Annotated in this window: 55 protein-coding genes and 1 tRNA gene (2 of these 56 cut by a window edge); 33 read left to right on the forward strand and 23 right to left on the reverse strand. The window is 71.9% G+C overall.

All coding sequences use genetic code 11. The features are described from left to right. From sucD to icd, 7 genes are all read left to right on the forward strand, one after another. Positions 1-83, forward strand: partial view of a succinate--CoA ligase subunit alpha gene (sucD, locus tag HZF19_RS00350; RefSeq protein ID WP_208026733.1) — the 3' end only. The gene continues 811 nt to the left of window position 1, outside the view; the window shows 83 of its 894 coding nt (coding positions 812-894); its start codon lies off the left edge, out of view; its stop codon occupies positions 81-83. A 112-nt stretch (positions 84-195) separates the two neighbouring features. Next, positions 196-759, forward strand: a complete 564-nt coding sequence (purN, locus tag HZF19_RS00355) for a phosphoribosylglycinamide formyltransferase (protein WP_208026734.1) — start codon at positions 196-198, stop codon at positions 757-759. Beyond that, positions 756-2,276 carry a bifunctional phosphoribosylaminoimidazolecarboxamide formyltransferase/IMP cyclohydrolase gene (gene purH / locus HZF19_RS00360; protein WP_208026735.1) on the forward strand — a complete coding sequence of 507 codons (1,521 nt, stop codon included), beginning with the start codon at positions 756-758 and terminating at the stop codon, positions 2,274-2,276. The genes purN and purH overlap by 4 nt, the downstream gene beginning before the upstream one ends. Before the next feature lie 338 nt (positions 2,277-2,614). After that, complete coding sequence (locus tag HZF19_RS00365) at positions 2,615-3,475, forward strand: bifunctional 5,10-methylenetetrahydrofolate dehydrogenase/5,10-methenyltetrahydrofolate cyclohydrolase (protein WP_208026736.1); 861 nt, start codon at positions 2,615-2,617, stop codon at positions 3,473-3,475. Between the two features lie 10 nt (positions 3,476-3,485). Beyond that, positions 3,486-4,340, forward strand: a complete 855-nt coding sequence (locus HZF19_RS00370) for an acyl-CoA thioesterase (RefSeq protein ID WP_208026737.1) — start codon at positions 3,486-3,488, stop codon at positions 4,338-4,340. Positions 4,341-4,358: 18 nt separating this feature from the next. Continuing rightward, positions 4,359-5,234 (forward strand): methylenetetrahydrofolate reductase [NAD(P)H], encoded by an 876-nt coding sequence (metF, locus tag HZF19_RS00375; protein WP_208026738.1) that lies wholly within the window; start codon positions 4,359-4,361, stop codon positions 5,232-5,234. A 110-nt stretch (positions 5,235-5,344) separates the two neighbouring features. After that, positions 5,345-6,541 carry an NADP-dependent isocitrate dehydrogenase gene (gene icd / locus HZF19_RS00380; protein WP_208026739.1) on the forward strand — a complete coding sequence of 399 codons (1,197 nt, stop codon included), beginning with the start codon at positions 5,345-5,347 and terminating at the stop codon, positions 6,539-6,541. Positions 6,542-6,599: 58 nt separating this feature from the next. Here icd and HZF19_RS00385 read toward each other — a convergent pair whose 3' ends face one another. Beyond that, entirely contained in the window at positions 6,600-8,282 is a 1,683-nt protein-coding gene (locus tag HZF19_RS00385; protein ID WP_208026740.1) for an ABC transporter substrate-binding protein, read from the reverse strand. A gap of 140 nt (positions 8,283-8,422) precedes the next feature. On the opposite strand from HZF19_RS00385, the gene HZF19_RS00390 reads away from it, so the two are divergent. The 5 genes from HZF19_RS00390 to HZF19_RS00410 all read left to right on the forward strand — a co-directional run bounded on the left by HZF19_RS00390 (position 8,423) and on the right by HZF19_RS00410 (position 13,038). Further along, the gene (locus HZF19_RS00390) at positions 8,423-9,520 is read left to right on the forward strand and encodes an alpha/beta hydrolase (RefSeq protein WP_372443421.1); all 1,098 of its coding nucleotides are present in this window, start codon (positions 8,423-8,425) and stop codon (positions 9,518-9,520) included. A 106-nt stretch (positions 9,521-9,626) separates the two neighbouring features. Continuing rightward, the gene (locus HZF19_RS00395; RefSeq protein WP_208026742.1) at positions 9,627-10,526 is read left to right on the forward strand and encodes a sulfite exporter TauE/SafE family protein; all 900 of its coding nucleotides are present in this window, start codon (positions 9,627-9,629) and stop codon (positions 10,524-10,526) included. A 101-nt stretch (positions 10,527-10,627) separates the two neighbouring features. Further along, complete coding sequence (locus HZF19_RS17005) at positions 10,628-11,731, forward strand: ABC transporter permease (RefSeq protein ID WP_208026743.1); 1,104 nt, start codon at positions 10,628-10,630, stop codon at positions 11,729-11,731. Positions 11,732-11,733: 2 nt separating this feature from the next. Next, a complete protein-coding gene (locus HZF19_RS00405; protein ID WP_208026744.1) occupies positions 11,734-12,429 on the forward strand; it encodes an ABC transporter ATP-binding protein in 696 nt (231 codons plus the stop codon). A 3-nt stretch (positions 12,430-12,432) separates the two neighbouring features. Continuing rightward, a complete protein-coding gene (locus HZF19_RS00410; protein WP_208026745.1) occupies positions 12,433-13,038 on the forward strand; it encodes a TetR/AcrR family transcriptional regulator in 606 nt (201 codons plus the stop codon). Here the strand turns inward: HZF19_RS00410 and HZF19_RS00415 are convergent. The 4 genes from HZF19_RS00415 to HZF19_RS00430 all read right to left on the reverse strand — a co-directional run bounded on the left by HZF19_RS00415 (position 12,983) and on the right by HZF19_RS00430 (position 17,003). Further along, on the reverse strand, positions 12,983-13,972 hold the full coding sequence (locus HZF19_RS00415; protein ID WP_208026746.1) for a sulfotransferase: 990 nt from the start codon (positions 13,970-13,972) through the stop codon (positions 12,983-12,985). The genes HZF19_RS00410 and HZF19_RS00415 overlap by 56 nt on opposite strands. Before the next feature lie 149 nt (positions 13,973-14,121). Beyond that, positions 14,122-15,942 carry a DUF6398 domain-containing protein gene (locus HZF19_RS00420; RefSeq protein WP_208026747.1) on the reverse strand — a complete coding sequence of 607 codons (1,821 nt, stop codon included), beginning with the start codon at positions 15,940-15,942 and terminating at the stop codon, positions 14,122-14,124. A gap of 205 nt (positions 15,943-16,147) precedes the next feature. After that, entirely contained in the window at positions 16,148-16,681 is a 534-nt protein-coding gene (locus tag HZF19_RS00425; RefSeq protein WP_208026748.1) for an RES family NAD+ phosphorylase, read from the reverse strand. A 4-nt stretch (positions 16,682-16,685) separates the two neighbouring features. Continuing rightward, complete coding sequence (locus HZF19_RS00430) at positions 16,686-17,003, reverse strand: antitoxin Xre/MbcA/ParS toxin-binding domain-containing protein (protein ID WP_208026749.1); 318 nt, start codon at positions 17,001-17,003, stop codon at positions 16,686-16,688. 108 nt (positions 17,004-17,111) lie between these two features. Between HZF19_RS00430 and HZF19_RS00435 the strand changes: the two genes are divergently transcribed. Then, entirely contained in the window at positions 17,112-17,666 is a 555-nt protein-coding gene (locus HZF19_RS00435) for a hypothetical protein (protein ID WP_208026750.1), read from the forward strand. A 200-nt stretch (positions 17,667-17,866) separates the two neighbouring features. On the opposite strand, the gene HZF19_RS00440 is transcribed toward HZF19_RS00435, so the two are convergent. Then, positions 17,867-17,942, reverse strand: a tRNA-Arg gene (locus tag HZF19_RS00440). A 117-nt stretch (positions 17,943-18,059) separates the two neighbouring features. On the opposite strand from HZF19_RS00440, the gene HZF19_RS00445 reads away from it, so the two are divergent. From HZF19_RS00445 to HZF19_RS00465, 5 genes are all read left to right on the forward strand, one after another. Further along, positions 18,060-19,157, forward strand: coding sequence for an SCO4651 family lipoprotein (locus HZF19_RS00445; protein ID WP_208026751.1), 1,098 nt, complete (start codon positions 18,060-18,062; stop codon positions 19,155-19,157). A 171-nt stretch (positions 19,158-19,328) separates the two neighbouring features. Next, complete coding sequence (locus HZF19_RS00450) at positions 19,329-19,571, forward strand: ferredoxin (RefSeq protein WP_208026752.1); 243 nt, start codon at positions 19,329-19,331, stop codon at positions 19,569-19,571. A 73-nt stretch (positions 19,572-19,644) separates the two neighbouring features. Continuing rightward, the gene (locus HZF19_RS00455; protein ID WP_208026753.1) at positions 19,645-20,463 is read left to right on the forward strand and encodes an SDR family NAD(P)-dependent oxidoreductase; all 819 of its coding nucleotides are present in this window, start codon (positions 19,645-19,647) and stop codon (positions 20,461-20,463) included. 80 nt (positions 20,464-20,543) lie between these two features. Beyond that, a complete protein-coding gene (locus HZF19_RS00460) occupies positions 20,544-20,732 on the forward strand; it encodes a hypothetical protein (RefSeq protein WP_208026754.1) in 189 nt (62 codons plus the stop codon). 9 nt (positions 20,733-20,741) lie between these two features. Further along, positions 20,742-21,344 (forward strand): sulfatase-like hydrolase/transferase, encoded by a 603-nt coding sequence (locus tag HZF19_RS00465; RefSeq protein ID WP_208026755.1) that lies wholly within the window; start codon positions 20,742-20,744, stop codon positions 21,342-21,344. 165 nt (positions 21,345-21,509) lie between these two features. Here the strand turns inward: HZF19_RS00465 and HZF19_RS00470 are convergent, their stop codons facing one another. Then, positions 21,510-22,511, reverse strand: coding sequence for an endonuclease/exonuclease/phosphatase family protein (locus tag HZF19_RS00470; protein ID WP_208026756.1), 1,002 nt, complete (start codon positions 22,509-22,511; stop codon positions 21,510-21,512). Positions 22,512-22,607: 96 nt separating this feature from the next. Between HZF19_RS00470 and HZF19_RS00475 the strand changes: the two genes are divergently transcribed. Together HZF19_RS00475 and HZF19_RS00480 are read left to right on the forward strand one after the other, a co-directional pair. Continuing rightward, entirely contained in the window at positions 22,608-23,432 is an 825-nt protein-coding gene (locus HZF19_RS00475) for an acyl-CoA thioesterase (RefSeq protein ID WP_307781105.1), read from the forward strand. A gap of 17 nt (positions 23,433-23,449) precedes the next feature. Next, positions 23,450-24,586 carry a sulfotransferase family protein gene (locus HZF19_RS00480; protein WP_208026757.1) on the forward strand — a complete coding sequence of 379 codons (1,137 nt, stop codon included), beginning with the start codon at positions 23,450-23,452 and terminating at the stop codon, positions 24,584-24,586. A gap of 61 nt (positions 24,587-24,647) precedes the next feature. Here HZF19_RS00480 and HZF19_RS00485 read toward each other — a convergent pair whose 3' ends face one another. The 5 genes from HZF19_RS00485 to purU form a co-directional block, all read right to left on the reverse strand. Further along, positions 24,648-25,898, reverse strand: coding sequence for a YncE family protein (locus HZF19_RS00485; RefSeq protein ID WP_208026758.1), 1,251 nt, complete (start codon positions 25,896-25,898; stop codon positions 24,648-24,650). 38 nt (positions 25,899-25,936) lie between these two features. Beyond that, the gene (locus tag HZF19_RS00490; protein WP_208026759.1) at positions 25,937-27,661 is read right to left on the reverse strand and encodes a hypothetical protein; all 1,725 of its coding nucleotides are present in this window, start codon (positions 27,659-27,661) and stop codon (positions 25,937-25,939) included. A gap of 114 nt (positions 27,662-27,775) precedes the next feature. Then, positions 27,776-30,322 carry a penicillin acylase family protein gene (locus HZF19_RS00495; protein WP_208026760.1) on the reverse strand — a complete coding sequence of 849 codons (2,547 nt, stop codon included), beginning with the start codon at positions 30,320-30,322 and terminating at the stop codon, positions 27,776-27,778. 71 nt (positions 30,323-30,393) lie between these two features. After that, positions 30,394-30,855: a hypothetical protein gene (locus tag HZF19_RS00500; RefSeq protein ID WP_208026761.1), complete on the reverse strand. Its 462-nt coding sequence runs from the start codon at positions 30,853-30,855 to the stop codon at positions 30,394-30,396. Between the two features lie 101 nt (positions 30,856-30,956). Next, entirely contained in the window at positions 30,957-31,805 is an 849-nt protein-coding gene (gene purU, locus HZF19_RS00505; protein ID WP_208026762.1) for a formyltetrahydrofolate deformylase, read from the reverse strand. Between the two features lie 63 nt (positions 31,806-31,868). Between purU and HZF19_RS00510 the strand changes: the two genes are divergently transcribed. The 4 genes from HZF19_RS00510 to HZF19_RS00525 are packed head-to-tail and all read left to right on the forward strand — an operon-like array spanning position 31,869 to position 36,056. Then, the gene (locus HZF19_RS00510; RefSeq protein ID WP_208026763.1) at positions 31,869-32,438 is read left to right on the forward strand and encodes a MauE/DoxX family redox-associated membrane protein; all 570 of its coding nucleotides are present in this window, start codon (positions 31,869-31,871) and stop codon (positions 32,436-32,438) included. 25 nt (positions 32,439-32,463) lie between these two features. Continuing rightward, the gene (locus tag HZF19_RS00515) at positions 32,464-34,656 is read left to right on the forward strand and encodes a hypothetical protein (protein ID WP_208026764.1); all 2,193 of its coding nucleotides are present in this window, start codon (positions 32,464-32,466) and stop codon (positions 34,654-34,656) included. A 31-nt stretch (positions 34,657-34,687) separates the two neighbouring features. Further along, the gene (locus HZF19_RS00520; RefSeq protein WP_208026765.1) at positions 34,688-35,509 is read left to right on the forward strand and encodes a hypothetical protein; all 822 of its coding nucleotides are present in this window, start codon (positions 34,688-34,690) and stop codon (positions 35,507-35,509) included. Between the two features lie 37 nt (positions 35,510-35,546). Further along, entirely contained in the window at positions 35,547-36,056 is a 510-nt protein-coding gene (locus tag HZF19_RS00525; RefSeq protein WP_208026766.1) for a hypothetical protein, read from the forward strand. 27 nt (positions 36,057-36,083) lie between these two features. On the opposite strand, the gene HZF19_RS00530 is transcribed toward HZF19_RS00525, so the two are convergent. Next, positions 36,084-37,199: a DUF1214 domain-containing protein gene (locus HZF19_RS00530; RefSeq protein ID WP_208026767.1), complete on the reverse strand. Its 1,116-nt coding sequence runs from the start codon at positions 37,197-37,199 to the stop codon at positions 36,084-36,086. Between the two features lie 42 nt (positions 37,200-37,241). After that, positions 37,242-38,261, reverse strand: a complete 1,020-nt coding sequence (locus tag HZF19_RS00535) for an NADP-dependent oxidoreductase (protein WP_208026768.1) — start codon at positions 38,259-38,261, stop codon at positions 37,242-37,244. Between the two features lie 82 nt (positions 38,262-38,343). Between HZF19_RS00535 and HZF19_RS00540 the strand changes: the two genes are divergently transcribed. Then, on the forward strand, positions 38,344-39,153 hold the full coding sequence (locus HZF19_RS00540) for a L,D-transpeptidase family protein (RefSeq protein WP_208026769.1): 810 nt from the start codon (positions 38,344-38,346) through the stop codon (positions 39,151-39,153). Between the two features lie 31 nt (positions 39,154-39,184). On the opposite strand, the gene HZF19_RS00545 is transcribed toward HZF19_RS00540, so the two are convergent. Next, positions 39,185-39,898, reverse strand: a complete 714-nt coding sequence (locus HZF19_RS00545) for a TetR/AcrR family transcriptional regulator (RefSeq protein ID WP_208026770.1) — start codon at positions 39,896-39,898, stop codon at positions 39,185-39,187. 279 nt (positions 39,899-40,177) lie between these two features. Here HZF19_RS00545 and HZF19_RS00550 point away from each other — a divergent pair, with 279 nt between their 5' ends. Both HZF19_RS00550 and HZF19_RS00555 read left to right on the forward strand, forming a co-directional pair. After that, a complete protein-coding gene (locus HZF19_RS00550) occupies positions 40,178-40,369 on the forward strand; it encodes a hypothetical protein (RefSeq protein ID WP_208026771.1) in 192 nt (63 codons plus the stop codon). Positions 40,370-40,501: 132 nt separating this feature from the next. After that, positions 40,502-41,563: an LLM class flavin-dependent oxidoreductase gene (locus HZF19_RS00555; protein ID WP_235979094.1), complete on the forward strand. Its 1,062-nt coding sequence runs from the start codon at positions 40,502-40,504 to the stop codon at positions 41,561-41,563. Positions 41,564-41,578: 15 nt separating this feature from the next. Here the strand turns inward: HZF19_RS00555 and HZF19_RS00560 are convergent, their stop codons facing one another. Together HZF19_RS00560 and HZF19_RS00565 are read right to left on the reverse strand one after the other, a co-directional pair. Next, positions 41,579-42,352 (reverse strand): type 1 glutamine amidotransferase, encoded by a 774-nt coding sequence (locus tag HZF19_RS00560; protein ID WP_208026773.1) that lies wholly within the window; start codon positions 42,350-42,352, stop codon positions 41,579-41,581. Next, positions 42,352-43,656, reverse strand: a complete 1,305-nt coding sequence (locus HZF19_RS00565) for a Mur ligase family protein (protein WP_208026774.1) — start codon at positions 43,654-43,656, stop codon at positions 42,352-42,354. Before HZF19_RS00565 ends, HZF19_RS00560 begins: the two co-directional genes overlap by 1 nt. A gap of 202 nt (positions 43,657-43,858) precedes the next feature. Here HZF19_RS00565 and HZF19_RS00570 point away from each other — a divergent pair, with 202 nt between their 5' ends. Beyond that, entirely contained in the window at positions 43,859-44,587 is a 729-nt protein-coding gene (locus tag HZF19_RS00570) for an SGNH/GDSL hydrolase family protein (protein WP_208026775.1), read from the forward strand. Positions 44,588-44,622: 35 nt separating this feature from the next. Here HZF19_RS00570 and HZF19_RS00575 read toward each other — a convergent pair whose 3' ends face one another. From HZF19_RS00575 to HZF19_RS00590, 4 genes are all read right to left on the reverse strand, one after another. Beyond that, positions 44,623-45,831: a cytochrome P450 gene (locus HZF19_RS00575; RefSeq protein WP_208026776.1), complete on the reverse strand. Its 1,209-nt coding sequence runs from the start codon at positions 45,829-45,831 to the stop codon at positions 44,623-44,625. Between the two features lie 59 nt (positions 45,832-45,890). After that, entirely contained in the window at positions 45,891-46,571 is a 681-nt protein-coding gene (locus HZF19_RS00580) for a potassium channel family protein (RefSeq protein ID WP_235979052.1), read from the reverse strand. Further along, complete coding sequence (locus HZF19_RS00585) at positions 46,564-47,937, reverse strand: TrkH family potassium uptake protein (RefSeq protein ID WP_208026777.1); 1,374 nt, start codon at positions 47,935-47,937, stop codon at positions 46,564-46,566. The genes HZF19_RS00580 and HZF19_RS00585 overlap by 8 nt, the downstream gene beginning before the upstream one ends. An 86-nt stretch (positions 47,938-48,023) precedes the next feature. Next, the gene (locus tag HZF19_RS00590) at positions 48,024-49,034 is read right to left on the reverse strand and encodes an LLM class F420-dependent oxidoreductase (protein ID WP_208026778.1); all 1,011 of its coding nucleotides are present in this window, start codon (positions 49,032-49,034) and stop codon (positions 48,024-48,026) included. Between the two features lie 80 nt (positions 49,035-49,114). On the opposite strand from HZF19_RS00590, the gene HZF19_RS00595 reads away from it, so the two are divergent. Beyond that, complete coding sequence (locus HZF19_RS00595) at positions 49,115-49,462, forward strand: nitroreductase family deazaflavin-dependent oxidoreductase (RefSeq protein ID WP_208026779.1); 348 nt, start codon at positions 49,115-49,117, stop codon at positions 49,460-49,462. A 6-nt stretch (positions 49,463-49,468) separates the two neighbouring features. Here the strand turns inward: HZF19_RS00595 and HZF19_RS00600 are convergent, their stop codons facing one another. Together HZF19_RS00600 and HZF19_RS00605 are read right to left on the reverse strand one after the other, a co-directional pair. Continuing rightward, on the reverse strand, positions 49,469-50,353 hold the full coding sequence (locus HZF19_RS00600; protein ID WP_208026780.1) for a fructosamine kinase family protein: 885 nt from the start codon (positions 50,351-50,353) through the stop codon (positions 49,469-49,471). Then, positions 50,350-50,838 (reverse strand): low molecular weight protein-tyrosine-phosphatase, encoded by a 489-nt coding sequence (locus HZF19_RS00605; protein WP_372443423.1) that lies wholly within the window; start codon positions 50,836-50,838, stop codon positions 50,350-50,352. The genes HZF19_RS00600 and HZF19_RS00605 overlap by 4 nt, the downstream gene beginning before the upstream one ends. Positions 50,839-51,369: 531 nt before the next feature. Between HZF19_RS00605 and HZF19_RS00610 the strand changes: the two genes are divergently transcribed. The 4 genes in view from HZF19_RS00610 to HZF19_RS17010 are tightly spaced (at most 41 nt apart) and all read left to right on the forward strand, a layout consistent with a single transcriptional unit that may run on beyond the window. Further along, on the forward strand, positions 51,370-52,341 hold the full coding sequence (locus HZF19_RS00610; RefSeq protein WP_208026782.1) for an SCO2322-related protein: 972 nt from the start codon (positions 51,370-51,372) through the stop codon (positions 52,339-52,341). A 41-nt stretch (positions 52,342-52,382) separates the two neighbouring features. Further along, positions 52,383-53,558: an energy-coupling factor transporter transmembrane component T gene (locus tag HZF19_RS00615; RefSeq protein ID WP_208026783.1), complete on the forward strand. Its 1,176-nt coding sequence runs from the start codon at positions 52,383-52,385 to the stop codon at positions 53,556-53,558. Further along, positions 53,555-55,174: an ABC transporter ATP-binding protein gene (locus HZF19_RS00620; protein WP_208026784.1), complete on the forward strand. Its 1,620-nt coding sequence runs from the start codon at positions 53,555-53,557 to the stop codon at positions 55,172-55,174. Before HZF19_RS00615 ends, HZF19_RS00620 begins: the two co-directional genes overlap by 4 nt. Further along, on the forward strand, positions 55,171-55,940 hold the 5' portion of the coding sequence (locus tag HZF19_RS17010; RefSeq protein WP_235979054.1) for an ECF transporter S component. The gene runs 58 nt beyond the window's last position; only the first 770 of its 828 coding nucleotides appear in the window; it begins with the start codon at positions 55,171-55,173; its stop codon lies beyond the right edge, outside the window. Before HZF19_RS00620 ends, HZF19_RS17010 begins: the two co-directional genes overlap by 4 nt.

A 55,940-nucleotide genomic window follows, 5' to 3' on the forward strand; every position in this document is an offset into this window, starting at 1 on the left:
CCGCTGGCGCCAAGGTCGGTCGGAACCCGACCGAGGCGGGTGAGCTCATGGTCGGGATCGTGCGGGAGCACGGCTGGGCCTGACCATTGGCTCGGCGGCGCTCGGCGCAGGCATCGGCGGGATCGGGACCGTGGTGCATGAGCGGCGGCGCCGATCAGGATGGCTGCTCGCGTCGCGCTGGTAGCGTGCATCTCGATGCGGGTCGCGGTGCTGGCCTCGGGAAGCGGGACGATCCTCGACGCCATGCTCGACGCCGGGATCCCGGTGGAGGTGGTGGTGGTCGACCGGCCGTGCGGGGCCACCGAGGTGGCCGAGCGCCACAGTGTGCCGTGGGAGTTCGTCGAGCGGTCGAGCTACGGCGCGGACTTCGACCGCGACGCCTACACCCGCCAAATCCTCGACGTGCTCGACAAGTACGACACGGACCTGGTCGTCATGGCCGGGTTCGGCACCATCCTCGCGCCGGCGATGTTCGAGGTCTTCGACGGGCGCATCCTGAACACCCACCCCGCGTTGCTGCCGGCTTTCAAGGGTTGGCATGCGGTACGCGACGCACTCGAGGCCGGGGTGAAGGTGACCGGCTGCACGGTGCACGTGGCCACTGCGGAAGTCGACGCCGGCCCCATCCTGGCCCAGGAAGCGGTGCCGGTGGAGCCTGGCGACACGGAGGCCACGTTGCACGAGCGCATCAAGGCCGTCGAGCGGCGGCTCTACGTCCAGACCGTCAAGGAGATCCTCGAGAGGGGTTCGGTGCAGTGAGGGCTCTGCTGTCCGTCTACGACAAGACCGGTATCGTTGATGTCGCCCGTGCCTTGCACGACGCGGGCTGCGAGCTGATCTCGAGCGGGGGAACGGCGAGGGCGATCGCCGAGGCCGGTCTGCCGGTCACCGATGTCGCGGATCTCACGGGGGTGCCCGCCATCCTCGGTCACCGGGTCGTGACCCTGCACCCGAAGGTCCACGGCGGCATCCTCGCCGATCGCAGCAACCCTGAGCACCGCGCCGACCTGGAGCGCTACGGCATCGAGCCCATCGACCTGGTCGTGGTGAACCTCTATCCGTTCTCGTCGGACCCGTCCATCGAGCTGATCGACATCGGAGGGCCGGCGATGGTCCGGGCGGCGGCGAAGAACCACGCTCACGTCGGGGTCGTCACCGACCCCTCGCAGTACGAGCTGGTACTCGCTGACCTGCGCAGCACCGGTTCCCTGTCCGAGGCGACCCGCCGCCGGTTGGCGCTCGACGCCTTCCGGGTGACCGCGGCGTATGACGCGCAGATCGTGCGATGGCTGGAAGAGCAGGTCGAAGGGGCAGGGCCATCGACTGCGCCGGACGAGCTGCCCGAGCGGATCGAGCTGACCATCGAGCGGCGGGCGGTGCTGCGCTACGGGGAGAACCCCCACCAGATCGGTGCTCGCTACACGACGCGAGGAGCGTCGGGGTGGTGGGACACGGCGGTACAGCACGGCGGCAAGGAGATGTCGTACCTCAACGTGTTCGACGCGGATGCTGCATGGCGGCTGGTGTACTCGCTCGGGGATCGTCCGGCGGCGGTGGTGATCAAGCACGCCAACCCGTGCGGGGTCGCGGTCGCCGACGACATCACGACGGCCTACCGGCGTGCGCACGAGTGCGATCCGGTGTCGGCGTTCGGGGGCATCGTGGCGGTGAACCGCCCGGTCACCGCCGGGATGGCCGAGGCGTTGGCGCCGGTGTTCACCGAGGTGCTCATCGCTCCGGGGTTCGAGGGGAACGCGTTGGTGCGCCTGCTCGAGAAGCGCAACCTTCGGGTCCTCGAGGCCGCCCCGCCGTCGCCGCTCACGACGGGGTTGCGGCAGATCGACGGCGGTTTCCTCGTGCAGACCCCCGATCGGGTCACCATCGACCGCTCCGCGTGGCAGGTGGTCACCAAGGCGGTGCCCACCGCGGAGCAGTGGGCGGATCTCGAGCTGGCCTGGCAGGTGGTGGCGAAGGTGACCTCCAACGCCATCGTGCTGGTGAAGGACGGCCAGGCAGTGGGCATCGGTTGCGGCCAGCAGAACCGGCGGGACGCGGGCCGCCTGGCGTGCGAGAAGGCCGCGGGTCGCGCTGCCGGTGGCGTCTACGCCAGCGACGCCTTCTTCCCGTTCCCCGACGGGCTCGACGGCGCCGTTGAGGCGGGCGCGGCCTGCGTGGTCCAGCCGGGTGGGTCGATCCGCGACGAGGAGGTCATCGCCGCCGCCGACGAGCACGGTCTGGCGATGGTGTTCACCGGCGAGCGCCACTTCCGCCACTGAGCGGGCCAGAAGCAGGCGCTGACATCCCACCGAGATCTCCCGCCCCTCTCCGCCCACGCCCTCACCCCTGCCATCGCGTCCGCTCTCACCCTCACCCATGCCCTCGCCCTCGCGAACTGGCATGTCAAACGCGTGCTCTGGCACGCGTTTGACATGCCGGTTGGATGGGGAGGCTGGCGGTGGTGGGTGTACTGGCAGGTGGATCGCGTTCTCTGGCACGCGTTTGACATGCCAGTTGGGGAGGGGGCTGGTTGGGGAGGGGGCTGGTTGGGGAGGGGGCTGGTTGGGGAGGGGGCCGGTTGGGGGGACGAAGGGACAAACGCTAGGTTCGCCATCGCATGACGGCACGGACGCTCGACGGGGAGCTGGTCGCCTCCCTCATCAAGGAACAGCTCGCGGCGCGGATCGCGGTGCTCGCCGAGCGAGGCATCCGGCCCGGGCTGGGCACCATCCTCGTGGGTGACGATCCACCCTCGGCCAACTACGTGGCCATGAAGCACCGCGACTCCCAAGCGCTCGGCATGGCCTCCTTCGAGGTGCATCTCGGTGCCGGCGCCACCCACGACGAAGTACTCACGGCGGTGCGCCAGTTCAACGCCAATCCCGAGGTCGACGCCTTCATCGTCCAGTACCCGTTCCCGCCTCACCTCGACTACGAGGCCATCCTGCTGGAGGTTGACCCCGCCAAGGACGCTGACGGCCTGCACCCGGTCAACCTCGGCAAGCTGGTGCAGGGCATCGACGCCCCGCTTGCGTGCACCCCGGCGGGCATCCAGCGGCTGCTCGAGCACTACGAGATCCCGATCGCCGGGCGCCACGTGGTGATCGTGGGCCGGGGGCTCACGATCGGCCGGCCGCTCGCCAACCTGCTCTCCCTGAAGCGACCCAACGCCAACGCGGCGGTGACCGTGGTCCACACCGGCATCGCCGACGTCGCCGCGTACACCCGCCAGGCCGACATCCTCGTCGCCGCCGCCGGCTCGCCGGGGCTGATCACCGCGGAGATGGTCAAGCCCGGGGCGGTCGTCGTCGCCGCCGGAGTGAGCTTCGAGGGGCGCAAGCTGCTCTCCGACGTCGCCGACGAGGTGGCCGAGGTCGCCGGGTGGTTGTCGCCCCGCATCGGTGGGGTCGGTCCCATGACCCGGGCCATGCTCATGTCGAACACCGTGGATGCCGCCGAGCGGCGGGCCGGTCGGTAGCGTCCCGCCGATGCCCGAGTCCTTCGCCGCTGCCACCGCGGTCACCCCATCGCCGGGCTTCCCGGGCCGGTTCGACGCCCACATCCCTCCCACCTGGTCGACACCGGGCGGGGTGCACGGCGGCATGCTGGTGGCCGCCGGTCTCCGCGCCGCTCGGGAGGCCACCGACCGGCCGGAGCTGGCGATGCGCCTGGCGCACGCGGTGTTCCTCGCCCCGCCGAGCAACGACCTGCTCTTCGACGTGGTCTCGCTGCGGCAGGGCAAGCGCAGCGCGCACGTGCGTGTCACCGGCACCTGCGTGCAGCAGGACCACGCCGCCATCGACCTGACCGTGGTGTTCACCGCGGACGGGAAGTCCCCGGCCTGGCTGGACGCCCGGCACCCCGACGTGCCGCCGCCCGAGCAGCTCTCGAGCGAGAGCGGCTTCGGCGTGCCCGCTCACGGCGGCCCGATCCCCCCGCCGCCGCTGTTCGACCACCTCGACGTCCGCTCGGTGATCGGCATGGTGCCGTGGGTCGAGGGCTGGACGCCCGACCAGCCGGCGCGCCACGTCCGCTGGAACCGCTACCTCGAGACTCCTCGGTGCCCGGACGGTTCCATCGACCCCTTGGGGCTGCTGCCCTTCGCGGACCTGCCGGGTCCGGCGGTGTGGGTGAAGGGCCGCCCCGGGGAGATGCCGATGTTCTTCCTCTCCCTCGACCTGTCGATCAGCTTCCTCGAGCCGGTTCCTGCGGAATGGGTGCTCACCGACATCCGGGCCAGGTGGGTGGGATCGGGTCACGTCTACGCGGAGACCGACCTGTGGTCGGGTGGCCGGCTGGTCGCCACCTCGACCCAGACGATGCTTCGTCGCATCGTCCCCTGACCACCTAGCCTCTCGTTCGTGACGTACATCCGGGACCTGCTGGCGGCCGGCCGCACCTTCTCGTTCGAGTTCTTCCCCCCGAAGACCGACGAAGCCGCCCGCGAGCTGGAGAAGACGCTCCGCGAGCTCGAGCCCCTGCATCCGTCCTTCGTCTCGGTCACCTACGGCGCGGGTGGATCGACCCGCGATCGCACCCGCGACATCGTCGTGCACATCGAACGGGAGACGACGATGACCGCGATGGCGCATCTCACGTGCATCGCGCACACCCGCGAGCAGCTCTCGCAGATCATCTCGGAGTACCACCAGGCCGGGATCCGGAACCTGCTGGCGCTGGCCGGCGACCCACCGGCGGGCGTGGACGATTACCCCCATGACCTGCGCTACGCCTATGAGCTCGTCGAGCTGATCAGGGAGCACGACGACTTCTCCATCGGGGTCGCCGCACACCCCGAGCTGCATCCCCGCTCGCCGGACCGGGAGAGCGACCGTCGGCACCTGGCCGAGAAGCTGGCCCTGGCCGACTTCGCCATCACCCAGTTCTTCTTCGAGCCCGACCCGTACCTGCGCATGATCGACGAGCTCGACGCCCTGGGATGCTCGAAGCCGGTGATCCCCGGGGTGATCCCGGTGACGAACGCGAAGCAGGTGGAGCGCTTCGCCCAGCTCGCCGGGGCCGAGTTCCCCCGGCATCTCGCGGCCCGCTTCGAGGCCGTCGCCGACGATCCGGCCGCGGTGCGTGCCATCGGGGTGGAGATCGCCACCGACCTGTGCCAGCGGCTGCTGGAGGAGGGCGTGCCGGGCGTGCACTTCTACACACTGAACCGCTCCCGCGCCACCCGCGAGATCTACGCCAACCTGGGCCTCGTCGCGGGGAGCGCCGAGCAGCCCTGACCCGCCCCGGTTCACGAGGGGTCGGTCGACGGGCCGCACCGGGCCTGGGCGCCGACACTTGTCTTGAACTTGTCTTGCCCCGTCGGCGCTGCCGCCGGTAGCCTCGGCCCATGGCCGACAAGATCACCCAGAACGCCGACGGTTCGCTCAACGTCTCCGACCACCCGATCATCCCCTTCATCGAGGGTGACGGCACCGGTGTCGACATCTGGCCCGCCGCCCAGGCCGTCTTCGACGCGGCGGCGGCCAAGCACGGGCGCCGCATCGAGTGGAAGGAGGTGCTGGCGGGCGAGAAGGCCTTCAACGAGACGGGTGACTGGTTGCCCCAGGAGACGGTGGAGGTCTTCCAGGAGTACCTCATCGGCATCAAGGGTCCGCTGACCACCCCGGTGGGCGAGGGCTTCCGCAGCCTCAACGTGGCACTGCGCCAGATCCTCGACCTCTACGTGTGCCTGCGACCGGTGCGCTGGTTCGAGGGCGTGCCCTCGCCGGTGAAGCGTCCCGACCTGGTGGACATGGTGATCTTCCGGGAGAACACCGAGGACATCTACGCCGGCCTGGAGGTGAAGGCCGGCACGCCCGAGGCCACCAAGCTCATCGACCTGCTCCACGACGCCTTCGGGTGGACCATCAAGCCCGACTCGGGGGTGGGCATCAAGCCGGTGTCCGAGAGCGGGTCGAAGCGTCTGATCCGGGCCGCCATCCAGTACGCGGTCGACCGGGGCCGCAAGAGCGTGACCCTGGTGCACAAGGGCAACATCATGAAGTTCACCGAGGGCGCCTTCCGCAACTGGGGCTACGAGCTCACTCGCGAGGAGTTCGCCGACGTGGCCGTGGGCTGGGACGACTGCGGGGGCAACCCCGGCGATCGCATCCTGGTCAAGGACGCCATCGCGGACATCACCCTCCAGCAGGTGCTGACCCGACCGGACGAGTTCGACGTCATCGCCACCATGAACCTCAACGGCGACTACCTCTCCGATGCACTGGCCGCACAAGTCGGCGGCATCGGCATCGCGCCCGGCGGCAACATCAACTACGTCACCGGCCACGGCATCTTCGAGGCCACACACGGCACCGCCCCCAAGTACGCGGGCCAGGACAAGGTCAACCCCGGTTCGGTGATCCTCTCCGGGGTGATGATGTTCGAGCACCTCGGCTGGGGCGATGCGGCAGCCGACATCGTGGCCGCCATGGAGCAGACCATCTCCGAGAAGATCGTCACCTACGACTTCGCCCGCCTCATGGAGGGGGCCACCGAGGTCAAGACCAGCGAGTTCGCGGCCGCGATCGTCGATCGTCTCTGAGCGGCGATGAGCCGCGGGCGTGGCCGTCGCGGGAGGGGCCGGTCAGGCGGTCAACCGGTCAGCCGGTCAGCCAGGTCTGGGTCAGGCGGGTGACCATCGAGAAGCTTCCCGGGCCGCCCATAGGCCAGGAGGGCTGCCCGTCGGGGAGCGGGCCGTTGGTGATCCCCCGCACGCTGGTCGACGCCCCGACCACGGGTTGCGAGTAGTCGAGCCAGACGTAGGGGATGTCCTCGGCGAAGCGGCGCTGCACCTCCTCGTACGCTGCCTTCCGCTCGTCGACGTCCTGGGTCGAGCGAGCCCGGGCCAGCGCGGCGTCGGTGGCCGGGTCCTCGTGGCGGGGGAAGTTCAGGCTGATCGAGCCCACCGGCGCGGAGGTCTCCGAGAGCCACCAGACCTGCTCGTAGTCCGGGTCGGGGGAGCCGAACTGGGCCCACAGGATGGCCTGGTAGTTCCCGAGCACGCCGTCGAGGATGTAGGTGGAGGCCTCCACCTGCTTGATGTCGACCCGCATGCCCACCTGCTCCCAAGCGGCCTTGAGGAACTCGCCCTGTTGCCTGGCGGTCGAGGTCGCCCCGACCGAGAGCGTGAACGAGAGCGGTTGGCCGGTGGCTTCCTGGTAGGCGGCGACCTCGGCCCGTGCGCTCTCGAGGTCGAAGGCTGGGAGCCGGATGTCGCTGTACCACCTCGAGCCAGGCCGGAACAGCGTGTAGGCGGGCTGGGTCACCCCCTCGGCGATCACGTCGACCCAGGATCGGGCGTCGGTGGCGGTGGCGACGGCCCGGCGGGCGTGGATGTCGTCGAACGGCGGCGCGGCGAGGTTCAACATCACGAAGCTCACCTCGGTCTGGCCGTGCTGCTCGACGAGCTGGATCCGCCCCTGGCTGGCCAGGTCCCGGAGCCGCTTGACCGAGGTGGCGGCGCTGGTCCAGATCATGTCGACATCGCCGGTCTCCAAGGCGTTGACTCGCTGCGAGTCGTCGGTGATGGGCCGGAAGACGATCCGGTCCAGGTAGGGGAGCGGCTGGCCGGCCTCGTCGCGGCGCCAGTAGTCCGGGTTGCGCTCCACCACCAGCTCTTTGTCCGGGGTCCACGACACGAACCGGAACGGGCCGGTGCCGACCGGGTGGCGGCTCGAGTCGGGGTCGTCGAGCTGGGTGGGGGCGGGCACCGCGCCGGCTTGCCCGGTGAGCACCACCGGGAACGACGACCACGGCTCGCGCATGGTGACCACGACGGTCAGTGGGTCGGGGGCGGACACCCCGCTCACGGGCGCGATGGCGTTGCGCGTCAACGGTGACTGCTGGTGCCCTTCGATAGCCCGGATCACGGCACCGGCGTCGAGGGGTTGGCCGTTGTGGAACCGCACGCCGGGACGCAACCGGATCGTCCACTCGGTGAAGTCCGCGTTGGGGACGAAGGCCTCGGCGAGGTAGGGCACGGCCATGCCCTCCGCGTCGTAGGCGGCCAGGGGATCGAAGATCGTGAGACCCACCTCGGTGCCGTCCCCGGCCCAGCGGTTGACGGTGGGGTTCCAGCCGTCCGACTCGCTGGCCAGCGCGAAGCGCAAGTTCCCCCCCGAGCGCGGTGGCCCCTCGCTGGGCAGCGTGACGTCGGCTCCCGGCCCGGCGGTGGCGGTGGTGGTGCCGTCCGTCGAGCCGCCGCCACAGGCCGCGACGCCCAGCAGCAGTGCCAGCACGAGCGCGGCCGGTACCGCGCGGCGGGCCCTCCGATCCGTCCCCATAGTTCCCCCCTCGGTTCCGGTGAGCGGGAGCATCATCGCACCTGCCGGGGCCCTCCGTCGGTAGCGACGCGGGAGCGGAGCGCGGATCGGGTCGAGATGCCAGACTGCGGACGCTGCCGGACGAGGGGGTTGGCGAGGGCATGGTGATGGGGAATCGCCCCGAGGTGCGCACCGCTCCCGCCCCCATCGCGCTGGTGGACGTGGTGGGCCTGGCGCAACAGTCGATCAACGCCCTGGCCCGGGTGCCCTTCCGTCGCCCCTGGCAGGGTGCGGGCACCCTCATGGGCAATCTCGGAGCCTCGGTCACCCGGGAGGTGGTCCGGACCTTCATGGGCTACTCGTCGTCGTTGCCCATCGAGGAGTTCCGCTCGATCGAGCTGCTGCTCGATTCGTTGTGCGGGCTGGTCATGCCCCCGGTGGTCAGCGCCCTGGACGTCGACACCGAGGAGGCGAGCGTCGGTGGCGTACCCGGGATCTGGTACCGGCCCCGCGCCGGGCGGCCACCCGCCACCATCCTCTATCTCCACGGCGGCGGCTACATCGGCACGTCGCCTCGGATGTACGCGTACTTCACCGCCACCTTGGCCCGGGAGACGGGATGTGAGGTCTTCGTGGCCGACTATCGGCTGGCACCCGAGTTCCCGTTCCCGACAGACGTGGAGGACGCGCTTCGCGTGCTCGAGGCGTTGGTCGCGGACGGCATCGAACCGGATCGCATCTTCCTCGCCGGTGATTCGGGCGGCGGAGGCGTGGCCAGCACGGCCATGCTCACACTGGTGCGGTCGGCGATCGGGCAGGTTCCCGGCGGGATGATCCTGTTCTCGCCGGAGGTGGACCTGAAGCTCGACGAGCCCTCGGTCACGGAGAACGCGTCGTTCGACGTCCTGCCGTGGAACATCCCGACCTCGGCCTACCTGCACGGCTTCGATGCCAGCAGCGAGTTCGTCTCACCGGTCAACGCGAACCTGCGCGGCTACCCGCCCACCTTCGTCGCCTGGGGCGACGAGGAGATGTTTCGGGACCCGATCCGCCGGTTCGTCGAACGCCTGGCGGAGGCCGGAGTCGATCACGTGGCGATGGAGGAACAGGGGATGTTCCACGTGTTCCCGATCCTCATGCCCTGGGCGGACCAGAGCCGACGGGTCTACCGGGCGGTTCGGGACTTCGTGCACCATCGCCTGCCAGGCGTGGTGTCGACGACCCCGCTGGTGGGGCCACTGCGGTCTCCCGCACGCTGAACGCCGACGCCGGGCGTTCCCTCGACTCCCGGGGATCCCGCAGGGCCCGCCGCCATTTGCCCATCTTCTTGACCAAGATAGTGGGAAATACCTAAGCTGCGAGACCATGCACGAGCTGGTGTTCGTCGCCCTGGCAGGATTCGCAGCGTCGTTCGTGGACGGCGCCCTCGGCATGGGCTTCGGCCCGACGTCGTCGACCATCCTGCTCGGTGCGGGGTTGAGCCCCGCCACCACCTCGACCACGGTGAACCTGGCCAAGGTGGCGACGGGGCTCGCCGCCGCGGTCTCCCACTGGCGCTTCCGTAACATCGACCACCGCCTGGTGATCCGGCTGGCGGTCGCCGGATCGCTGGGCGCGGTGATCGGGGTGACGGTGCTCGCCAACATCGACGGCAAGACCCTCCGGCCGATCCTGTCCTCGATGCTGGTGGTGGTGGGGCTGCGGATCCTGTTGCGCTTCAGCCGCCCGCTGCCGGATGCCGACACCCCGCGGGAGGGTGTGGACGACTACGCCCACGACCCACCGAGCGTGCCGGCGTTCGACCAGCGCGGGACCGGGCTCGTCGCCGCGGCGGGTGGGGTGACCAATGGCCTGATCGGCGCCTGGGGGCCGGTGGTCACGCCGTTCCTGCTGCAGCGGGGTCTGCGGCCCCGCTTCGCCGTGGGCTCGGTGAACACCGCGGAGGTCGCGGTGGCAGCGGTCTCGGCCGGCTCCCTGCTCGGCGCGCTCGGTGGCGGGGGCCTCGATCTCGGCGTGATCCTCGCCATGCTCGGGGGCGGGATCGTCGCCGCCCCCGTGGCCGCCCTGGCCATCCGGTTCATCCCGGCGAGGGCGATGGGGTTGGCAGTGGGTGGGTTGTTGCTGCTGACCAACGCTCGCGAACTCGCCGACTGGGCCTCTCTTGCTTCCACACGCTGGGTGCTGTACGCCCTGATCGCCGTGCTGGTGGGCCTCGCCGCGCTCGCGCCACGGTGGGCGGTACGCGCCGCCGGGCACACGCCCTGACCGGCCGCGCCCGATCCTCGACGGGCGGGTCGAGGGGTGCGGGTTGTCGATGGCGACACAGCGTCGATATGTTGGCGACACCACGTCGACAACGAGGAGGTGTGCAGGTGTTCCTCGCACTGCGGGACCTGCGGGTGGCCAGGGGGCGGTTCGTGCTGATCGGCTCGGTCATCGCGCTGGTGGCGCTCCTGTCGACCCTGCTGTCGGGACTCGCCACCGGCCTGGTCGACGACGGGATCTCCGGCTTGCGAGCACTGCCGATCTCGCACCTGGCGTTCCAGCGCGGGGCGGAGAGCTCCTTCAGCCGCTCGGTGCTGGGCCCCGACGCCCTGCAGGTCTTCGAAGACGTTCCCGATCTCCGGGCCACGCCTATCGGGGTGTCGTTCGTGAACGCCTCGTCGAGCCCGGGTACCAGCGTGGACCTGGCTCTCTTCGGGGTGGACCCCCACGGCTTCCTCGCCGAGGAATCCGCCGGGGCCGCCGAGGCCGACCCGAACGCCTCATCGCTCGACGGGGGGCTGGTGCTGAGCGAGGAGTTGCAGGGCGAGATGGCACTCGGTGACCGGCTCGAGATCCTCGGCAGCGACCGGTCGCTGCCGGTGGTGGGCTTCACCTTCGGCGGCACCTACGGCCACGTGCCCATCGCCTACACCAGCCTGGCTACGTGGCAGAGCCTCGTCTACGGGCAGGACCCACGAGGGCGGTTCTCCGCCATCGCTCTCCAGGCCGACCGGCCGTTCGACGCCGCGGCCCTCGACGTCGCCGCCGGCACCGACACGGTCACCAAGACCCAAGCGTTCAACGGCTCGCCCGGCTACAGCGCGGAGACCGCGACCATGACCCTGATCCGGGGGTTCCTCCTGGTGATCTCCGCGCTGGTGGTGGGCGCGTTCTTCACCGTGTGGACCGTCCAGCGGACCCGCCAGATCGGCCTGCTGAAGGCCATTGGGGCCTCCAACTGGTACGTCGTGCGCGACGCCCTGGGGCAGCTCGCGGTGGTGCTGGCGGCGTCGATCGCGGTGGGCACGCTGGTGGGCGTTGGTCTCGGCAGCCTGGTGGGCGAGGACGTGCCGTTCAGCCTGGCGGCCGGCTCGGTCGGCGCGTCGTCCCTCGCTCTCGCGGTGACGGGTATGGCGGGCAGCCTGGTGGCGTTGCGGCGGCTGACCCGCATCGACCCGGCCATCTCCCTCTCGGTGGAGGCGTGACGATGGGGACGAGCGCTCTGCAGCTGTCCGGTGTGGGCGTCGAGGTGCGTGACGGCGACGAGACCCTCACGATCCTCGACGGGGTCGACCTGAGCCTGGAGCGTGGCGAGCTGGTGGTGGTCACCGGCCGATCAGGCTCGGGGAAGTCGACCCTGCTCTCGGTGGCCGGCCTGTTGCGCCGCCCGTCGCGCGGCGAGGTGACCGTCGCCGGGCAACCCACCACCGCGCTCGGGGTCCGCCAGCGGACCCGCCTGCGACGGGACCACGTGGCCTTCGTGCACCAGAGCGCGCAGCTGTTCCCTTCCCTGCGCGCGGTCGAGCAGCTCGAGCTGGTGGCGCACGTCCACGGTCGGCTCGACCGGGCCGCCCGGCGCCGGGCCCGGGACCTGCTGGGGGAGCTCGGTCTGGGTGATCGCCTGCACCACCTGCCCTCGCACCTGTCGGGTGGGGAGCGCCAGCGGGTGGCCATCGGGCGGGCGCTGATGGGCCAACCCGCGGTGGTGCTCGCCGACGAGCCCACCGCAGCGCTCGACCCCGAACGCTCCCGCCAGATCATGGAGGCGCTCGCGCAGGAGACCCGCCTACGCGAGGTGGCCACCCTGGTGGTGATCCACGACCCCGCCCAGCTCGACCTCGCCGACCGGCGCCTGGAGCTACGCGATCACCGGCTGCACGACGTGGCCATCAACGCGGGGTGAGGCGTGCCGCGCATCACCGGGCCCAGCATCGCTGCGCACGTGGCGCACCAGGAGGAGGCGGTGGTGCGGGCCGCGACCGAGCTGTTCGCGGAGCGGGGGTTCGCCGCGGTGACCATGGCCGACATCGCCGAGCGGGTCGGGCTGGCTCGCAGCTCGCTGTACCGATACTTCCCCGATAAGGACCACATCCTGCTGGCGTGGTTGCGGCGCGAGAACGCCGCCCTCGTGGAGCGCAGCGCGGCGATCGCCCGCTCCACCGGGCCGCCCACACTGCGGCTCCGGCGCTGGCTGCGGCTCCAGCTCGACTACCTGCTGGAGCCCGACCACCAACTCTTCACCCGGATCGCGGTGAACCTCGGTGATCTCCGGCCGGAGGTGTTCGAGGCGGTCGTGGCCGAGCACCGACGGCTGTACGCCACGGTGGAGCCGATCGTGGCCGAGGCGCTCAGCGCTCGCGCCCGGGGGCGAGCCCGGCGGGATCCCGCGTTGGTGTCCTCGTTCGTCGTGGGGCTGCTGCGGGCCGCGGGGGACGCCCTGGGGCGGGGAGTGCCGGTCAGGCAGGTGCGGGCAGAGCTCGAGCGCGCCGCGGTGGCGGTGGTGGAGGCGTGAGCCGACCGGATCGCGGAGGCTGACCGGAGCGCTCCGGCTGTTCGGTCTCACCGGCTCGCCAGGGCCAGGTGAGTGATCGCACGATCAGACGGCTGGCGGCGGGTAACTCCCGCCGCCAGCGGTCGTCGAGTCGCACCTGTATACCTTGGCGTCCACCCGGCACGCCCGGTGCGGGGTTGTGGAAGAACACCGGGCAGTCGGGGGACGCCGTGTCCGGGAAATCCGAGTTCGCCAACCCGAGCTGATCCAGCACGGGGGCGAGGGCCGTCTCGGGGTCCGCGCAGAACGCCTCGTAGCCCACCTGCACGTAGCGGGGACCGATCGCGTCGCCGATGCGGGCCACCGTCGTGTGCTGGGCCAGCCAGGCCAGAGCCACCCGGGCGTCGGTGTCGGGACCGGCGCTCCCGCGCCGGCGCACCGAGTTGACCACCCCTCGGGGGTCGCGCACGACGTGTACCACGAGCGTGCCGATCGTCCCCGCGAGCGAGGTCAGCACGGCGTCGGTGGGGTTCTTCGACACGTCGACGACCAGCCGGGCGTCGTTCGCCCACGCCAGCACCTGGACCCGGCTCTCCAGGCGGCGGAGGTAGCGTGCTTCGGCGCCGGTGGGTTCGTCACCGGCGCCGAGCCGGCGGAGCACTGCCCGGGCCCGCCGCCAGCTCCGGTCGGAGGGAGCGACCTGGCGTTGGAGGGCGAGCAGGCGATCCAGCTCCGCCGGCGCGAGATCGGTGGCGTCTGCCCATACCGGGCAGGCGCGGGTGGGATCGCCGCACGCGCAGCGCAGATCGGGGTCCCGCCGCAGCGACCGCCACAGGGAGGTGAGCTCCCCGCCGTAGAGGGCGCCGGGCAGTGCGCCGATCACCCGTCCCACGATGTGCGTGCCTCCTCGCGGAGTGCCGATGACGTGGACCAGGGTCGGCGTCCGTGCGGCCATGAGCGCACCATCGCAGGCGAAGCTGACATCCGGCCCTCCATCGGCCTACGGGAGAGCGAACCTTCGGTGGCTTTCCGGTGCGCGTAATCGCTCGTCGGGGTGACACTCGGGCCGCGCTGGGCGGGGGACGGCAGGGATGCCGGTGGCGATCAGCGGCCCTCGCCGAGCTGGTCGCGGATGTCGATGATGCCCAGCCGGCGGGTCGAGACCAGGTAGTCGGGTGAACCGAGCGTGAGGTCGAACGTGGAGGTGGGGAAGCCACCCGCCTTGAGCAGGGTGCCGGCCCGCTGGGAGCTGCTGCCCGTGAGTCCGAAGTGCGCGAGCATCGCCTTCTGGGTGAGACCACCCATCCGCTGGTCGAATCGGCCGTTGGCCCGGGCCACGATCCAGCAGATGGCCGCCGCCGCGGTGTCCGCCCTCCCTCGGCGCCGGAACACCTCCGGTCCCCGCCGGGCGATGCGAGCCAGCACCCGCCGGGCCGCGGTGCGGTACTCCACGTCGAGCAGCTCATCGCAGCACCGGTCGCATCCCGCGAGCACCTCGGCCACCCGTTGGTGGACGTCCTCGGCGATACCGGACCAGTCGAACGGCTCGTCGGGCAGCGGGGCGTCGTCGAGTGCGTCGAGTGCCTCGGGTCCACCGACCGCCTGCTCGAGGAGCCCCCGCATGAACGAGTCGTACTCCCAGGGGTCAGTGTCACTGATGCCCTCGTACCAGGGTTCGTCACCGGGGCGATCCCCGGGCTCTTCCGGGTCGAACGCGCCGAGGCCGGCGAGGAGGGCAGCGGGGCTCTGCGGGCGACGGGAGCAGATGGCGCGGCGGTACTCGGGCTCCGAGCGGTCGATGGCGTCGAGCGTCTGGTCGGTGAGGTAGGAGGGGATGGCGCGCTCCGCATGGCAGAAGCGCACGAAGGCCCGCAGCAGGTCTGGCGCCTTCGCCAGGAAGGCCTGCCCGGCCATCACCTTGCGGGGCAACCAGTCGAGGAGGAGGATCTCGACCGCGACGGGACTCCAGCGCATCGGGTCGCCGGGGCCGTAGTCGCAGCCGAACCACAGGAAGGTGTCGAGCAGATCCCGCCGATCCCGGTCGTCAAGGGGGGCGCCGACCGGTGAGGCGAAGAACCGGTCGGTCAGGGCCTGGCGGTCGTCATCCGTCCACACCGGCCGCTCGTAGCCCCGGCCACCGGCGGGCAGCAGGCCGGCCATCCACTCCACCAGGGCGCGGCACGCTGGCCAGGTGTCGCTCTCGAACGGCGGGTAGGTGATCGAGGCGAGCTCGATCGCCTCGACGATGCGGGCCTTGGCGTCGGCCAGTGGTATCTCCGAGAAGGTCGTGTCCGGGTCGTTCGCCGTGGCCCGCATCATCTCGGTGAGCTCGCCGATGGGCTCGGGGACCACGAACGCGTCCTTCACGATGGTGCCCAGGTTGTGGTCGATGTAGACCACGGCGGTGAGCTCGTGGCCGCTCGGCAGCCGCACCCCCACGACCACGTTGTCGCCGTCGCCGAGCACGTGCACCATCTCGATGGTCTGGTAGGCCTGGGAGTCGCCGATGGTGGTCAGCCACGCCGGGAGCCGGTGACCTCGCTGGTCGAGGACCCGGGTGATGCGCCGGGATTCGACGTCGTCGGTGCTCAGGGCGGCGATGGCGGCCAGGAGCACGGAGGTCTCCGGGCGGTCGACCTCCAGGAACGAGTGGATCAATTCGTCGCGCGTGAGGTGATCGGCTCTGGGCTCGGGGGACTCGAACGGGTCGACCCCTCGAGGATCAACAGCACCGAGCAGCGAGCTGGCCAGCGCCAACAGCGGCAGTGGATCGTCGTCGGCGGCGGCGCGGCGCACGTTGCGCAGCAGGTCGGGCTCCGGGTCGTGCCAGCCCGTCTCGCCGGGCTGGCGCAGTTGGTACGACAGCGGCCGGGTCCCCTTGGGGGTGACCCGGCCACCCTTGCGGTGCCGGCCTCGTCTTGCCATCGTCCCAGCCTAGGACCCTCATCGGAGCCCTCGGTTCGGGATGGGCAGATCGTGCGAGCCTTCGATGGTGTCCATGCGCGAGGTGTCTGGGCCATCACGCGCGAAGCGGGTGCCGAACAACGCGCCTACGTGCAGCGTTCGCTTCACGACGAGCTCTGGTGTCGGGGCGTCTCGGGTCCCTGCTGCGACCGACGGCCTGAGGGGATCACGGGGTGCCGAGATCGTCGATGGTGCGCCACTCCTCGACCAGTGTGGGCTCGACGGTCCCGAGCCCGATGTGCTGGACGAAGACGGCGAGCACGTCGTCGACACCGGCAGCAGACGGCGACAGGACGGCCTGGATCCCGAGGGTGTGCGCAGTCGCACCGAGGTCTTGGCAGGTCGCCCAGTCCGGACCGGTCAGCACATCGAGACCAATCCCGACTTCGTGTCGCGTGCCAGCGTCCGTGAGGTCGAGCACACGATCGAGGCGGATGTCGTAGCGATACAGATGGCGCGGCAAGAGCCCATCGACGCCGATCGGTTGCCGCTCGCCCAAGCGCTGGAACTCGGCGACCACGCATGGACGTGTGCGGCAGATGTAGAGAACGGGGAAGCTGCCGGCCGGGTTGAAGCGACCGCCATGCAGCCGGGCACCCTCACCGCTCAGCGGGTCAAGGCGGGGGCTCAGGTGGCGCCAGCCTTCACCGCTGAACGGCGACAGCCTTGCCGCGGCGACACGAGTCGGGTCGACGTCCATGCAGCTATGCGGTCACGCCTTCGGCCATGGCGAGGACCGACGCGATGACTCGGTGGTACTCGCCTTCGGCGATCAGCTCCAAGGGCTTCCGCCAATCGAGATCTGGGTTCGGGCTACGAAGCCACAGCCGAGCTGGTTCGTCCCGAAGAACGGAGCGGAGTACGTCGACGACGGCCTTCAACTCGAGGAGTCGATCCTCGGCCTCGCGCCGAGGGTGGGTTTTCGAGGTGGCCCAGCGGCTGACGCTCCTCGGAGTCGCGCCAGTGATCCGAGCGACGTCGCCAACGTCGATGACGTGCGTTTCGATCAGCTCGTCCAGCACCCCGCTCATCGTTGCCATCGGCCGCTCCTTCTTACCGTCCTGTGATTCAACGGATGTTCGTCAGCTAGTATGTCGCAGAAACGTCTGCACAACGGCATCGGAGCTGGCATGGACCTCGGCCACGGCTTCATCCCTCGCGTGGACGCCCGCAACTACAAGGCGGTGGAGCGCTGTCTGACCCGTGACGGCCCCGGCCTCGGGGAAGGGGAATCGTTCGTCTGCGCGTCCAAAGTGAGGAACCAGGAGCCGAGGGCGGATGGCAGTCGCCCGTCGAAGGTCCCTGACGGTCGCGTGTCCGTCCCGCATCCGGGCAGATCCGTCTCAGCGCTGGAGTGGTCGCGTCTGATGGCTGTTCCTTCGTTGCGCGGCCAGCTCGTCTGTCGGCTGCCGTGCTGCGCGTTCGGCCAGCCGGTGGAAACGACACCTTCCCGTGGTCGCGAGCACAGCCTTCACAGCCGAGTCTCGGAGGCGAAGGAGCACAGCGGCACCGGCTCAACTGCGCTCGGTCAGGTCGTCCGACTTCTCGAGCAGCGTCAGAGCGTGGCTCGGACCGTGGCGAGCGCTCTCATGGCCGCTGGCCTTCCGCCGTTGTCGACCGAGCGCACTGAGAACCAATTGGCGGCCGCCCGGTACTTCGCCGAGGCGGTCTCCGACGTTGCGTAGAACCAGAGTCGTATCTGCGTGTGCTCGGCGTTGCGCGACAACCTTGAAATGGACTCGTGGTCAGTTGCATCTCCGGGATGGTCAGTGGTCTACTGGCGAGCGATGCAGGGCTCCCGGTGGCCCCTGCCGTCGGGGGGCGCCCGGCGTGAGAGACGCCATGCCGGCGAGAGGAGCCGTCTCTTCCCTGCGACACTGCGACGTGGCGCCCCCGGCAGGATTCGAACCTGCGACACACGGTTTAGGAAACCGTTGCTCTATCCCCTGAGCTACGAGGGCATGACGTCCTCGGGAGTGCGCGGTGCGCCGCTCCCGGGCGTCGACCGGGCATGGTACGCGCCGTGGCGGCCAGCGCCCCTCCGGATGGTCACCAGCCCCGCGGGGTACGGTGTGGTCATGTTGCGACGCTGTGTGGTCGTCTTGGCGGCGGGCCTACTACTGGCCGCGTGTGCCACCAAGGAAGGCACCTACGTCCAGGTGGACACCGACGCCGACCCGGACTCGCCGGCGGTCGCCGAGCGCCACGGCGGTGCCGGGCGGGCGTTCGACACGGTGGCGCTCGCCGCCGCTGCCGACCGCACCGCTGCTGCGACGACCGGCAGGTTCCGGGTCACGATGTCGATGGACATGTCTGCCGTGGGTGCGCCGACCTCCGTCCCGGGTTCCCTGTCGGTCACGACGTCCGGGGAGGGTGCGTACGACAACGGTCGTCAGCTCTTCTCGCTCACGATGCGTACCGAGATGCCCTTCCTCGAGGGCCTCGAGGGCGTGGCTGGCGGTCAGGGCGTGTTCGGCGATCTCGTCAACACGGATACGGCTGTCGTCAGGACCGGCGACGTCGCCTACCTGCGCATGCCCATGATGGGCGTGCTCGACCCGTCCATCGCCGGCAAGTGGCTCCGCGTCGACGGCTCCCGGCTCGGCGCGCTCGACAACCTCGGTCTGTCCGGCCCGATGGGCGACCCGCTCACCGATCCCTCCGTCATCCTCGGCTACCTGCGTGGGGTCGGTGCCGATCTGACCACCGTCGGCGCCGAGGTCATCGACGGGGTCGAGACCACGCACGTGCAGGCGGTGGTATCGGTCGGTCGGGCGCTGGGTGCATCCGGCGCTGACCGGGAGCGCATGGAGCAGCTGTTGGGTGGTGTTGGTGGGGAAGTCGACCAGGCGCTTCGGGACGTCACGTTCCCGGTCGACGTCTACCTCGACGCCGACGGGTACGTCCGGCGGGTCGCGATGACCTACGACTTCGGCGAGCTCTTCGGCGCGCTGTTCGGCGCGCTCGATGGCCTCGAGGGAACAGGCCCCGGATCGGAAGGGCTCGGCGCCATGCCCGATCTTGGAATGACCATGACCATGACCGTCGACTTCTTCGACCTGGGCCAGCCGGTCACCATCACCGAGCCCTCCCCCGACGACGTGGTCGACATCTGTGATGTCGTCCGCACGGCCGACCCTCTCCGGGGGTCGGCGACCGTTCCCTCGATGTGTTGATCCCGACCTGACCGGTCGGTCCGGTCACCTCGGCCCGGGTACGCATCGCCCGGGCACCCATCGAAGGCCCGCCCGCGACCGTCGGGCTCGGCGGCCCGATCGCCGGCTGGCGGTCCCGGTGCCGGGCGAACCACAATCGTCCGACCCGCCCTCTCCCACCAGCGAGGAGCCATGAGCTACAGCGTCTGGATCGACCAGGATCTCTGCACCGGTGACGGCATCTGCGCGGAGATCGCGCCGGACATCTTCGTGCTGCTCGACGACGGCCTCGCTTACGTGAAGGACGGAAGCGGGGTCAAGAAGGACCCCGGCGGCCCGCAGGGCATCGTCGCCATCCCCGATGGCAACCTCGACGCGGTCATCGAGGCGGCGGAGGAGTGCCCCGGGGAGTGCATCTTCATCGAGCCCAGCTGAGGTCGCGGGAGACCCTGCCACCGGCCCGTGACTCGGCCGGGAGACCCGCTGCTCGAGTGGGTAGCGTCTCGGCATGACCCTTCCCGCCCCCGCCCCTGATCGCACCGCACTGGTCACCGGCGCCTCCTCCGGCATCGGCGCCGAGATCGCCCGTGATCTGGCCCGCCGTGGCCACGGGGTCACCCTCGTCGCCCGCCGGGCCGACCGACTCGACGCCCTCGCCGCCGAACTGCGTGAGCAGGGCGTCCGAGCCGAGGTGCTCCCCGCCGACCTCGCCGACCGGGCGGCACGGGCCGAGCTCCCCGGGCGCATCGACGCCCTGGGGGTCACGGTCGACATCCTGGTCAACAACGCCGGGCTCTCGACCGTCGGCCCGGTCGCCCGATCAGACCCCGAGGCGGAGATCAACATGGTCGAGGTCGACGTGGTGGCGGTGGTCGATCTGTGCAGCCGGTTCCTCCCCGGGATGGTGGAGCGGGGCCGGGGGGCGGTGCTCAACGTGGCCTCCACCGCGGCCTTCCAGCCGCTGCCCGGCCAGGCCGGCTACGCGGCGGGCAAGGCGTTCGTCCTCTCCTACACCCGCAGCCTGAGTGGCGAGCTGCGCGGCACGGGCGTCACCGCCACCGCCCTGTGCCCCGGGCCGGTGAAGACCGAGTTCAGCGACGTGGCCGGCTTCACCGGTGAGGATGAGAGCGCGCTGCCGAGCTTCATGTGGGAGCGCGCCGACGCGGTGGCCCGGGTCGGTGTCGACGCCCTCGACCGGGGCCGCACCGTGGCCATACCCGGGACCGCCAACCGGGTGGTCGCCTTCGCCGCCTCCCTGACCCCGAAGGAGCTGCTGGTGCCCATGCTCGCCAGCCGCCACCCCGGTCTTCGGCGGTCCCGATCCTGAGCGCCGGCCCCGGCCCCCGGTCACCGGCCCCCCGGTCACCGGCCCCACCTGCGCCGACCGAACAGGAAGGACCCGATCCCATGGCTCATGATCCCGTCGTCGCGGAGACGGTCCGCGAAGCCGACCACCTCGAACCCCGCTTCGTGCTGCCCGACCAGGAGGCGCGGGTGGCGGCCAGGCTCGACGCCTACCGTGGCGCCACCGGCAAGCGACCCAACGTGGTGTTCATCTACTTCGACGACGTCGGTTGGGGTGACTTCGGGTGCTAAGGCGGTGGGGTGGCGGTCGGGGCCCCCACGCCGAACATCGATCGGCTGGCTCGGCGTGGCCTGCTGCTCACCTCCTGCTACAGCGAGCCCTCCTGCACGCCGTCGCGGGCGTCGCTGCTGACCGGTCGCCTGCCGATGCGCCACGGCCTGCTGCGCCCACCGATGTACGGCGAGCCCGGTGGGCTCGCCGGTGAGATCACCCTCGCGCAGTTGCTGTCCGACGCCGGCTACGTGACCCAGGCGGTCGGCAAGTGGCACATGGGCGAGAACGTCGAGTCCCAGCCCCAGCACGTCGGCTTCGACGATTTCTACGGGTTCCTGTCCGTGTCGGACATGTACACCGAGTGGCGCGACCCGTACTTCTTCCCCGAGATCGTCTACAGCGAGGAACGCACCCGCTGGGTGCAGAACCTGCCGTTCAACAAGTGCTTCGTGCACGCCACCCGCGGCGCCGAGCTCGAGACGGTCGAGGAGGTCACCATCCCGGTGCTGTCGGAGCTCGACGACCGCTGGGCGACCTACTCGCTCGAGTTCATCCGCCGGATGGGGGCCCGGTACGCACGAACTGGCATGTCAGACGCGTGCTGGGGCACGCGTCTGACATGCCGGTAGGTGGGAGGGGCCGCGGGTCGCCATCGAAATGGCAGGTGGATCGCGTGCTGGGGCACGCGTCTGACATGCCGGTAGGTGGGAGGGGCCGCGGGTCGCCATCGAAATGGCAGGTGGATCGCGTGCTGGGGCACGCGTTTGACATGCCGGTTCGCGGTTTGCGGGGTCTCAGGGGTCGGTGCTCACCGCGAGGGTGACCACGAACGGGCGATGGTCGCTGCCCGCGGCGGGCAGATCCCGCACCCCCACCACATCGACCTCGTGCAACAGGGCATGGTCGAGCCGGGTGAAGGGGCCGAGGGCTCGCAACCCCTGACCCTCCATCGGCCACGAGGAGCTGAGCCCCCGACCGACCGCCTCGTGGGCGTCCCGGAGAACGCCACGCTCGAGCAGTGACCGGAATGCCGGATGCCAGCGACCGGCGTTGAAGTCCCCCGCGATCACCGTCGGCCCGTCGAGGCGGGTCGCGAACCGGCGGAGCTGGCCGAGTCGCCACTCCCAGCGTTGCACCTGACCCTCGCCGGTGGGGGCACCCACGTGGACTCCCCAGACCTCCACGTCCCGATCGCCGACCCGCACCGCGCCGGTGGGCATGTCGATGCCACCGACCTTCTCCACCCGGGCCTCCCGCAGCGGCAGGCGCGAGAAGATCCCCGTGCCGTAGGTGTCGCGGGCCGCGTCCAGCTCTTGGAACGGATAGTGCTCGTCCGCGCCGCGTCGGTGGAACAGCTTGACGTAGGCCGGGGTGAGCTCGATCAGGACCAGCACGTCCGCGCCCGACGCCAGGGCCTGGTCGACGGCGCGCTCAGGGGTGGGGTTGTCGAAGCGGAGGTTGGCTACGTACACGTCGAGCGTGGCCGCCCCCGACCCCTCCGCTGCGTTCGATCCCACAGCGAGGGGGACCATCATCGTGCACACCGCCACGGTCGTGAGTCCGGCCACCACGGCCAGCCGGCGCCGGCCGAACCACACCGCGACCCCCAGCGCCGCCGACGACGCCAGCACGTAGTAGGGCAACACCATCTGCAGGGCGGCGTGCGTAGGACCCCACGTGAAGCCCAGGATCGAAGAGAGCACCACGGCGGAGGAACCCACGGTAACGACCCACGTCGTCGCGAGCACCATCGTGCGCCCGACCGGCAGGCGTGGAACGGCCGGCGTGGTGCGCATCGCACCAGCCTCGCGTTTCCGGCGGGGGGCGTGCAGTCGCCTAGGGTGCCCGGCGAACCCGGCTCCGGCCGATACGGGTCACCGCAGGAGTTAGGCGTGCAGCTCACCGACATCCTGGACCTCGAGGACCACGGGCGAGACACCTTCGTCGGGGCCGGCCCCCGCTACCCCTGGGGAGGGCTCTACGGCGGTCAGATCGTGGCACAGGCGTTGCGGGCCGCGGCGGCGACCGTCGCCGCGGACTTCGACGTGCACTCCCTGCGGGCCTACTTCATCCGCCGCGGCGACCACACCGAGCCGGTGCGCTACGAGGTGGACCGCATCCGCGACGGCCGGTCGTTCTGCACTCGCCGGGTGGTGGCTCGTCAGGCCGTCGGGGCCATCCTCAACCTGGAGGCCTCCTTCCAGGCCGCCGAGCGCAGTGACGACATCGAGACGGTGTCGCTCCCGGCCGGGCTGCCGGTGCCCGGCGAGCTGGAGCCCAGCTCCTGGAGCCCGGTGTTCGAGCGCCGCTTCGTGCCCCCCTCGCGGATCGCCCCGGGTGAGCGCTCCGGTGCCGGCCGGGCCGCCGCCTGGCTGCGGGTCCTCGACGAGCTCGACGGCGACCAGCTCCTGCACCGCGCCGCCCTGGCCTACCTCTCCGACGATCTGCCCACCGACGCCGTCGTGCGCGCCCACCCGCTCGCCAGCGAGCCCGAGGAGGTGCTGCACCAGGTCCTGTTCACCGCCAGCCTCGACCACACCATCTGGTTCCACCGCCCGATCCGGGCCGATCGCTGGCACCTGCACGACTTCACCTGCCACACCTTCGTGGGTGGCCGGGGGTTGGCTATCGGCCACGTGTTCACCGAGGACGGCACCCACGCGGCCACGATCGCCCAGGAGGTGCTGCTGCGCGACAGCCGCGAGCGAGGGACCTGACGCCCTACGCTGCGGCGATGCTGGCCGTCGAGGAGCTCCTGGAGTCGGCGTGCGCCGCCACCGGGCTCGACGATCTCGGCCCGCCGACCTGGCAGGAAGGCCTGGCGGTGCTCGTCGACTCCGCGAACGGCGACGCCCGGCTCACCGAGGTCGGCGAGCTGATCCTCGCCGCGCAGATCGGCAGCTCTCTCACCAACCGCCTCCGGGTCGTCGACTGGCACCGCACCCACCCCGAAGCTGCCCGGTCCACGGTGGAGCAGCCCGTGTTCATCCTCGGCCTGCCCCGTACCGGCACCACGCTGCTCAGCTACCTGCTCGACGCCGATCCTCGGAATCGCTCGCTCCTGCGTTGGGAGGCCTTCGCAGCGGTCCCGCCACCCGACCCGGCCACGGTCGAGGGCGACCCGCGGGTGGCGGCCGCGCAGGCTGAGATGGACGCCCTGTACACGTCGGCCCCCGAGTTCAAGGCCATCCACTACGAGGCGGCCGACGGCCCCACCGAGTGTGTGACCGTGCTCGGCCAGGACTTCCGCAGCGTCCACTACGAGACCCTCGCCAACCTGCCTGCCTATGGCGAGTGGCACCAGAGCTGCGACATGGTGCCCGCGTACGAGTGGCACCGAACCATGCTGCAGACGCTGCAGTGGGCCTGGCCTGGTCGCTGGGTGCTCAAGTCCCCTTGCCACAACCTGGCGCTCGATGCTCTGGACACGGTGTACCCCGACGCCCGTTTCGTGTGCACCCACCGCGACCCCACCGAGGTGGTGGCCTCGCTGTGCAGCCTGGTGTCGGTGCTCACCGGTCTGGGCACCGACCACGACTTCGACGCGTACATCGGGCAGCGATGGCTCGACCTCGCGGCGACGATGATCGACCGCTTCGTCGACTTCCGCCCGCGCGCCGGTGAGGAGCGGTTCCACGACGTCGACTACCGGGCGCTCGCGGCCGACCCGATCGGCGTGGCTTCCGAGCTGTACCGCTGGTTGGGCTGGCCGTTCGACCCGGAGGCGCACGCAGCGATGGACGCGTACGTGGCCGCCAACCCCAAAGGGCGGTTCGGCCGCCACGAGTACGACCTCGCCCGGTTCGGCTTGGCGGCGGAGCAGGTGCGGGAGCGGTTCAGCGCGTACCGGGCTCGCTTCGACCTGGGGTAGGGGGACCGGGCTGCGTGGGGGTCGGCTGGTGATGGTCGAGCCGAGCCAGTCCAGGGCGGGGTCAGCGCATGTTGCCGGTGTGCCCCAGGCTGTAGCGCCCCGGCTGGGGCCACACCGTGAGCCCGTGCGGGCCCTTCCCCACCGGGATCCGTCCCGCCAGCGCCCCGGTGGTGGTGTCGAACACGTAGACCTCGTCGTCGTAGCGACCACCCAGCCACAGCTCCCGGCCGTCGGGCGTCAGGTTGCCCATGTCGGGGCTGCCGCCGCCGGGCACCTCCCAGCGGTCGACGACCTGGTTGGTGGCGAGGTCCAGCACCGCCACGCTCCCCGGCCCTCGTGGCGGGCCGGGCACCCGGTTCGATCCCCGGTTGATGACGTAGAGCTTCGTCGCGTCCCGGCTGGGGTACAGGCCGTGCGCGCCGACACCCGTCTCCACGAAGCCGATCTCGGTGAAGGTGGCCGCGTCGATCAGGTACACGCCGTTGCGCATCATCTCGGCCACGTAGAAGGTCTTGCCGTCGGGCGAGATTCGGACGTCCTGGGGCATCCCCCCGCCGCTGAGCTCCAGCATCCCCACCACCCGCCGCTCGAGCAGGTCGATCTTCGCCAGGCGTCCGGCGAACTCACAGGTGGCGATCAGGTAGCGGCCGTCGATGGAGAAGTCGATGTGGTTGATCCCCGCGCAGTCGGGTACCTCGAGGCTGCGGTGCAGCGCCATGGTGTGCGGGTCGCGGAAGTCCAGCCGCCGCAGCGCCTCGGCCACCACGATGGCTTCGCTCCCGTCGGGGGTGAAGTAGAGGTTGTAGGGATCCTCGACCGCCAGGGTGGCGACCGGCTCGCCGCTCGGCGGGTCGATCGCGGTGAGCGAGTAGCCCTGGTTGCTCAGTACCCACAGCGTCCGCAGGTCGTACGAAGGCACGACGTGCTGGGGCTCGGCGTCAACCGGGAAGGTGCCGATGACCTGCTTGGTGGCGACGTCGATCACCGTCACGTCGTTGGAACGGCCGTTCGGCACGTAGACCCTCAGCGGGACCTCGGCGAGCCAGGGTTGCAGCTTGCCGGCCGCGGTCTCGCTGTAGAGGTTCGCGGGATCGACCACCGGTGGCATGTCCGACACGGTGTCGATCGCCGGCGGCGAGCCACCGCTGTCGGCCGGGTGGGGGGCGGTCGAGGCGTCGTCGGTCGGCGCAGTGGTCGTGGTGGGTGCCGTGGCCGCATCCCAGCCCGAGCAAGCGAGCGCGCCCGGGGTCAGCGCCAGGGTGATGAGCAGGCCTACGGCACGCCACCATCGTGGGCTGGTCGACGCGCGCATCACGGCCGGAGGGTATCCGCGGGGCATCCCGCCCCTGGTCAGGGTTTGACCGTGAGCTCCTGGGTGCGACTGGCGAGGACCACGCCGTTCCCGGTGACGGTCAGGCTGTAGACACCGGCGCTACAGGCTTGGGCGGACCCGCCGAGCAGGCTCGAGGACACCCCGGGACCCGAGACGCTCACGGTCACCGGACCCGTCGCGCTCACCTCCCAGGTGAGGGTGGCGCACTCACCGCTCGCGACCTTCTTCGGATTGAGGTTCAAGCTGGCGATGCTTACCCGCATGACCGTGGTGGTGGTCGTCTCGGGCGGCGGTGGTGGTGGGAAGAACCCACCTCCGGCGGTGGTCGTGGTAGGCAGGGTCGTGGTGGTGGTCTCCGCCGTCGGCGCCGTGGTGGTGGTGATCGGCACGGTGGAGGAGGTGACGAAGGTCGTCGTCGAGCGCTTCGTGGTGGTCGTCGAGTCCTCCGCCACTGCGGCCGTGTCGAGACTGGTGTCCTGATCACCTGACCGGCTGGCGAGGGCGATCACCGCCACCAGCAGGATCGCCGCCGCGATGCCGATGCCCACCCACCGCTTCGTTCTGCCCGACTCCAGGGTCCCGGCCCGGCGGCTGGCCACCGGCGTGTGGACCGGACCGGAGGAACCGTCGCGGGATGCGCCACCCGCACCCGCGCCCCCGTCCGGCGCGGCTGCCGCGGTCGCGGCGAGGGCGGGCTCCGAGGTCATCGAGGGCTCGAGCTCGGTGGTCGCGGGAGGTTCCGGCTCTCGGGGGGTCTCTGATGCTGCATCCTGCGAGGTCTCGGCCGCCGCGCCGGGGATCTCGAGCGTCTCGCCGGCGAGGGCCGCACCGGCGAGGGGCGCACCGGTGAGGGCCTCCGTGGCCGGCGAGGCGTCCTCACCGGTCGTCGTGGCCGGCGGGGCCGGAGCCGTGACGGCACCGAGCACCTGCTCACGCACGTCACCAGGAGCGGGGGAGAGGGGGATGGTGCCGAACAGCTCCACCGCGGGCAGGGCCACCAGCGATCGGCCGCGGCAGGTCGCGCAGGCGCGGATGTGGCGGTGGATGAGTCGGCTGGCGGTGGGATCGAAGCTGGTCGCGCCCTCGGCCCGCAGCTCTTCGGCGAGCTGGTCGTGGGCGGGAGTTCCCCCGAGCCACAGCAGCCGGGTGCGCAGCGCGGCGGCGTATCCGGTGGGCAGCTTGGCCAGCCGGTCCTCCACCGCACCGACGTCCGCGCCCGTGGCGGCCGCGATCTCGGTGGCGTCGAGACCTCCTCGCCAGTGGAGGTCGAGGACCTCCGCGGTCGGCGCGCCCAGCACCGCCGCGGTCTCCCACAGCAGCGCGGCGACGTCGGGGTCGCTGGCCAGCGCGGTGGCGTCCGTCCCCCGGGTGATCCGCCCCGCGGCCCGTTTGGGATCCGAGGGGGGTGTGGGGGTGATGGCACCGATCGTGCTGTTGCCCGTCCCGGAGGTGGCCTGCGCCACCCGGGCCGCGAAGCTGGTGTCGGCTCCGTCGTCGAGCTGGTCGCGCACCTGCCCGAAGGCGTTGATCAGCACCCCGGCCGCGTCCCGGGCGTTGACCCCACGCCGAGTGACCCGATCGAACGCGAAGTCGAGCCAGTTCTCCACCAGCCCCCGCCAGGCGCTCTCGTCGCCCAGGCGCACCCGGGAGACGGCTTGCTCGTCGCGGACCCGGCGCTCGGCGCGGGATCCGTCGCGCCCACCGGCACCCCCCGGTGAGCGCTTGTTCCGTCGTTTGCTCATCGCGCACCCCCTTGCGTGCCGGTCCACCGGGCGCTCCTCGGGAGCCGGCCGCAGCAGACCGCGTGCGTGCAGAAACCCTAGGACGGCGCCAGCGTGGAGCCGGGGATCTGTGCTTCAGCGGCGCACGGTCTTCTCCTGGAGGTTCCTGTCGGACGCCACGTCCTCGTTCTTGAACACGACGGTCCGCCAATCCTTGGCCGAGAAGCGCTCGGTCGCCCCCACGAAGAGCGGCGAGGTCCGGTCCTGGGTCTGCCCGTAGGTCAGGAACACCTTCGCCTCGGGCCCATCGGGGCCGAAGTGGACGGCCAGGAGAAAGCTGGTGCCGTTGTTGATCAGGTACCCGTCAGCCGTCAATGCCGAGCGGGGGGCGACGGTCGGTCCCCGCCCGGGAGTGGGCTCCATCGTGGAGGAGCCGGCACCGTAACCGACGACGTTGGTCACCCCGTCGGCGTTGTCGCCGCCGTGGATCGGGACCCGTACGCCGGCGCGGTCTGCGGCCTGCAGCTCCCCCAGGCTCGCGGTCAGGGGATGGCCCGCAGCCTGGAAGATCTGCACGGCCCGGGCGAGGTTCACGAGCACCGGGTCAGGGGAGGCGTCGGTGGTGGGGGCCAACCCGGCGGGAGTGTCGACCGGGCGGGCCGGATCGAAGGGCTCGGCCCACAGTCCCGGCGTATCGCCGAGCAGCTGTGCCGGCTCGAAGCGCCCGATGAACTCTCGCCACAGCGCGGCACCGACCCGGTCCAGCTCGTAGCGCCCGTCCCAGCGGTCGAGCACCTCGCAGGCGTCGCGCAGGTCGACCGTCGCGGCAGGCAGCACCTCGGTGCCTCCGTCGGTCAGCGGGGGGACGGCAACGGTGGCCGCGCCACGACACCGCTGCACCACACCGTCCTTGAGCACCCGTGAGGTGTAGCCCCGGTTGGCCAGCGACGCCGCTGCGAGCTCGTCGAGGTCGAACCGACCGTCCGCGCCGGCCGGGCCCGATGCGCTGGTGTCGCGCAGGACCACCGCGTTCTCACGGGTGCGCGGCGAGCGCGCGGTGCGAGGTGGGCCGTGCAGGGGTGAGTAGTCGCCTTCGAGGGTCTCGGTCGCGTTCGCCAGCCAGTAGCTGTCGTTGGCGTTGAAGACGTGGTCGCGTCGCTCGACTTTGGGCATGGCGGCGTAGGGCACGAGGCCGGGATCTCGCGCGCCGGGTAGGTCGAGCCATTCGAACCGCGAGTCCGACCCGTCGAGCAGCACTGCCCGGTTCTGGGCGGCGATCGCCACCATGGGGTCGGTGCGTTTGGCCTCCTCGTAGGCCGCGATCGCCTCGGTGGAGAGTGCCGGGGTGGCCGAGGTGTCCGCGTACCAGGCCCGGCCGTCCGCGCTGACAGCGATGGTGTTGAAAAGAGGCACGCCGGTGTGGGTCTGGTGTGCGGCGATGAACTCGTCGAGGTCGGCGGCTCGGTTCATGGCCAGGTACTGGTCGACGAACTCGTCGTTGTCGATGTTCGCGTCCCGGTAGGTGATCGTGGTGCTCTCGGTCCAGCCGACCCCGGGGAAGTCGAGCACGGGGCCGTAGTGGGTGGACCACAAGGTGCGGGTCTCGCTGCCCATGGTGCCGTCGGGCTGGCGCACCTGGACCGTGATCGCTCGCGAGGTCATGGGTCGCTCCTCGCCGTCGTAGAGGTAGCTGGTGGGCTTCCCCGGCACCAGGTCGACCGTGTAGGCGGTGAAGCGGTTGCCCGCCGAGACCGTATGCGACCAGGCGAAGTTCTCGGTGAAGCCGATGCCGACGCCTGGTAGCCCCGCGAGCTGCGCGCCGTAGAGGTCCAGCTCGCCGGGGATGGTGAGGTGCACCTCCCAGAACCGCAGTTCCCCCTCCCAGGGGAAGTGCGGGTTGGCGAGCAGCAGGCCGCCGCCGTCGGCGCTCCGCTCGGAGCCGATCGCCCACGCATTGCTGGCGGAGGGGGCCGCGCCGAGCACGGCCAGGTCGGTCGGTGCCCGCCCGCGGTGCGAGGCGGTGGCTGCTCCCTCGCCGGGGGGTGCGCTCGCGTCGCCGGAGGGCCCACCAGCGGTCACGGCGGGCGGCTGGGCCCCGGCGATGAACTCGATCAGCCGGGCACCGCTGGCCTGCAGGGCGACGGATCGAGCGTACGCGTACGCGTCCACGGCGCTGATCGGGGCCACCCAGGGCTGCCCGGCGCACCACCCGTCGATGCCGTCGACACCGGCGTCCTCGAGGTACGCGTTCCAGCCGGCGGCGAACCCCTCGAACAGCTCGTGCACCCCGTCGCTCTTGTCGGGCCACTCCTGCCGGGCACGGGCGTCGATGCCCAGCGCGAGCCACCCGAAATCCGACGTCAGGTTGCGGTCGTTCTCGCCGGGCCCGAACCACTTCGATCGCTCACCGCGGATCTTGAGGACCTGATCCGCCAGGTCACAGGAGTGGTCCTCGGCACTGGCGTAGCCCTGCCCGAACGCCAGGCTCCCCAGGTCGCCGGCGGTTATGTGCGCGACGCCGTCGGTAGTGCGGCGGATGGTGGCCTCGTAGCCCCGCCGCTCCGGGCGGTCATCGGTGCTGCCGGCGGGGCCGGAGCGCTCACCGTCGTTGGTGCACCCCGCGAGGAGCAGCGCCAATCCGGCGAGGAGGGCCATGAGCCGGCTGGTGGTGCGTGCGTGCATCAGTGCTTCCCCCTGGTGCGCCGGGCGGACCGGGCCGGCGCACCGCCCGCCATGTTTGCAGGATCCGATGTTCAGGGTCGCTCGGTGCTCTTCGCCGTGTCCCCCGCCCGATCACCGGGCTCGCTCGCGCCGGTATCGGGTCGCGCCGGGTCGAGAGAGTCGGAGGCGGGCTCGCAGCCCTCCGGTCGCAGGTCGAGCACCTCCCGCAGGTCGATCACCGGATCGCCGCTCGGTCGTCGAGTGCGGGCACCTGGTGGCTCGAGGACCAGCACCACGTGCCACCGCCGGAGCCGATCACGGTGGGGCGGGTGGTGGTCGTCCAGGCTGACCCACACCGCCAGGTCGCGCCGCCCGACGTGCAGCACCGCCTCGCTGGGCCGGAGGAAATGGTGCCACCAGCGCAGCCCGCGGGCGAAGGCGAGTAGGCGCCCACCGTCCACGGTGACCTGCACCCGGCGACGGCGCTGCCGCAGGTCGCGGTTGCGGAGCCATCGAAGGCTGGCCCGCCGAGCGGGCGGGGGGTGAGAGCCCATCGCGGGGTCCTCCTCGATCCTGTCGCCCCCAAACCTGCCTCAGCGGAGCGGAAACCGCAAGGGGTGATCTTGGAAACGCCCTGGGTGCCGGCCCTGACCGTCTACTCGAACACGACCGTGCGGTTGGCGTAGGCGATCACCCGGTGCTCCAGATGGGCTCGCACGGCCCTGGCCAGGACGAGCGCTTCGAGGTCCCGGCCCCGGCGAGCCATGGTCGCCGGGTCATCGGCGTGGGAGACCCGGGTGACGTCCTGGGCGATGATCGGCCCCGCGTCGAGCTCGGCGGTCACGTAGTGCGCAGTGGCGCCGATCAGCTTCACCCCCCGCTCCCAGGCCTGGTGGTAGGCCCGGGGACCGGCGAACGCGGGCAGGAACGAGTGGTGGATGTTGATCGTCCGCTCGCCGAACGCTTCGCAGAACGCCGGGGAGAGGACCCGCATGTAGCGGGCCAGCACCACCAGGTCGGGCTCGAGCTCGCGCAGCAAGGAGACGACCCGTTGCTCCTGGTCTACCCGGCTCGCCCCGCCTTCGTCCGCCACCGGGACGTGGTGGAAGGCGAGGTCGAAGCGCCGGGCGATCGGGGCGTGGAGATCGTGGTTCGAGATGACCGCCACGACCTCGGCGGGCAGGTCACCGGTGGCACAGCGCCCCAGCAGGTCGTACAGGCAGTGCGGCTCGCGGGAGGTGAGCACCGCCAGGCGTGCGGGGCCGGGGACGTGGAGCTGCCAGCTCATCGACCAGCGCTCGGCCACCGGCTCGAAGCTCGCCCGCAGGGCGGTGGCGTCCGCGGGGTGCTCGAACTCCACCCGCTGGAGGAACAGCCCGTGCTCGGTGTCGCTGTACTGGCCGGCGTCGACGATGTTGCCGCCGTCCTCGGCCACCCAGCGGGCCACGTCGGCGACGATGCCCGGCCGGTCCGGGCAGGTCAGCAGCAGCACGGCCCGGGTCACTGGCGGGAGGCTAGTGCTCCCCGTCGGCCCGGTCAGCGCGCCGCGGCGCCTACCATGACCCCCGTGACGGAGCTGGTCGCCCCCCTCGCCATCGTCGCCGGGGTCGTCGCGGTCGGGGGGGCGATGAAGATCGCCGACCCCGGCGCCACCCAGGGGATGCTCCGAGCGCTCGGGATGCCCGCTGCCCCCTGGCTCGCTCGCGGCGTCGGCCTGCTCGAGCTGGCTACCGGCCTCGCCGCCGCGCTGCTCGGCGGCCGGGTGGCATCAGCCGCCGTGGCCGGCCTCTACCTGGTTTTCGCCGCCGTCGCCTGGCGGCTGGTGCGCGGTGGGCAGGCCTCGTCGTGTGGCTGTTTCGGTCGGCTGTCCGCCCCCGCGACGAGAGTCCACGTGACCGCCGACCTCACCGCCGGCGCCGTCGCCGCCGGGGCCGCGGTCGCCGCCGCCCCGGGGTTGGCCGGGCTCGACGCCGGCGGGCCCCTGCAACAGGTCACGCTCTTGGCCCTGGTGGCCGTCGGCACCTGGCTCGGGGTCGCCATCCACACGGTGTTGCCGGCGACCCTGGTGTCCGCCCGCCGGGTTCCGGCGCGGGCCGCCGTGCAGGAGTTCCGCATCGGCCCGCCCGCCGCCCGATGAGCACCACCTCGCAGCCCTCTCGCCCATGACCACCAGGACGCCACCCTCCACCCGCTTCGCCGACACCGTCGCTCGCTACCTCGGCCGGCGCTTCGACCGCCGAGGGTTCTTCGCCCGCTCGGCAGTGGTGGGCAGCGCCTTGGCCGTCAACCCCGTCACCTACGCGCTGCGGCCCACCACGGCGTACGCCGCCATCTGCAACTGCAACGGCTCCAACTGCGACTGCGGCGCGCTGTGCTGCGACGGCTACACCGAGTTCTGCTGCACCCTCACCGGGCAGAACACCTGTCCGCCAGGCACCCTGCTCGGTGGTTGGTGGAAGGCCGACGGCACCGCCTTCTGCAACGGGCCCCGCTACTACATGGACTGCAACGCGCCGTGCAACGGGTGCGGCTGCGGGGCCAACGGCATCTGCTCGGGCTCCTGCTCGGGCACGGGCTGTGGCTGCGCGCAGGGCGACTGCAACAACCGCAAGTCCGGCTGCACCATGTTCCGCTACGGGCAGTGCAACCAGCACGTGCCCTGCCTGGGCCCGATCGTCTGCCGGGTGGTGACCTGCGTGCCGCCCTGGGCCATCGAGCCCTCCTGCACCACGACCCTGCGCATCGACCAGGCCACCGCCGGCCACGACCGGCCCTGCCTGCACCGCACGGTTGGTTCGCTCGACTCGGCGGTCGAGGTCGCAGGTGGGGTCCGGGTGCAAGGGTGGGCGCTCGACTTCGACACCCAGGAGCCCGTCGACGTCCACGTCTACGTCGACGGGCGCTGGGCGGGCCAAGGCCTCGCCGACCGATCCCGCCCGGACGTGGGCGCGGCGTACCCCGGCTACGGGAACGGGCACGGCTACGACCTCACAGTGCCCGCCCCCAGCGGCGGGGTGCGCAACGTGTGCGTGTACGGGATCAACAAGGGCGCGGGCTCCGAGAACGCGCTGCTCGGTTGCCGCCAGGTGCGAATGGCCAACCCCTTCGGCTCGCTCGACGGGGTCGCGGTCGGAGAGGGCACCATCCGCCTGACCGGGTGGGCAATCGATCCCGACACCACCGGACCGGTCACGGTTCACGTCTACGTCAACGACAAGTACGTCACCCAGGCGATCGCCAACCGCTCCCGCCCCGACGTCGGTGCGGCCTACCCCGGGTACGGAAACCAGCACGGCTTCGACGTCACCTTCCCCTTCGGACCAGGACGGCACCGGGTGTGCGTGTACGCCATCAACGTGGGCGACGGCACCACCAACCCGCTCATCGCCTGCCGCACGGTGGAGATCGGCGTCCCGTTCGGGTCGCTCGACTCGGTCGCGCCCGGGCCCGGGCGGATCGCGGTGGGAGGCTGGGTGATCGATCCGGACACCGTGGCGCCCACCCAGGTGCGGGTGACCGTCGACGGCCAGCTCGCAGCCACGCTGGACGCCGACCTCGATCGACCTGACGTGGGCGCGGCGTACCCCGCCTACGGCTCCCAGCACGGCTTCGCCGGCACCGTGCCGGCCACACCAGGGACGCGCCAGGTGTGCATCAGCGCGGTCAACATCGGGCCGGGTCCCGACCCGCTCATCGCCTGCCGCACCGTGAACGTTCGGTCCGGCAACCCGTTCGGCTCCCTCGACGGCGTGGCCGCCGGCCCGGGGGTCGTGAAGGTCTCGGGCTGGGTGCTCGACCCCGACAGCGACTCGCCGGTGACGGTGCACGTCTACGTCGATGGGCGCTGGGGCGGGCAGAGCGTGGCGAACCAGCCCCGGCCGGACGTGGCCGCCGCCCACCCCGGCTACGGATCGGCGCGGGGATTCGAGCTGACCCTGCCCGTGGCCGCCGGGTGGCGGGAGGTGTGCGTGTACGGCATCAACATCGGTGCCGGTACCACGAACCCCCTCATCGGCTGTCGGAGCGTCTTCGTCGGCGGTGCGCCCTTCGGTTCCCTCGACGGCGTCGCGACTGGTGTCGGGTCGTTGCGGGTCACCGGGTGGACGATCGACCCCGACGTCGCCGGGCCGATCAGCGTGCACGTGTACGTGGACGGCCGCTGGGCGGGCCAGGGACTCGCCGATCGCCCTCGCCCCGATGTCGGCGCCGCATATCCCCTGTACGGGCCGAACCACGGCTTCGACCTCTCGGTGGCGGCGGCGGCAGGGAGCCGACAGGTGTGCGTGTACGCGATCAACAGCGCGGGCCACGAGACCAACCCGCTGCTCGCCTGCCGCCGGGTGGTGGTGCCATGAGCCGCGGCGCCGGGAGGTCGAGCTGATCGTGGTGGCGCTGGTGATCGCCCTGGCGGTCGTGGTGGCGCTGCTCGGGGTGCTGGTGGTCGGCCTGCTCCGCAGCCACGCCGAGATCCTCCGGCGGCTCCACGAGCTCGGTGCCGGTGTGTACGACGACGACGAAGCCCCCGGTGAGGAGGGTGGGGTGCGGTCCCCGGTGGTGCTGGGTGACCGGGACCGGATCCGCACCCGCGATGGGGTGGCCGAGCCCCGGCCCGACTCGACCCCGGCCCACGACCTGGCCGGCACGACCCCCGACGGTCGGGCGAAGGCGGTGGGAGTGGTCGGCGCGGCGCACACGACGTTGCTGGCCTTCCTCTCCACCGGGTGCGGCACCTGCGCCGACTTCTGGCGAGCCTTCGCCGGGGGGGAAGCCGACGAGCTGCCCGGCCGCGACACCCGGCTGGTGATCGTCACCAAGGGCCCGGAGGAGGAGAGCCCCGCCGCGGTCGCGAACCTCGCACCCGCCGGCCACGTCACCTTGATGTCGAGCCAGGCGTTCGCCGACTACGGCGTGCCCATCAGCCCGTACTTCATCCTGGTCGACGGGCCGGAGGGGCGGATCGTCGGCGAAGGCGCGGCGGCCACCTGGGCTCAGGTGGCCAACCTCCTGCGGCAGGCAGCCGGCGATGCGGGCCTGGGGTCGGGCCCGCCGGGTACGGCACGCCGGCGCGGTCGGCTCGACGGCCCGGCCCGAGAAGCCCGTGCCGATGAGGAGCTGCTGCGAGCCGGCATCACCCCGGGGCACGCCAGCCTCTACCCGGACCGGATCGTGACCGAGCTGGCCTCGCCGGAGGACGAACACCCCGGATGAGTGGGCGGAGCGGAGCTGAGTAGGTGGAGCGGAGCAGATGAGACTCGAAGGATTCGGCCTGGCTGCCACCACGCTGCGGGGCTGGGACGGCGAGATCTACCGGCGCGACGCCGAGGCAGCCCTCACCCTCGCCGGGGGCGGGAGCGACCGGTCCCCGCTGAGCGGCGGGGCGCAGGGTCCCGGCGAGACACCCACCCCGATCCTGCACTTGGCGAACTTCCCCTTGCCCGCGGTGCGCGGCGACTACGGCGGGGGGGCGGTCGAGCTCATGGGTCGGGGCGGGGTCTTCATCTCGTTGCTCGAGCACGACCCCGCCGAAGCGTCCACCGCACTGTTCCGACACTCGGGGATCCCCTGGCCGCTGCGGGAGTCCGACTTCGACCCTCGCCAGATGCAGCGCACCATCAGCGGGCAGGCGGGCTGCCAGCGGTTCTTCACCCACGCCGGGCGGGCGTTCTGCCTGTACGTGGCGATCGGCAGCTACGTGCTGCGATCGGTGCTGGTGCCGGAGGTCAACGCCGCGCTGGCCACCGTCGAGTTCGGCTGAGCCATTCCGCCACTGGTGAACCGGGGCTCAGCCCACGCGGCGCACCGCGGCCGAGATGGGCGAAGGTGAGCCGTCCGCCAGCTGCCAGCGGAAGTAGACGAAGCCCGTGAGGTGGCCGGCGGTGTCCACCCAGTTCGGCTCGCCGGGATCGTCGGGCCCCACGAAGATCCTCCACGACCCGTCGGGCTCGAGGGTGATCTGGCGTGCGTTGAGCGAGACCCGGTGGTAGCGGGCGTCGTAGGACTGCATGTACTGGTTCCACACCTGCACCCCCCACCACACCGATTCCGGCGACCGGCCCCGCAGCTCGAGCACCTGCCCCGGTTCCAGCCGGTAGAAGCCGTAGGCGTGGAGGTTGTCCGGCGTGGACCACGGTCCCGCGGCCTGGTGCGGCTCGCAGATGGTGTTGAAGGCGTCCGGTGAGTCGGGTGCGGGGAGGGGTGCCAGGCCGGTCCAGCCCCGGACGTGGTTGGCCACCGCTCGTAGCCGGTCAGCGACGGCGGCGAACGACAGCGGTGGCGGGGGAGCCACCGGTGCGGGTTCGCCACGGCCGTCGACGACCTCGATGGTGAACGACGCCGGTCGCTCGGTGGCGGGGTCGAAGAAGTACTGGCGGGCGATGACCGAGATCGTGTCGGGAGCGAGCTCGATCGCCGGCTCCAGCTCGGGACGGGCGCTCAGGATCAGCTCGAAGCTGTCGCCGGGGCCGGGTGCGAAGGCGGTGTGGTTAACGTTTTCGACCACCCGCTCGGCCGGGCTGCCGTCGGCTCGGCCGCCGTACACGCAGAAACCCAGGTAGCACTCGTCGCCTCGCCGGCCGGTGATGCGGTAGCTGCGGGTCGGGTTCAGCAGCGCCAGGTGGTAGAGCGAGTCGGTGTTGTCCCCACCGAACTTGCGGACAGGGGTGATCATGCGGATGAACGCCGGCCGGTCGGCGTCGCCGTGGAGGAAGAACTCCAGCCCGGTGGCCAGCAGGTCGAGCAGGTGGACGTAGCCCTCGGCGCGAGTGACCTCGTCGTCCCACCCCCGCCCCGGCCGGTCGAAGCTGGCCTCGAGGTCGGCGAGCAGGCCGAGCAGCTCGCGGTACGCCCCCGACGCGTCGTCGGGCGGTATGGGTGGCGGTTGGGCGGCGTCTCCGCTCATCGGCCGACGACGCTACCCGCCAGCGCCCCGTCGGGGCCTCGATCAGGGCTCGGGGCCGACCTTGACCACCACCTTGCCGATGTTCTCGCCCGTGAACAGCATGTTGAGCGCGTTCGGTGCCTGCTCGAGACCGTCCACGATGTGCTCCCGCCAGCGCAGCAGGCCGGCCTCGGCCCATGCCCGCAGCTGGTTGAAGCACTCGGGGAAGCGGTCCCAGTGGTCGAGGGTGATGAAGCCTTCCATCCGTCCTCGGCGCGAGATCAGGTTCAGGTAGTTCGACGGCCCGGGCGGCTTACCCCGTTCGTTGTAGATGGCGATGGCCCCGCAGAGCACCACCCGGCCGTGCATGTTGAGCGCGCCGAGCACCGCGTCGAGGACCGCTCCGCCGACGTTGTCGAAGTACACGTCGACCCGATCGGGGCAGGTTTCGCGCAGCCGGTCAGGAAGGTCTTGCGTGCGGTGGTTGATGCACGCGTCGAAGCCCAGCTCGTCGACGACCCAGGCGCACTTCTCGTCCGACCCAGCGATGCCCACGACCCGGCAGCCCTTGATCTTGGCGATCTGGCCCGCGAGCGACCCCGTGGCCCCGGCGGCGGCCGACACCACCACGGTCTCGCCCTCCTTGGGTTGCCCGATGTCGAGCAGCCCGAAGTACGCCGCCGCCCCGGTGGCCCCGAAGACGCTCATCATGGGCAGCAGCGGGGTGCCCGGCTCGAGGCGAGTGGTGAACACGTCGTCGCGGCAGATGCCGTACTCCTGCCAGCCCGGCATCGAGTAGACGATGTCGCCCACCTCGAAGGCATCGCAGCGGGACTCGACGATCTGCCCGATCCCGCTGCAGCGCACCACTTCCCCGAGCTCCACCGGGGGGAGGTAGCCCTCGGCACGGCTCATCCAGGTTCGCACCGTGGCGTCCATCGACAGGTACACCGTGCGCATCAGGGCTTCGCCTTCGTCGAGCGCCGGCGGCGGAGCCTCGATCAGCTCCACGTCACCCTCGGAGAGGAGGCCCTCGGGTCGGTGTCGCAGCACCAGCTGGCGGTTGGTCTCGGGTCGTGCCATGCCTACTGGATAGCCCACCGCGTACCCTGGCGCGCTCATGTGGCGTTTCCGGCCGCTGAGTGCCATCCCAGGACTGGGCCTCATGGCCATCGTCACGGCGCTGGCACTGGTGCTCGGGGCCTGCTCGGCCCGCGACCGGGACGAGGCTGTTCCTTCCGGCCCCGATCAGGCTGGGACTTCGCTGCCCGTCGAGACGACCACCACCGCGCCCCCGACCACGACCACCCTGCCCCCCACCACCACGCCACCCCCGCCCACCTACCGCCCGGGGTCGGCGGGGCCGGAGGTGCTCGCGCTCGAGCAGCGACTGGCGGAGCTGGGGTTCCGGCCTGGCCCGGTGGACGGCACCTACACGGCGGAGACGTCGTCCGCGGTGATGGCGTACCAGAAGCACGAGGGGCTCGGCCGGGACGGCATCGCCGGGCCCGAGACGATGGGCGCGGTCTTCGCCCCGCTCCGGGGCCCGGGCCCGCTGCCGTGGGGCCCGGCGCCCCGGCTGGAGATCGATCTCGACCGCCAGATCATGTTCGTGCTGCTCGACGACAGCGTCACGGCGCTCAACATCTCCAGCGGCAACAACCAGGCCTACCGCCACCCGGCGGGGTACACCGCGGTGGCCGCGACACCGGTGGGGGAGTTCGCCGTCGAGCGCAAGATCGACGCCGCGGAGCACGCCCCGCTCGGCATCCTGTACCGCCCCATGTACTTCAAGGGAGGGTTCGCGGTGCACGGCTCGACCAGCGTGCCCGGTTACCCGGCCAGCCACGGCTGCGTGCGCACCAGCTACGCGGATCAGGACTGGTTGTTCCCCCTGATCCCCCGCGGCACCCCGGTGGTGGTGCGCAGTGGCGGCCCGGTCATCGATCCCGGCACTGACGCACCGCTGGCGTGACGGACGGCGGCGGGACGGTCGCCCGCGAGGGTCAGCGTGCGGGTCGTGTGCCCCAGCGTTCGGGGTTGCCCCACCTCGACGTCCCGAGCACCAGGAACAGCTCGCAGACCACGTCGATGAGCTGGTCGAGCGATCCGGGCTCGTCGCGCTCCATCCAGTCGATGATGATCTCGTTGATGGCGCCAACCATGCCGAGGGCCACGAGCTCGAAGTCGTGCCCGGGGTCGGTGCCCTCGGGGAAGTAGTCGAGGAAGAAGTTGGCCAGCGCTTCGGCGTACCGCAGATGAGCGGAGCGCCGGCGAGCTTCGAGCGCGGGGCTGACGCCCACGGCTTCGAGGCACACGATCCGCGCCGCGCGGGGATCGTCGAGGAGCGCGTGGACGAAGGCCCCCACCCGGGCGCGGGTGTCGCGGCGGAGGTAGTCGGGCCCCGGCTCCACCTCGGCTGCCAGGACCTCCTCCCAGGCCCGAGCCAGGAGGTCCTCGTAGAGGGAGGCGAGGAGGTCCTCGCGGTTCTGGAACTCCTCGTAGAAGTAGCGGGTGCTGACGAACGAGGTCCGGCAGAGCTCCTCGATCGAGGTGGCGGCGTAGCCCTTGGTGCCGAACAGCTCGAGGGCGCTGTCGAGCAGGGCCTGGCGCCGCTGGGCCCGCCGCTCGCTCAGGGTGAGACCGCGGTGGAGCCGCTCCCGTGGTGGCCGCGGGGCGTGGGCTCGGCCCCGAGCCTGCCCGCCTCGTTGATCGGTCACGGACTCAGGCTACGTCCCGCACCAACCCGGGTCCCGCACGACTCGCTCCCACACCGACTCGGCTCCCATACGAACTGGCATGTCAAACGCGTGCCCTGGCACGCGTTTGACATGCCAGTTCGGCAGTTGGAGAGATGAACGTTCGGGAGTCGAAGAGGTGAAAAGGGGCCTTTCCAAATCGTCCAGCTTGTGGCATCGTGGCCAGGACGGGTTGGTCGGGCCCGCCGTGAGCGGCCATGTGGGAGGGGCCGCACGCCTCGGAGCGCCCTCGGAGGGATCATGACGGAGAACCGATCGATCCTCGAGCCCCTCGATCCCGAGGTGGCTGGCACGCCTCTGGCGGGCGTCCTCGCCGACGTGCGGGCCGCGTACCTGGCCCCCCTCGACGAGGGCGTGGCGGCCCGCCAGCTGGCGGTGCTCCTCGCCCTCGCCGGCGTCGAGCCGGCGTGCTCGCCCGCGGGCAGCCGTTGACCCGGCCCCGGCGTCGGGTCGGGCCGGGCCGGTCGAGCGCAAACCGAGGGTGCGCGCGGCTGCCAAGATGGCGCCGTGTCGCCGATCACCCTCCACTGGTTCCTCCCCACGGGCGGTGACAGCCGGGAGCTGATGCCCACCGGCGAGGCCGCCCACCGCCGCCAGCCCGACCACGACTACCTGGCACAGGTCGCCCGGGCGGCCGAACGTCTCGGATTCACCGGGGTGCTGACACCGGCCGGCACCATGTGCGAGGACGCCTGGGTCACCACCGCGTCGCTGCTCGCCGACACCGAGACCCTGCGCTTCCTGGTGGCGTTCCGGCCCGGGCTGCTGTCGCCCACGCTGGCGGCGCAGATGGCGTCGAGCTACCAGCGCATGTCCGGTGGTCGCCTCCTGCTCAACATCGTCACCGGCGCGGACACCTCTGAGCTCGGTCGGTTCGGCGACTGGCTCGACCACGACCAGCGGTACGAGCGAACCGACGAGTTCCTCACCGTGCTGCGGGGGGCGTGGTCCGGGGAGCCGTTCGACTTCGAGGGCCGCTACTACCGGGTGCGAGGCGCGACCAGCCGTGCCGTTCCCGACCCCCTCCCGGCCATCTACTTCGGCGGCGCCTCGCCGGCGGCAGAAGCCGTCGCGGCCCGCCACGCGGACGTGTACCTGGCCTGGGGCGAGCCGCCCGCGATGGTGGCCGAGCGGCTGGATCGGGTCCGGGCGTCGACCGCCGCGGAGGGTCGGTCGGTGCGGTTCGGCATCCGCTTCCACGTCATCGCCCGCGAGCGCGCCGGGGACGCCTGGGCGGAGGCCGAGCGCCTCCTCGCCGGCATCGACCCCGCAGCGGTGGCTGCAGCCCAGGCCGATTACGCCGCCACCCAGTCGGTGGGCCAGCAGCGCATGGCCTCGCTGCACGGGGGCCGGACCGATCAGCTCGAGGTGTACCCCAACGTGTGGGCGGGGGTCGGGCTGGTCCGGGGCGGAGCGGGCACGGCCCTGGTCGGCAGCCACACCGAGGTGGCCGACCGCATCGAGGAGTACCACCGGCTGGGCTTCGACGAGTTCATCCTCTCCGGGTACCCGCACCTCGAGGAGGCCTACTGGTTCGGCGAGGGCGTCATCCCCGAGCTCCGCCGCCGGGGGTTGGTGGCACCCGACCACCATCCCGCACCGCCCGCCTTCGCCAGTTTCCGCTGACCGTTCCCGCTGGACTCAGCCCCGCCGGATCAGGTCCTTCCAGGATCGGCGGGGTTGGAGCTCCCCCTGGCGGGCCGCCCGGATCCGCTCCTCGCGCAGCATCTCGACCTCACGGTCGTCCAGCGGAGCCAGTTCCCCGGCCACCCAGCCGAGCAGCAGGTCCGCGAGAGCCGGGTTGCGCGCCAGCGCCGGCCCGTGGAGGTAGGTGCCGACCACCCGCCCGCTGACCGCGCCCTCCTCACCCCAGCCGTTCCCTTCCCCCACCTCCACCCGCCCGAGAGGCCGGGCCGCGGGACCGAGCCGGGTGCGCCCCCCGTGGTTCTCGAACCCGGTGAGCTCGGGCAGCCCCCAGCACGGATCCGGCTGCACGAGCAGCTCCCCGACGGCGCGGGGGCGCTGCAGGCGCACGGTCTGCACGTCGAGCAGCGCCAGCCCCGGCCGTGGCTGCCCGACAGCGTCGGGGAACTGGTGGCCCAGGATCTGCATGCCGGCGCAGACCGCGAAGACCACCGCCCCCCGCTCGACCGCCCGATGGAGCGCCCCCTGCTCGGCCAGCTCCCGAGCCGCCTCGACCTGGGGGCCGTCCTCGCCCCCACCGAGCAGATAGAGGTCACCCTGCTCCGGGATCGGCGCGCCGCTCTCGACGGTCACCAGCTCGTGGGGGATGCCGCGCCACGCCAACCGCTTGGCCAGGACGGTGGCGTTGCCACCATCGCCGTAGGTGCCGAGCAGGTCGGGGTAGAGCTGCACCAGGCGCACCGCCGAGTCGCCACCGGTCCCCGTCCCCATCAGCGGAGCGTCTCCAGCGCGTCCTGGAACGCGGTGTAGTTCGCGGCGACGTCCACCGCGGGGCTGCCCGCGGCCTGCACCGCCGCGGCGAGAGTGTCGGCGACCACGTGATCTACCGCCGCGTAGCGCAACCGCACCGCCAGGTCGTGGCGGCGCTCGCCCGTCGCCACCACCCGCCGGCCCCGGAGCCGCTCGAAGGGCACGTCCCACAGCCAGGAGGGGTCGTGGCCGTCGGCGACCCGAGCGTTGATGGCCACGACCACCGGCTGCGGTGGGGGAGCCAGCATGTCGAGCGCTTCGCGCCAGCCTGCCGGGTTCTTGGCCAGCAGGAGCCTCGCCCGGCAACCGTCGACGGTCACGGTGCGGTAGCGGCCCGCCACGTCGTCGACGTCCGCCATCGCGGCCGCAGCCGCCTCGGGGGTGGCACCCATCGCCTCGGCAGCGGCCAGGGCCAAGGCCGCGTTGGCCCGGTTCACCCGGCCCGGGAGGCGCAGCTCGAGCGCGGTGCGCCTCCCGTCCCGGTGGGCGACCGCATCACCGTCGAGCCACAGGTCGGGCTCGGGTCGAGCCAGGTCGCACCCGAGGCAGCTCCACCCGCCGCCCTCGAACGAGAGACGACCACCACAGGCGGGGCAACCGGTGGCATCCCCTCGCCAGGTGTCGCCGGTGCCGACCCAGATGGTCCGCCATCCACGACCCGGGTGCACACCGGGAGCATCCGGATCGGTGGCGTCGGTCCCCATGGCTGCCCACACCACGAGCGGGTCGTCCGCGTTGGCCACCACCTGCCGGGGCGGGTCGGCGGCCAGCGCGCCACGCCATCGCTGCGCGATCTGGCGCACCTCGAAGGAACGGTCGAGCTGGTCGCGACTCAGGTTCAACAGCACCACGGTGCCTGCCCGGGTCTCGGCCAGCACGACGCCGAGCCACCGCTCGTCGACCTCGAGCACCGCGGTGGCGTCGAGCCGGGCCCGCCCCAGCGCGGCGACGTGACCGGGGGGCATGTTGGCGCCGAGCGTGTTGGACACGACGGGTCGATCCGCGGCCAGTGCGGCCGAGAGCAGCCGGGTGGTGGTGGTCTTGCCGTTCGTGGCGCTCACCAGCGCGACCTCGCGACCCACCCTGGCGGTGAGGTGGGCGAGGAGGTGCCGGTCGAGCAGGAGCGAGACCCGCCCACCGATGACGCTGCCCGATCCGAGCCCGCTGAGCCGGGACGCGTCGGCCACCGCCCGGCCAGCGGCGACGGCGATGCGGCTCCGCCAGCGGGGCCTGCGGCCGGGCTGGGCGGGGGCTGCGGCATCCACGGTCGAGCGATCGTACCGCCCCGGCCGGGCCCGCCGGTGAGGGCGCCGGCTCGCCGCGGCGCGGGGGACCGGTCCGCCGGGGTGGGACGTCGGACCGGGGACGGCGACAGTGGGCCACCGTGGGCCGTTCGGTCCATGACCGGGCCGGGCATTTGACGCCCGCTATGGTCGGCAGCGCGATGTGGTCGGAGGAACGTGGAACGTGACGAACCGGTGGCGGGTGGCGGCATCCCGAGATCGTCGCGGCCGTCTCCTCGGCGACGGCGGTGAGGTCCGACTCCCCACCATCCTGGGTGTGGGGATCGGTCTGGTGGTGTTGGTGGTCCTCGCCATCCGCATCGCCTACCTCACAGGGGTGATCGACGACCACCGTGACGACCGGCCCAGGGTCCTGATCCTCGGGGACTCCATCACCGATCGGGGTCAGCGAGCCCTGCGGGCCGAGCTCGGCGCCGCCTACGACCTGTCGATCGACGGGAAGGCGAGCTTCCGGATCGACCAGCAACTCCCCTCCGCGCAGCGGTGGTCGACCCGTCCCTTTTCCCAGGTGGTCATCAACCTGGGCACGAACGACGCCGACCAGGGGTGGCCGCCGGCGGAGTCCGCGGCCGCGCTCACCGAGATGGTCGGTCTATTCCCCGACGCCACGTGCATCCACCTGGTGACCATCAACGAGCGCCCGCCGGACCTCCACGGCGGCGAACCGGCGCGCGCCGCCAAGGCCCTCAACGAGCACATCCGCGAGCTCAGCGTGAGCGACCCGCGGGTCCGCATGGTCGACTTCGACGCCATCCTGCGACGGCTGAGCGCGGAGGGGTTCGAGCCCACCCTCGACGGTATCCACCCCACCGACGAGACCCACGAGCTGCTCGCGCAGGCCATCGCCGAGTCGCTCGACGCCTGCAACGTCACGAGCGGCACCACCGGCTGACCGGACGCCGCGCGCCGGGGCCCGGCCCCGTCGTGCTAGGCGGCTGCGCCCACCGGGGCGGTGGGTGTGAACCGGACCGGCATGGATTCGAACCCGCTGATGAAGTTCGCCGGCCGCAGCGGGGTCGGACCCGCAAGCTCCAGATCGGGCAGCCGGGCGAGCAGGCGCTCGGTCATCACCTTCACCTCGAGCCGGGCGAGGCTGGCTCCGAGACAGAAGTGGGTACCGAACCCGAACGCCACGTGCTCGTTCGGGGATCGCTCGATGTCGAAGGTCTGGGGGTCCTCGAAGACGTCCTCGTCGCGGTTGGCGGAGTGGTACAGCAACAGCACCTTCTGGCCGGCCCGGAGTCGCTGGCCCCGTAGGTCGACGTCGCGGGTGACCGTGCGGGCCATGTTCTTGATCGGCGTGACCCAGCGCAGCATCTCCTCGACCGCGGACCCGAGCAGGGACGGGTCCTCGATCAGCTTCTGCCGCTGGTCGGGGTGGCGGATGAGCTGTTCCATGCCGCCGCTCACCACGTGGCGGGTGGTCTCGTCGCCGCCGACGAGGATCAGCAGCGATTCCTGGACCAGCTCGTCGTCCGCCAGGCGATCGCCGTCGACCTCGGCGTGCACCAGGATGCTCATGAGATCGGTGTCGGGCGGGCGTGACCGGCGGTCCGCGATGACCTTCGTGGCGTAGGCGGTGTAGTTGGCGAACGCTTCCGCGGCCTTCGCCATGAGCTCCTCGCTGGCCTGGTTGCTCTGGGCGGAGACCATCTCGTCGGACCATCGCAGCAGGTCGGCTCGGTCCTCGGGCGCGACGCCGAGCGCGTCGCCGATCATGATCATCGGCAGTGGAGCGGCGATGTCCATGACCAGGTCGCACTCCCCGCGCTCGCACACCGAGTCGATGATCTCGTCGCACACCCGGCGGATCTTCGGCTCCAGATCGCGCACCTGGCGTGGGGTGAAGCCCCGGTTGACCAGCTTCCGGCGCCGCAGGTGATCGGGGTCGTCCATGTCGATCATCATCGGCAGGGGATCGAAGTTGGGGCGGATGCCGCCCGCGTTCGAGAACGTCGCCGGGTCGCGGGCGACGGCCTTCAGGTCGTGGTACTTGGCGATCCCCCACACCCCGTTGCGCTCGTCGAAGTACACCGGCGCGTTGGTGCGCATCCAGGCGTACAGCTCCTGAGGATCCGACGCATAGAACTCGCCGTCCACCAGGTCGATGTCGGGATGGGTCGGATGGTCGGGCATGCCTCCACCTTGGCAGATGTCTGACGGTCTGTCAGGTGCGGTGGAGGGCCCGGGTCAGCTCAGGTCAGCTCGGCGAACCCTTCCACCGCCGCGACGTCGCCCGCGACCAGCACCAAGCAGTCCTGGTCCAGCACCGAGTCCGGGTTGGCATAGGTGAAGCGCTCGCCGCGGGGCTTGACGAACACCACGGTCACCCCGTAGCGGGCGCGGACCTGCGACTCGCCGAGGGTGCGGCCCCACAGCTCCCTCGGCACCCGGGTCTCGACCAGGGCGAAGCCCTCACCGAGCTCGATGTAGTCCACGATCTTGCCGGTGACCTGGTGGGCGATGCGTCGGCCCATCTCGTGCTCGGGCAGGACCACGTGCGACGCGCCCACCTTCTCGAGGATCCGCTTGTGGGAGTCCGTCACCGCTTTGGCCCACACGTCCCGCACGCCGAGCGCGACCAGCTCCGCGGTGGTGAGGATGCTGGCTTCGACGTCGCCGATCCCGACCACCACGTGGTTGAACTCGGTGGCGCCGATCTGGCGCAGCACCTCGGGTCGGGTCGCATCGGCCGCGATGACCTTGGTCAGGAGGGGCGCGAACTGCTGAACGGTGTCGGTGTCGACGTCCACGCCGAGCACCTCGTGGCCGAGGGCGACGAGCTCCAGGGCGAGGTGACCGCCGAAACGGCCGAGCCCGATCACGAGCATCTCCTCGTCGTGGCGCACGACGCGGCGGCGAGCCCGTTCAGCCAAGGAGGGGCCTCCCTTCCGGGTAGCGGTAGAGCGTCTCGCGGCTGCGGAGTACCAGCGCGGTGCCGACCGTGACCGGTCCGAGACGGCCGAGCAACATGAGCGCGGTGAGCACCAGCTTGCCCCCGAGGGGTAGCTGGGGGGTGACCCCGGTGCTCAGGCCCACGGTGTTCAGCGCGGACAGGGTCTCGAACGAGGCCGCGTCGGCGGGCAGGTCACCGACACTGGCCAGCGCCACAGTGCCGGCCATCGCCAGGCCGACCCCGAGCAGGGCGATGGTCACCGCCTGGCGTTGCGCGCGTTCGTCGACGCGGCGCCCGAACACCGCCACGTCGCGCTCGCCGCGCACCTCGGACCAGATCACGAAGCCCAGCAGCGCGAACGTGCTGACCTTGATGCCCCCGGCGGTCGAGCCGCTCCCCCCACCGATGAGCATGAGGGCCTGGGTCACCAGCGAGGTCGGCTCGCGGACCAGCGCGTAGTCGACCGTGTTGAACCCGGCGGTGCGGGGGGTGATGGAGGCGAACACGGTGTTGACGAGCCGGTCGGGCGCCGGCATCGCGCCGAACGTGTCGCGGTTGGTCCACTCGAAGAAGCCGATCGCCACTGCGCCCGCGATCAGCAGTGCCGCCGTGGCGGAGAGCGTGAGGCGGGTGTGCAGCGACCACCACCGCCATGACGCCCCTCGCCGGGCGACGTCGAGCACCACGGGGAAGCCGATGCCCCCGACGACCACCAGCGCTGCCACGATCAGTAGCACCGCCGGGTTGCCGGCGAAGCCGATCAGGTTGTCGTTCGATGTGGAGAACCCCGCGTTGTTGAACGCCGAGACGCAGTGGAACAGCCCGAACCACAGCGACTCACCGATCGAGGAACGGGTGGTGAGCCACACCGCGGTGCTGAGGGCCACGAAGCCGATGCCCTCCACCACGGCATAGAACAGCGCGATCCGCCCGATGAGGTGGCGGATGCCCCCGAATCCCGCTTCGTTGAGCTCCACCTGCGTGCTGAGCCGGCTGCGCAGGCCCAGCCGGCGGAAGACCACCACCCCGAGCAGCGACGCCATCGTCGTGATGCCGAAGCCTCCGATCTGGATGAGCAGGAGGATCACCACCTGGCCGAACACGCTCCAGTACCCGTCGGCCTCGACCACGATCAGGCCGGTGACGCTGATGGCCGACACGGCGGTGAACAGTGCGTCGGCGAGCGGCGGCGCCTCACCGGACACCGTGGCGAACGGCAACCACAGCAGCACGGCGCCCACCAGCGCGGCCGCGGCGTATGACAGCACCACCAGCCGGGCCGGGTGCAGCAGCGACGTGTGGGACGCGCTCGCGGGTTCGGCGCTGCGGCGCAACAGGACACGCACCGCCGCGGGACCCTAGTAGCGAGTACGCGGCGAGGGAACGATCCAGCCGGCGCGAGCGGCGCTCCCAGCCGGCGTCCCGCCGCCGCTCAGGACAACACCAGCTCGGCGACGGTGCGCAACCCCTCGATGCCGGGGGAGTAGACGAGCAGGGTCGACACGGGGCTCTCCTCCCAGGCCTGGAGCCGGTCGCGGATGCGCTCGGGCGGGCCGCACAGCGAGATGGCGTCGGCGAACTCGGCGGGCACCAGGGCGATCGCTTCGTCACGGCGGCCCTCGAAGAAGGCCTCCTGGATCTGGACCGCCTCCTTCTCGAAGCCGAAGCGGCTCATCAGCTTGGTGTGGTAGTTCTGGCCCTTCGCCCCCATGCCGCCGATGTAGAACCCGAGCATCATCTTCACCGGCGCCAGGGCGGCCTCGAGGTCATCGCCGATGTTGACCTGGACGCCGGCGACGATGTCGAAGTCCGGGGGAGCGCCGGCGAGGGACTCGGCGTACACCTCCGGGTGGAACGGCGAGTAGTACAGGGGCAGCCACCCGTCGGCGATCTCCGCGGCCATGGCCACGTTCTTCGGCCCCTCGGCTCCCAGGTAGATCGGCAGGTCACGGCGCAGCGGATGGGTGATCGACTTGAGTGGCTTGCCGAGCCCGGTGCTGCCCGGCCCGTGGTAGGGATGCTGGTAGAACTCGCCCTGGAAGTCGAGGGGCTCATCCCGTCGCAGCACCCGGCGGATGATCTCGACGTACTCGCGGGTGCGGGCCAGCGGCTTGTCCGCCGGTCTCCCGTACCAGCCCTCCACGACCTGAGGCCCCGAGACGCCGAGCCCCAGCATCATCCGCCCACCGGAGATGTGGTCGAGGGTGAGTGCCGCCATGGCGGTGGCGGTCGGGGTGCGGGCGGCGATCTGCACGACGCTGGTGCCGAGCTTGATCGTCGAGGTGTGCCCCGCGATCCACGCCAGCGGGGTGAACGCGTCGGATCCCCACGCCTCGGCGGTCCACACCGAGTCGTAGCCGAGGCGCTCGGCCTCCTGGGTGGTGGCGATCACGTCGGGGGGTGGGAGCTGACCCCAGTAGCCCCACATCAGGCCGAGCTTCATGGCCGTCGACGCTAGCGGTCCGTGACGGACCGTCAGAAATGAGGACCTGCTCTCCCGAGGCGGGTAGACACGGACCCGTGGTGGACGACGACTACTGCTACCTCACCACGACCGGGAGGCAGACCGGCCGCGACCACCGGGTCGAGATGTGGTACGTGCGCGACGGTTCCACCGTGTACCTGCTGGCCGGGGCGGGGCGGTCGACCGACTGGGTGCGCAACCTCGAGGCGGACCCGCGGGCGAGGATCCGCATCGGCGACCAGGAGCTCACCGCCACGGGCCGAGTGCTCGACGCGCCCGGCGATCGCGAGGAGGCGGCGATGGCTCGGGAGCTGCTCTACACCAAGTACCAGCCCCGCTACGAGGGGTTGCTCGACGACTGGCGGGATCGCGCCCTGCCCGTCGCCCTCGATCTCCAGCTCAGCTGAGCGCCCTCAGACGTAGCGACGGAGGGTCGCCAGCACGGAGGCGCCGTAGCCGCCACCGAAGAGGATGGTGTGCACCAGCAGCGGGTACAGCTGCCACAGCGCCACCCGCTCGGGCCATCCTCCGGCCAGCGGGTGGACCTCCTGGTAGGCGGCGAAGCAGCGATCGTCGAAGCCGCCGAAGAGCCGCATCATCGCCAGGTCCATCTCCCGGTGGCCGCCGTAGACGGCCGGGTCCACCAGCCACGGCCGGCCTGTGTGGTCCGCCAGGGCGTTGCCGGCCCAGAGGTCGCCGTGCAGCCGGGCGGGAGGTTCCTCGGGCCCCGCCAGCGACGGGAGCCTGGTGACCAGGCGGTCGAAGCTCGCGAGAGACTCGGAGGGCAGCCGACCGGCGGCGACGGCTCGCCGGGCGAGCGGGAGCAGGCGGCGATGCGCGTAGAACTCGGGCCAGGTCGGCAGCGGCGCGTTCGGCTGCGGCAGCGAGCCGATCACGTTGTCGTGGACGTACCCGAAGCCGGGCGCACCGGACCGGTGCAGTCCGGCGAGTCGACGACCGAGCTCCTCGTCGCTCGCCGGCGAGCGACGAGCGGTCTCGATCCATTCGAGGGCCAGGAACCTCCGGCCCAGGGTGGTCTCGCCGTCGCGCAGCGCCCGCACCTCGGGCACCCGCACGGTGCGGGTCTCCCGCAGCCAGTCGAGCCCGGCGGCCTCCGCGGCGAAGCTGCCCGCGGGCCCGCCCCGGTCGGTCTTGACGAACACCACCTCCCCGCTCGCCAGCACCATCCGGTGGGCATCGTTGATGTCGCCGCCGGTGACCCGCTCGACCGCGGTCACCCGCGACCGAAGGGCCCGCCCGACCTCGGCGGCGAGCCAGCCCTGCCCGGACACCCTCATCTCGTCAGGCGCTCGGCGCGCAGGTGCCCGAGCAGCCCCCGGCAGGCGGCGTCGATCTGGTCGAACGTGGTGGCGAACCCGCGGGTGCCGCCGTAGTAGGGGTCGGGCACCTCGAGGTCGCCGTCGGCGTGCGGGTCGAACTCCCGGAGGAGCCTGGCCTTGGACCGGTGGGCCACGGTCGGTGCCCGGTCGTGGAGCTCGGTGAGGTTCTGGCGGTCCATGGCCAGGACGAGGTCGAACCACTCGAAGTCGCCAGGGTGGAACTGACGGGCCCGGCCCGTGATCTCGATGCCTCGGCGGCGGGCCTCGGCCCGGGCGCGCTCGTCGGCCGGCTCACCGACGTGCCATCCGCCGATGCCCGCCGAGTCGACCTCGATGCGGTCGTCGAGCCCCGCCCGGTTGACGTGGTGGCGCATCACCGCCTCGGCCGTGGGCGAGCGGCAGATGTTGCCGAGGCACACGAAGAGGATCCGCACCGGCTCCACCGGGTCGTGCTGGCCCATCGACGCCAGTGTCGCGCGGTGCCCGTAGGCTGCCCGGCGGTGACGGGCTCGCACCACCCCGTGAGGTGAGCTGGCAGGCGCCGGTCACCATCGTGCTGGCCGGCGCCGGTGCGGCGCTCACCCGGTCGGCGCTGTGGGTGCGGCCGCCCCCGGCCGGCACCGTGCTCGCGGCCCGCGGCGCCCAGGCCAGGGGCACCCCCGTGCTGATCGTGAATCCCCGATCGGGCGGTGGTCGAGCCGAGGAGGACGGGCTGTGTCGGCTGGCGTCATCGATGGGCATCGAGGTGGTGGCGCTGGAGGAGGGAGCCGAGGGGCGGCGGTTGACGGGCCCGCCACACCTGTGGTGTTCTCGACCCGGTACGCGCCCTCGCAGGGGAAGCCGGTCGAAGTCCGGCGCTGACCCGCAACCGTGGGCCGGGCACGCTCGCTGCCCGGCAAGCCGGAATGCCTGCGAGAGCGAACGCTCCATCGGACACCGTCGAGGTTTGCGGGAGATGGGGCTCGGATCAGCCGGTGACCGGCTCCTCCGGGCTCTTCCACCCGGAGGAGGCAAGGGTGCAGATGATCCGCCCACCGTCGAGGCGCTCGGGCTCCACTCGGCGCGCGGTGGTGAGGGCACTCATGGCCCTGGCCGCCGTGCTGGCCGCCCTCGGGGTCGGCGATCCCGTGGGGGCGGCGGAGCTCTGCGGCGGATCGGCGCCCGCGGGCCACATCAGGGTGGCGGTGGTGGTCGACCACGGCACGGAACCGGACTCCCAGGGCACCATCTCGGTCCGGTGCCTCACGGTCGCGGACGGCTCCAGGGGCGCGGACCTGCTGCGCGAGCGCGCCGCGCTGCTCGGTCTCCCGCCACCCCGCTACGCGCCCAGCGGGCTGCTGTGCGCCCTCGACGGGTACCCCGAGGCACCGGAGTGCGCGCAGGGTTCGGGGGCCGTGCGCTACTGGTCCTACTGGTCGGGCAACGACGGGCACTGGGTGTACGGCAGCGGCAACCCGTTCACCCGCCGACTGCGGGACGGGGACATCGAGGGCTGGCGGTTCGTGCGTGCCACCGAAGCCCAGGCACCGCCGCCCCGGCTGTCCCCGGACCGGGCCGCGCTCTTCCCCCGCCCACCGGCGACCGACCCGACCGTGCCGGCAGGGAGCGGGGCGGCAGGCTCCCAGACCCCCCGGACCGGTCCGGCCCCGACCGGACCGAGCGCGGACCACCCGGCGGTCCCGGGAGCAGGCGCCGGTGGTGGGCCCGAGGCGCCGCCCAGCGCACTCACCGAAGGCGGGGAGGGGCGAGGCGCCGACCCCGGCCCGTCGAGCCCCACGGGCCCGCCGGCGAGCACCGGCGAGGCGGCACCGCCGATCGGTGAGCTGGCAGCCGGCGTGGAGCCGGGCGAAGGCGGCGTCCCCGCCGGAGCGGTCGCGGGGCTGGCGGTCGTGGTGATGGTGGGCGCGGCCGCGCTCGTGCGGTTCCGGCGGAGCAGCGGCTCGTGATCCGCCGCGCCCCGACGCCCGCTCCAGCCGGTCCGCCGGTCGTGCGCCGGCCCGTCTGGTGGCTCACCAGCCGCGTCCCCCGCCCGCTGCACCCGCTGGCGTGGTGGGCGTGGGCCGGGATGCTCGCCGCGGCCGCGCTGCGCACCACCAACCCCTTGCTGCTGGGGCTGGTCGCCAGCGTCGTGGCCTACACCGTGGCCGCCCGCCGCACCGGCGCACCCTGGGCCCGCTCCTTCGGCAGCTTCCTGCGCCTCGGGGTGATCGTCATCGTCATCCGGGTGGTGTTCGGGGCCCTGTTCGGGAACCGGGTGCCGGGCACCACGCTGTTCACCCTCCCCGAGGTCGAGCTGCCCGGGTGGGCTGCGGGGGTCAGCCTCGGCGGCCCTGTGACCGCCGAGGCCCTGGTGCTCGCCTTCCAGCAGGGCCTGCAGCTCGCGGTGCTCCTGATGTGCTTCGGTGCCGCCTCCTCGCTCACCAGCCCCTACCGCCTCCTGCGCTGCCTGCCTGCGGCGCTCTACGAGGTCGGGGTGGCGCTCACCGTCGCGCTGGCCTTCGCCCCCCAAGCCGTCATCTCGGCCGGCCGGGTGCGGGAGGCGCAGCGCCTGCGCGGCCGGCCGTCCCGGGGCTGGCGGTCCTGGCGTGGCATCGCCCTGCCGGTCCTCGAAGGCGCGCTCGACCGCGCCATCGCCTTGGCTGCGTCGATGGACGGGCGTGGCTACGGCCGCCGGGCGTCGGTCCCGCCGCGGGCGCGGGTCGCCTCCGCCGCACTCACCCTGGGAGGCCTGGTGGCGGTGGCGATCGGCACCTACGGACTGCTCGACGGTTCCGCGCCGTCGGGGTTGGGGCTGCCGGTCCTGGCGTTCGGTTCGCTGGCCCTGGTCGGCGCCCTGGTCACCGCGGGGAAGCGCAGCGTCCGCACCCGCTATCGGCCGGACCCGTGGAGCCGGCCGGAGTGGGTCACGGCCGCCAGCGGGGCCGCGGCGCTGGTCACGGTGGTCATCGCCGCCCGCCACGGCACCGCCCTGCACCCGTCCGTGCAGCCCCTGGAGGTGCCGACCCTCCCCCTGATCCCGGCCCTGGGCGTGCTCGGGGCCCTCGCCCCGGCCCATCTCGCACCCCCGGCGCCGGCGCAGGTCACCGGGGAGATCCGGCGACCGTCCCGGAGCACCGGCGAGCCGGCGCCCCTCGGCGCGCACCCCGAGGAGGCGGTGGCATGATCCGCTTCGAGCACGTGTCGTTCACCTACGCCGGCGCCACTACGCCCGTGCTGCAGGACGTCCAGCTGACCGTGCCCGAGGGCGAGCTGTGCCTGGTGGTGGGAGGGACCGGGTCGGGCAAGAGCACCCTGCTGCGGGCGGTCAACGGGCTGGTCCCGCGCTTCACCGGCGGCACGCTGTCCGGCACGGTGTCCGTCGCCGGACGGCGCACCGACGCCTACCCACCCCGGGAGCTCGCGGACGTGGTCGGCCTGGTGGGGCAGGACCCGGCCGCCGGCTTCGTCACCGACGTGGTCGAGGACGAGTTGGCCTACGCCCTCGAGAACCTCGGGGTCCCGCCGGCGGCGATGCGCAGGCGGGTGGAGGAGACCCTCGACCTGCTCGGCCTCGAGGACCTCCGTCATCGCCCCCTCACCGAGCTGTCCGGCGGGCAGCAGCAGCGGGTGGCGATCGCCGCGGTGCTCACCGCGGCGCCGCGGGTGCTGGTGCTCGACGAGCCCACCTCGTCGCTCGACCCGGCCGCGGCGGAGGACGTGCTCGCCGCGCTGTCCCGGTTGGTGCACGACCTCGGCCTCACGGTCCTCGTCGCCGAGCACCGCCTGGAGCGGGTGGTGCAGTTCGCGGACCGCGTCGTGTACCTCCCCGGCCCGGGGTGTCCCCCGCAGGTGGGCGAGCCGGCCGAGGTCATGCGGGCCAGCGCCGTGGCCCCGCCGGTGGTCGAGTTGGGGAGGCGGTGCCGCTGGGATCCGCTACCCCTGTCGGTGCGCGACGCCCGCCGGTTGGCCGCGCCGGTGCGGGATCGTCTCGCGGCGCTCCCCCCGCCCGCACCGAGAGTCGTCGTGGGTGACACCGTCGCCACCGTTGCCGGTCTGGTCGCGGCCTACGGGGCGCTGCCGGCCCTGCGCGGCGTCGACCTCGACCTGCGCCGGGGGGAGGTGGTCGCGCTCATGGGCCGCAACGGCGCCGGCAAGTCCACCCTGCTGGCCCACCTGGCCGGCTTGCGGGCCCCGCTCGGCGGGCAGGTGCGGATCGGTGGTCAGGCACCCCACCGGCTCCCCGGCGTGCAGGTGCTGCGTCTCGCCGGCCTGGTACCGCAGGACCCCGGTCTGCTGCTGTTCCACGACTCCGTGGCCGCCGAGTGCCGCACCGCGGATCGGGACCTGCGGCTGGCCGGCGGCACGACCGCCCGGTTGCTCGAGCGGCTCCTGCCGGGCATCGACCCCGCGGCTCACCCTCGCGACCTGTCCGAGGGTCAGCGGCTGGCGGTGGCGATGGCGGTGGTGCTGGCAGCGCAGCCCGCGCTGGTGCTGCTCGACGAACCGACCCGGGGGCTCGACTACGCGGCGAAGCACCGGCTGGTGGGGGTGCTGCGCGAGCTCGCCGCTGGTGGGCGCTCGGTGGTGCTCGCCACTCATGACGTGGAGGTCGCGGCGCAGGTCGCGGACCGGGTGGTGGTCCTCGCGGCCGGCGAGGTCGTCGCGGATGGCCCGGCTCGGGAGGTGGTGGTGCACTCGCCGGTGTTCGCCCCCCAGGTCGCCAAGGTGCTCGCCCCGGCGTCCTGGCTGACCGTGGACGAGGTCAACGCGGCCTTGGCCGCGGCGGGGAGCAGGCCGTGAGCGCGGGGCGCTCCCCGGCGAGCCGTCGGCCGGCGGCGGTGGTGCGGCTCCGGCCGCGGGCGTGGATCCTGCTGCTCGCCACGTCCGCGCTGGGGCTGGTGGCGTTCTGCTGGCCGCTGCTGGCCACGCCCCGGGGAACGGAGAACCTGGCCCATGCCGGCGATGCCCCGTGGATCTTTGTACTGCTCGTGCCGCTCCTGATCGCCGTGGTGGTGAGCGAACTGGCGGAGGGCCTGATCGACGCCAAGGCTGTGGCCCTGCTCGGGGTGTTGGCGGCGTGCGGGGCCGCGCTGCGGTTCCCGGGCGGCGGCGCCGCCGGATTCGAGCCGGTGTTCTTCCTCCTCGTGCCCGCCGGGCGGGTACTGGGCCGGGGACTGGGCTTCGTCCTCGGGGCCTTCACGCTGTTCGCTTCCGCTCTGCTCACGGGAGGCGTGGGGCCGTGGCTGCCGTTCCAGATGTTCGGCGCGGCCTGGATCGGGTTCTTCGCCGGTTGCCTGCCCCCCGCCAGAGGCCGGGCGGAGATCGCGCTCCTCGCCGGGTACGCCGCCGTGGCCTCGCTGGCGTACGGGCTGCTGCTCAACCTGTGGTTCTGGCCCTTCGTCGCCGGTGGCGACACCGCCATCTCGTTCGTGCCGGGTGCCCCGCTGGCCGAGAACCTCAGGCGGTTCTGGGCCTTCCACCTGGCCACCTCGCTGGGCTTCGACATCCCCCGGGCGGTGTTTACCGCCACCTTCCTGGTGGTCGCCGGTCGGCCGCTGCTCGGCGC

This window comes from Rhabdothermincola sediminis, from assembly GCF_014805525.1.
GTDB classification, from domain to species: Bacteria; Actinomycetota; Acidimicrobiia; order Acidimicrobiales; family Acidimicrobilacustridaceae; genus Rhabdothermincola; species Rhabdothermincola sediminis.

What these genes read in the sequence shown, in the direction of transcription:
- purN (WP_208026734.1), top strand. Translation starts at nt 196, where the DNA reads ATGCGGGTCGCGGTGCTGGCCTCGGGAAGCGGGACGATCCTCGACGCC.
- HZF19_RS00365 (WP_208026736.1), top strand. Translation starts at nt 2,615, where the DNA reads ATGACGGCACGGACGCTCGACGGGGAGCTGGTCGCCTCCCTCATCAAG.
- HZF19_RS00370 (WP_208026737.1), top strand. Translation starts at nt 3,486, where the DNA reads ATGCCCGAGTCCTTCGCCGCTGCCACCGCGGTCACCCCATCGCCGGGC.
- icd (WP_208026739.1), top strand. Translation starts at nt 5,345, where the DNA reads ATGGCCGACAAGATCACCCAGAACGCCGACGGTTCGCTCAACGTCTCC.
- HZF19_RS00385 (WP_208026740.1), bottom strand. Translation starts at nt 8,282, where the DNA reads ATGGGGACGGATCGGAGGGCCCGCCGCGCGGTACCGGCCGCGCTCGTG.
- HZF19_RS00390 (WP_372443421.1), top strand. Translation starts at nt 8,423, where the DNA reads ATGGTGATGGGGAATCGCCCCGAGGTGCGCACCGCTCCCGCCCCCATC.
- HZF19_RS00395 (WP_208026742.1), top strand. Translation starts at nt 9,627, where the DNA reads ATGCACGAGCTGGTGTTCGTCGCCCTGGCAGGATTCGCAGCGTCGTTC.
- HZF19_RS00405 (WP_208026744.1), top strand. Translation starts at nt 11,734, where the DNA reads ATGGGGACGAGCGCTCTGCAGCTGTCCGGTGTGGGCGTCGAGGTGCGT.
- HZF19_RS00415 (WP_208026746.1), bottom strand. Translation starts at nt 13,972, where the DNA reads ATGGCCGCACGGACGCCGACCCTGGTCCACGTCATCGGCACTCCGCGA.
- HZF19_RS00420 (WP_208026747.1), bottom strand. Translation starts at nt 15,942, where the DNA reads ATGGCAAGACGAGGCCGGCACCGCAAGGGTGGCCGGGTCACCCCCAAG.
- HZF19_RS00425 (WP_208026748.1), bottom strand. Translation starts at nt 16,681, where the DNA reads ATGGACGTCGACCCGACTCGTGTCGCCGCGGCAAGGCTGTCGCCGTTC.
- HZF19_RS00435 (WP_208026750.1), top strand. Translation starts at nt 17,112, where the DNA reads ATGGACCTCGGCCACGGCTTCATCCCTCGCGTGGACGCCCGCAACTAC.
- HZF19_RS00445 (WP_208026751.1), top strand. Translation starts at nt 18,060, where the DNA reads ATGTTGCGACGCTGTGTGGTCGTCTTGGCGGCGGGCCTACTACTGGCC.
- HZF19_RS00450 (WP_208026752.1), top strand. Translation starts at nt 19,329, where the DNA reads ATGAGCTACAGCGTCTGGATCGACCAGGATCTCTGCACCGGTGACGGC.
- HZF19_RS00455 (WP_208026753.1), top strand. Translation starts at nt 19,645, where the DNA reads ATGACCCTTCCCGCCCCCGCCCCTGATCGCACCGCACTGGTCACCGGC.
- HZF19_RS00460 (WP_208026754.1), top strand. Translation starts at nt 20,544, where the DNA reads ATGGCTCATGATCCCGTCGTCGCGGAGACGGTCCGCGAAGCCGACCAC.
- HZF19_RS00470 (WP_208026756.1), bottom strand. Translation starts at nt 22,511, where the DNA reads ATGCGCACCACGCCGGCCGTTCCACGCCTGCCGGTCGGGCGCACGATG.
- HZF19_RS00480 (WP_208026757.1), top strand. Translation starts at nt 23,450, where the DNA reads ATGCTGGCCGTCGAGGAGCTCCTGGAGTCGGCGTGCGCCGCCACCGGG.
- HZF19_RS00485 (WP_208026758.1), bottom strand. Translation starts at nt 25,898, where the DNA reads ATGCGCGCGTCGACCAGCCCACGATGGTGGCGTGCCGTAGGCCTGCTC.
- HZF19_RS00490 (WP_208026759.1), bottom strand. Translation starts at nt 27,661, where the DNA reads ATGAGCAAACGACGGAACAAGCGCTCACCGGGGGGTGCCGGTGGGCGC.
- HZF19_RS00495 (WP_208026760.1), bottom strand. Translation starts at nt 30,322, where the DNA reads ATGCACGCACGCACCACCAGCCGGCTCATGGCCCTCCTCGCCGGATTG.
- HZF19_RS00500 (WP_208026761.1), bottom strand. Translation starts at nt 30,855, where the DNA reads ATGGGCTCTCACCCCCCGCCCGCTCGGCGGGCCAGCCTTCGATGGCTC.
- HZF19_RS00515 (WP_208026764.1), top strand. Translation starts at nt 32,464, where the DNA reads ATGACCACCAGGACGCCACCCTCCACCCGCTTCGCCGACACCGTCGCT.
- HZF19_RS00525 (WP_208026766.1), top strand. Translation starts at nt 35,547, where the DNA reads ATGAGACTCGAAGGATTCGGCCTGGCTGCCACCACGCTGCGGGGCTGG.
- HZF19_RS00530 (WP_208026767.1), bottom strand. Translation starts at nt 37,199, where the DNA reads ATGAGCGGAGACGCCGCCCAACCGCCACCCATACCGCCCGACGACGCG.
- HZF19_RS00535 (WP_208026768.1), bottom strand. Translation starts at nt 38,261, where the DNA reads ATGGCACGACCCGAGACCAACCGCCAGCTGGTGCTGCGACACCGACCC.
- HZF19_RS00540 (WP_208026769.1), top strand. Translation starts at nt 38,344, where the DNA reads ATGGCCATCGTCACGGCGCTGGCACTGGTGCTCGGGGCCTGCTCGGCC.
- HZF19_RS00550 (WP_208026771.1), top strand. Translation starts at nt 40,178, where the DNA reads ATGACGGAGAACCGATCGATCCTCGAGCCCCTCGATCCCGAGGTGGCT.
- HZF19_RS00555 (WP_235979094.1), top strand. Translation starts at nt 40,502, where the DNA reads ATGCCCACCGGCGAGGCCGCCCACCGCCGCCAGCCCGACCACGACTAC.
- HZF19_RS00560 (WP_208026773.1), bottom strand. Translation starts at nt 42,352, where the DNA reads ATGGGGACGGGGACCGGTGGCGACTCGGCGGTGCGCCTGGTGCAGCTC.
- HZF19_RS00575 (WP_208026776.1), bottom strand. Translation starts at nt 45,831, where the DNA reads ATGCCCGACCATCCGACCCATCCCGACATCGACCTGGTGGACGGCGAG.
- HZF19_RS00590 (WP_208026778.1), bottom strand. Translation starts at nt 49,034, where the DNA reads ATGAAGCTCGGCCTGATGTGGGGCTACTGGGGTCAGCTCCCACCCCCC.
- HZF19_RS00600 (WP_208026780.1), bottom strand. Translation starts at nt 50,353, where the DNA reads ATGAGGGTGTCCGGGCAGGGCTGGCTCGCCGCCGAGGTCGGGCGGGCC.
- HZF19_RS00620 (WP_208026784.1), top strand. Translation starts at nt 53,555, where the DNA reads ATGATCCGCTTCGAGCACGTGTCGTTCACCTACGCCGGCGCCACTACG.